Annotated in this window: 53 protein-coding genes and 1 riboswitch (2 of these 54 running past the window's edge); of the genes, 29 read left to right on the top strand and 24 right to left on the bottom strand. The window is 73.5% G+C overall.

Annotated elements, in window-relative coordinates; genetic code table 11:
• Positions 1-1,173, top strand: the 3' portion of a protein-coding gene (locus CRV15_RS25730) for an ABC transporter ATP-binding protein (protein WP_003959564.1). 639 nt of this gene lie to the left of the window's left edge; only the last 1,173 of its 1,812 coding nucleotides appear in the window; its start codon lies beyond the left edge, outside the window; its stop codon occupies positions 1,171-1,173.
• Between the two features lie 77 nt (positions 1,174-1,250).
• Here CRV15_RS25730 and CRV15_RS25725 read toward each other — a convergent pair whose 3' ends face one another.
• Together CRV15_RS25725 and CRV15_RS25720 are read right to left on the bottom strand one after the other, a co-directional pair.
• Complete coding sequence (locus tag CRV15_RS25725) at positions 1,251-1,469, bottom strand: hypothetical protein (RefSeq protein ID WP_009995375.1); 219 nt, start codon at positions 1,467-1,469, stop codon at positions 1,251-1,253.
• 217 nt (positions 1,470-1,686) lie between these two features.
• Positions 1,687-2,478: a metal-dependent hydrolase gene (locus tag CRV15_RS25720; RefSeq protein WP_003959566.1), complete on the bottom strand. Its 792-nt coding sequence runs from the start codon at positions 2,476-2,478 to the stop codon at positions 1,687-1,689.
• A gap of 149 nt (positions 2,479-2,627) precedes the next feature.
• On the opposite strand from CRV15_RS25720, the gene CRV15_RS25715 reads away from it, so the two are divergent.
• From CRV15_RS25715 to CRV15_RS25705, 3 genes are all read left to right on the top strand, one after another.
• Entirely contained in the window at positions 2,628-5,141 is a 2,514-nt protein-coding gene (locus CRV15_RS25715; RefSeq protein WP_009995376.1) for a DEAD/DEAH box helicase, read from the top strand.
• Between the two features lie 99 nt (positions 5,142-5,240).
• A complete protein-coding gene (locus CRV15_RS25710) occupies positions 5,241-6,134 on the top strand; it encodes an acyl-CoA thioesterase (RefSeq protein WP_003959568.1) in 894 nt (297 codons plus the stop codon).
• A gap of 17 nt (positions 6,135-6,151) precedes the next feature.
• Entirely contained in the window at positions 6,152-6,637 is a 486-nt protein-coding gene (locus CRV15_RS25705) for a glutathione peroxidase (RefSeq protein WP_003959569.1), read from the top strand.
• Positions 6,638-6,647: 10 nt separating this feature from the next.
• On the opposite strand, the gene CRV15_RS25700 is transcribed toward CRV15_RS25705, so the two are convergent.
• From CRV15_RS25700 to CRV15_RS25675, 5 genes are all read right to left on the bottom strand, one after another.
• A complete protein-coding gene (locus tag CRV15_RS25700; RefSeq protein ID WP_004571755.1) occupies positions 6,648-6,854 on the bottom strand; it encodes a hypothetical protein in 207 nt (68 codons plus the stop codon).
• Positions 6,855-7,041: 187 nt separating this feature from the next.
• Complete coding sequence (locus CRV15_RS25690) at positions 7,042-7,302, bottom strand: DUF7848 domain-containing protein (RefSeq protein WP_009995381.1); 261 nt, start codon at positions 7,300-7,302, stop codon at positions 7,042-7,044.
• A 135-nt stretch (positions 7,303-7,437) separates the two neighbouring features.
• Entirely contained in the window at positions 7,438-8,640 is a 1,203-nt protein-coding gene (locus CRV15_RS25685; protein ID WP_003959573.1) for a helix-turn-helix domain-containing protein, read from the bottom strand.
• 106 nt (positions 8,641-8,746) lie between these two features.
• On the bottom strand, positions 8,747-9,973 hold the full coding sequence (locus CRV15_RS25680) for a helix-turn-helix domain-containing protein (protein ID WP_003959574.1): 1,227 nt from the start codon (positions 9,971-9,973) through the stop codon (positions 8,747-8,749).
• A 116-nt stretch (positions 9,974-10,089) separates the two neighbouring features.
• Complete coding sequence (locus CRV15_RS25675; RefSeq protein ID WP_004571754.1) at positions 10,090-11,322, bottom strand: acyl-CoA dehydrogenase family protein; 1,233 nt, start codon at positions 11,320-11,322, stop codon at positions 10,090-10,092.
• 180 nt (positions 11,323-11,502) lie between these two features.
• Between CRV15_RS25675 and CRV15_RS25670 the strand changes: the two genes are divergently transcribed.
• On the top strand, positions 11,503-12,165 hold the full coding sequence (locus CRV15_RS25670; protein WP_003959576.1) for a TetR/AcrR family transcriptional regulator: 663 nt from the start codon (positions 11,503-11,505) through the stop codon (positions 12,163-12,165).
• A 58-nt stretch (positions 12,166-12,223) separates the two neighbouring features.
• Here the strand turns inward: CRV15_RS25670 and def are convergent, their stop codons facing one another.
• On the bottom strand, positions 12,224-12,784 hold the full coding sequence (def, locus tag CRV15_RS25665; protein ID WP_003959577.1) for a peptide deformylase: 561 nt from the start codon (positions 12,782-12,784) through the stop codon (positions 12,224-12,226).
• Positions 12,785-12,898: 114 nt separating this feature from the next.
• On the opposite strand from def, the gene CRV15_RS25660 reads away from it, so the two are divergent.
• From CRV15_RS25660 to CRV15_RS36040, 5 genes are all read left to right on the top strand, one after another.
• Entirely contained in the window at positions 12,899-14,134 is a 1,236-nt protein-coding gene (locus CRV15_RS25660) for a MurT ligase domain-containing protein (RefSeq protein ID WP_004571753.1), read from the top strand.
• Between the two features lie 32 nt (positions 14,135-14,166).
• Complete coding sequence (locus CRV15_RS25655) at positions 14,167-14,895, top strand: type 1 glutamine amidotransferase (protein ID WP_004571752.1); 729 nt, start codon at positions 14,167-14,169, stop codon at positions 14,893-14,895.
• Between the two features lie 187 nt (positions 14,896-15,082).
• The gene (locus CRV15_RS25650; RefSeq protein ID WP_003959580.1) at positions 15,083-16,108 is read left to right on the top strand and encodes a 6-phosphofructokinase; all 1,026 of its coding nucleotides are present in this window, start codon (positions 15,083-15,085) and stop codon (positions 16,106-16,108) included.
• Positions 16,109-16,224: 116 nt separating this feature from the next.
• Positions 16,225-17,175 carry a cytochrome c oxidase assembly protein gene (locus tag CRV15_RS25645; RefSeq protein WP_003959581.1) on the top strand — a complete coding sequence of 317 codons (951 nt, stop codon included), beginning with the start codon at positions 16,225-16,227 and terminating at the stop codon, positions 17,173-17,175.
• Positions 17,176-17,293: 118 nt separating this feature from the next.
• Positions 17,294-17,452: a hypothetical protein gene (locus CRV15_RS36040; protein ID WP_003959582.1), complete on the top strand. Its 159-nt coding sequence runs from the start codon at positions 17,294-17,296 to the stop codon at positions 17,450-17,452.
• 72 nt (positions 17,453-17,524) lie between these two features.
• Here CRV15_RS36040 and CRV15_RS25640 read toward each other — a convergent pair whose 3' ends face one another.
• Positions 17,525-18,037, bottom strand: coding sequence for an ATP-binding protein (locus tag CRV15_RS25640; RefSeq protein WP_004571749.1), 513 nt, complete (start codon positions 18,035-18,037; stop codon positions 17,525-17,527).
• Positions 18,038-18,507: 470 nt separating this feature from the next.
• Between CRV15_RS25640 and CRV15_RS25635 the strand changes: the two genes are divergently transcribed.
• Both CRV15_RS25635 and CRV15_RS25630 read left to right on the top strand, forming a co-directional pair.
• On the top strand, positions 18,508-19,584 hold the full coding sequence (locus CRV15_RS25635) for a polyprenyl synthetase family protein (RefSeq protein ID WP_230864095.1): 1,077 nt from the start codon (positions 18,508-18,510) through the stop codon (positions 19,582-19,584).
• A 55-nt stretch (positions 19,585-19,639) separates the two neighbouring features.
• The gene (locus CRV15_RS25630; RefSeq protein WP_003959586.1) at positions 19,640-20,728 is read left to right on the top strand and encodes a polyprenyl synthetase family protein; all 1,089 of its coding nucleotides are present in this window, start codon (positions 19,640-19,642) and stop codon (positions 20,726-20,728) included.
• A gap of 97 nt (positions 20,729-20,825) precedes the next feature.
• On the opposite strand, the gene CRV15_RS25625 is transcribed toward CRV15_RS25630, so the two are convergent.
• Both CRV15_RS25625 and CRV15_RS25620 read right to left on the bottom strand, forming a co-directional pair.
• Positions 20,826-21,416: a phosphatase PAP2 family protein gene (locus CRV15_RS25625; RefSeq protein WP_003959587.1), complete on the bottom strand. Its 591-nt coding sequence runs from the start codon at positions 21,414-21,416 to the stop codon at positions 20,826-20,828.
• Positions 21,413-22,831 (bottom strand): condensation domain-containing protein, encoded by a 1,419-nt coding sequence (locus CRV15_RS25620; RefSeq protein ID WP_009995388.1) that lies wholly within the window; start codon positions 22,829-22,831, stop codon positions 21,413-21,415. Before CRV15_RS25620 ends, CRV15_RS25625 begins: the two co-directional genes overlap by 4 nt.
• Positions 22,832-23,136: 305 nt before the next feature.
• On the opposite strand from CRV15_RS25620, the gene CRV15_RS25615 reads away from it, so the two are divergent.
• Complete coding sequence (locus CRV15_RS25615; RefSeq protein ID WP_003959589.1) at positions 23,137-23,856, top strand: lysophospholipid acyltransferase family protein; 720 nt, start codon at positions 23,137-23,139, stop codon at positions 23,854-23,856.
• A 60-nt stretch (positions 23,857-23,916) separates the two neighbouring features.
• Here the strand turns inward: CRV15_RS25615 and CRV15_RS25610 are convergent, their stop codons facing one another.
• The 8 genes from CRV15_RS25610 to CRV15_RS25575 all read right to left on the bottom strand — a co-directional run bounded on the left by CRV15_RS25610 (position 23,917) and on the right by CRV15_RS25575 (position 32,187).
• Positions 23,917-25,494 (bottom strand): alpha/beta hydrolase, encoded by a 1,578-nt coding sequence (locus CRV15_RS25610; RefSeq protein ID WP_003959590.1) that lies wholly within the window; start codon positions 25,492-25,494, stop codon positions 23,917-23,919.
• Between the two features lie 202 nt (positions 25,495-25,696).
• Positions 25,697-26,470 carry an urease accessory protein UreD gene (locus tag CRV15_RS25605; protein WP_003959591.1) on the bottom strand — a complete coding sequence of 258 codons (774 nt, stop codon included), beginning with the start codon at positions 26,468-26,470 and terminating at the stop codon, positions 25,697-25,699.
• Entirely contained in the window at positions 26,467-27,165 is a 699-nt protein-coding gene (ureG, locus tag CRV15_RS25600) for an urease accessory protein UreG (RefSeq protein ID WP_003959592.1), read from the bottom strand. The genes CRV15_RS25605 and ureG overlap by 4 nt, the downstream gene beginning before the upstream one ends.
• A 1,150-nt stretch (positions 27,166-28,315) precedes the next feature.
• On the bottom strand, positions 28,316-29,050 hold the full coding sequence (locus CRV15_RS25595) for an urease accessory protein UreF (protein WP_003959593.1): 735 nt from the start codon (positions 29,048-29,050) through the stop codon (positions 28,316-28,318).
• A 13-nt stretch (positions 29,051-29,063) separates the two neighbouring features.
• Positions 29,064-30,785 (bottom strand): urease subunit alpha, encoded by a 1,722-nt coding sequence (locus CRV15_RS25590; RefSeq protein WP_003959594.1) that lies wholly within the window; start codon positions 30,783-30,785, stop codon positions 29,064-29,066.
• Positions 30,778-31,158 carry an urease subunit beta gene (locus CRV15_RS25585; protein WP_009995389.1) on the bottom strand — a complete coding sequence of 127 codons (381 nt, stop codon included), beginning with the start codon at positions 31,156-31,158 and terminating at the stop codon, positions 30,778-30,780. Before CRV15_RS25585 ends, CRV15_RS25590 begins: the two co-directional genes overlap by 8 nt.
• A gap of 10 nt (positions 31,159-31,168) precedes the next feature.
• Positions 31,169-31,471, bottom strand: a complete 303-nt coding sequence (locus CRV15_RS25580) for an urease subunit gamma (RefSeq protein WP_009995390.1) — start codon at positions 31,469-31,471, stop codon at positions 31,169-31,171.
• A 413-nt stretch (positions 31,472-31,884) separates the two neighbouring features.
• The gene (locus tag CRV15_RS25575; protein WP_003959598.1) at positions 31,885-32,187 is read right to left on the bottom strand and encodes a type II toxin-antitoxin system Phd/YefM family antitoxin; all 303 of its coding nucleotides are present in this window, start codon (positions 32,185-32,187) and stop codon (positions 31,885-31,887) included.
• 98 nt (positions 32,188-32,285) lie between these two features.
• Here CRV15_RS25575 and CRV15_RS25570 point away from each other — a divergent pair, with 98 nt between their 5' ends.
• From CRV15_RS25570 to CRV15_RS25560, 3 genes are all read left to right on the top strand, one after another.
• Positions 32,286-32,948 (top strand): ATP-dependent Clp protease proteolytic subunit, encoded by a 663-nt coding sequence (locus CRV15_RS25570; RefSeq protein ID WP_003959599.1) that lies wholly within the window; start codon positions 32,286-32,288, stop codon positions 32,946-32,948.
• Positions 32,945-33,259 (top strand): hypothetical protein, encoded by a 315-nt coding sequence (locus CRV15_RS25565; RefSeq protein ID WP_003959600.1) that lies wholly within the window; start codon positions 32,945-32,947, stop codon positions 33,257-33,259. Before CRV15_RS25570 ends, CRV15_RS25565 begins: the two co-directional genes overlap by 4 nt.
• Positions 33,260-33,604: 345 nt before the next feature.
• A riboswitch (cyclic di-AMP (ydaO/yuaA leader) is annotated at positions 33,605-33,759 on the top strand.
• A 3-nt stretch (positions 33,760-33,762) separates the two neighbouring features.
• On the top strand, positions 33,763-34,239 hold the full coding sequence (locus CRV15_RS25560) for a C40 family peptidase (RefSeq protein WP_009995396.1): 477 nt from the start codon (positions 33,763-33,765) through the stop codon (positions 34,237-34,239).
• Between the two features lie 179 nt (positions 34,240-34,418).
• On the opposite strand, the gene CRV15_RS25555 is transcribed toward CRV15_RS25560, so the two are convergent.
• Positions 34,419-35,669, bottom strand: a complete 1,251-nt coding sequence (locus tag CRV15_RS25555; RefSeq protein ID WP_003959603.1) for an 8-amino-7-oxononanoate synthase — start codon at positions 35,667-35,669, stop codon at positions 34,419-34,421.
• A 295-nt stretch (positions 35,670-35,964) separates the two neighbouring features.
• Here CRV15_RS25555 and bioB point away from each other — a divergent pair, with 295 nt between their 5' ends.
• The 7 genes from bioB to CRV15_RS25520 all read left to right on the top strand — a co-directional run bounded on the left by bioB (position 35,965) and on the right by CRV15_RS25520 (position 43,177).
• Complete coding sequence (bioB, locus tag CRV15_RS25550) at positions 35,965-37,251, top strand: biotin synthase BioB (protein WP_003959604.1); 1,287 nt, start codon at positions 35,965-35,967, stop codon at positions 37,249-37,251.
• Positions 37,244-38,566, top strand: a complete 1,323-nt coding sequence (locus CRV15_RS25545; RefSeq protein ID WP_003959605.1) for an adenosylmethionine--8-amino-7-oxononanoate transaminase — start codon at positions 37,244-37,246, stop codon at positions 38,564-38,566. Before bioB ends, CRV15_RS25545 begins: the two co-directional genes overlap by 8 nt.
• 191 nt (positions 38,567-38,757) lie before the next feature.
• Positions 38,758-39,510: a dethiobiotin synthase gene (gene bioD / locus CRV15_RS25540; RefSeq protein ID WP_003959606.1), complete on the top strand. Its 753-nt coding sequence runs from the start codon at positions 38,758-38,760 to the stop codon at positions 39,508-39,510.
• 5 nt (positions 39,511-39,515) lie between these two features.
• Positions 39,516-39,872, top strand: a complete 357-nt coding sequence (locus CRV15_RS25535) for a VOC family protein (protein WP_003959607.1) — start codon at positions 39,516-39,518, stop codon at positions 39,870-39,872.
• A 175-nt stretch (positions 39,873-40,047) separates the two neighbouring features.
• Positions 40,048-40,518 carry a GNAT family N-acetyltransferase gene (locus CRV15_RS25530; protein WP_003959608.1) on the top strand — a complete coding sequence of 157 codons (471 nt, stop codon included), beginning with the start codon at positions 40,048-40,050 and terminating at the stop codon, positions 40,516-40,518.
• Between the two features lie 266 nt (positions 40,519-40,784).
• Entirely contained in the window at positions 40,785-42,167 is a 1,383-nt protein-coding gene (locus tag CRV15_RS25525; RefSeq protein WP_003959609.1) for a hemolysin family protein, read from the top strand.
• Positions 42,164-43,177, top strand: a complete 1,014-nt coding sequence (locus CRV15_RS25520; RefSeq protein WP_003959610.1) for a hemolysin family protein — start codon at positions 42,164-42,166, stop codon at positions 43,175-43,177. The genes CRV15_RS25525 and CRV15_RS25520 overlap by 4 nt, the downstream gene beginning before the upstream one ends.
• Before the next feature lie 98 nt (positions 43,178-43,275).
• On the opposite strand, the gene CRV15_RS25515 is transcribed toward CRV15_RS25520, so the two are convergent.
• Positions 43,276-44,346, bottom strand: a complete 1,071-nt coding sequence (locus CRV15_RS25515) for a hypothetical protein (RefSeq protein WP_003959611.1) — start codon at positions 44,344-44,346, stop codon at positions 43,276-43,278.
• Positions 44,347-44,418: 72 nt separating this feature from the next.
• Between CRV15_RS25515 and CRV15_RS25510 the strand changes: the two genes are divergently transcribed.
• The 4 genes from CRV15_RS25510 to CRV15_RS25495 all read left to right on the top strand — a co-directional run bounded on the left by CRV15_RS25510 (position 44,419) and on the right by CRV15_RS25495 (position 48,954).
• Positions 44,419-45,201 carry an SGNH/GDSL hydrolase family protein gene (locus CRV15_RS25510; protein ID WP_003959612.1) on the top strand — a complete coding sequence of 261 codons (783 nt, stop codon included), beginning with the start codon at positions 44,419-44,421 and terminating at the stop codon, positions 45,199-45,201.
• A 151-nt stretch (positions 45,202-45,352) separates the two neighbouring features.
• Complete coding sequence (gene purB / locus CRV15_RS25505; protein WP_029182833.1) at positions 45,353-46,795, top strand: adenylosuccinate lyase; 1,443 nt, start codon at positions 45,353-45,355, stop codon at positions 46,793-46,795.
• Entirely contained in the window at positions 46,792-47,370 is a 579-nt protein-coding gene (gene mug / locus CRV15_RS25500) for a G/U mismatch-specific DNA glycosylase (protein ID WP_174391399.1), read from the top strand. Before purB ends, mug begins: the two co-directional genes overlap by 4 nt.
• 426 nt (positions 47,371-47,796) lie before the next feature.
• The gene (locus tag CRV15_RS25495) at positions 47,797-48,954 is read left to right on the top strand and encodes an ROK family transcriptional regulator (protein ID WP_029182834.1); all 1,158 of its coding nucleotides are present in this window, start codon (positions 47,797-47,799) and stop codon (positions 48,952-48,954) included.
• A 204-nt stretch (positions 48,955-49,158) separates the two neighbouring features.
• On the opposite strand, the gene CRV15_RS25490 is transcribed toward CRV15_RS25495, so the two are convergent.
• The 3 genes from CRV15_RS25490 to CRV15_RS25480 form a co-directional block, all read right to left on the bottom strand.
• Positions 49,159-49,926, bottom strand: coding sequence for a GntR family transcriptional regulator (locus tag CRV15_RS25490; RefSeq protein WP_009995404.1), 768 nt, complete (start codon positions 49,924-49,926; stop codon positions 49,159-49,161).
• Positions 49,927-50,171: 245 nt separating this feature from the next.
• The gene (locus CRV15_RS25485) at positions 50,172-50,366 is read right to left on the bottom strand and encodes a hypothetical protein (protein ID WP_009995405.1); all 195 of its coding nucleotides are present in this window, start codon (positions 50,364-50,366) and stop codon (positions 50,172-50,174) included.
• A gap of 781 nt (positions 50,367-51,147) precedes the next feature.
• Complete coding sequence (locus tag CRV15_RS25480; protein WP_009995406.1) at positions 51,148-52,161, bottom strand: DMT family transporter; 1,014 nt, start codon at positions 52,159-52,161, stop codon at positions 51,148-51,150.
• 47 nt (positions 52,162-52,208) lie between these two features.
• Between CRV15_RS25480 and pdxR the strand changes: the two genes are divergently transcribed.
• Both pdxR and CRV15_RS25470 read left to right on the top strand, forming a co-directional pair.
• A complete protein-coding gene (pdxR, locus tag CRV15_RS25475) occupies positions 52,209-53,696 on the top strand; it encodes a MocR-like pyridoxine biosynthesis transcription factor PdxR (protein WP_003959619.1) in 1,488 nt (495 codons plus the stop codon).
• 246 nt (positions 53,697-53,942) lie between these two features.
• A protein-coding gene (locus CRV15_RS25470) for an alkaline phosphatase D family protein (RefSeq protein WP_003959620.1) crosses the window boundary here: on the top strand, positions 53,943-55,380 show its 5' portion. The gene runs 239 nt beyond the window's last position; only the first 1,438 of its 1,677 coding nucleotides appear in the window; it begins with the start codon at positions 53,943-53,945; its stop codon lies beyond the right edge, outside the window.

The raw sequence follows: 55,380 nt of genomic DNA, 5'->3' as shown, positions 1-55,380 counted from the left end.
CGCGCGCCCGCCGCGTACCGCTCCCAGGCCGCCGGGTACGGGGCGGTGGCCGGGGCGCTCGCCGAGACCGTCGACGCCGGGCGGACCGTGGAGGCCCACCGGCTGGCCGCCCGCCGGGTCGCCCTCTCCGATCAGCGGCTGCGCCGCTGGGCGGGGTGGGAGCGCTACACCCTCTTCCTCCGCTCGGTGCTCTTCCCGGTGATCTCCCTCACCCATGTCACGGTGCTGCTCGGCGTGCTGCTGCTCGGCGGCGTCCTGGTGCTGGAGGGCAGGCTCACCGTCGGCGAGCTGACCACGGGGGCGCTGCTGGCACAGATGCTGGTGGACCCGGTGGGGATCGTGCTGCGCTGGTACGACGAGCTCCAGATCGCCCAGGTGTCCCTGGCCCGGCTGGTGGGCGTGCAGGAGATCGGGACGGCCGACGGCGACGACACCGTACGGCCGGAGGGGCGCGCGATCGAGGTCGACGAGGTGCGCTTCGGCTACCGGGAGGGCGTGGACGTCCTGCACCGGATCTCCCTGGAGGTGGCGCCGGGCACCCGGCTCGCCCTCGTCGGCCCCTCCGGCGCGGGCAAGTCGACCCTGGGGCGGCTGCTCGCGGGGATCTACGCGCCCCGGGCCGGGCGGGTCGCGCTCGGCGGCGCCGAGCTGTCCCGGATGACGGCCGAGCGGGTGCGCCGCCAGGTGGCGCTGGTCAACCAGGAACACCATGTCTTCGTGGGCACGCTGCGGGACAATCTGCTGCTCGCGCGGGACGGCGCCGGGGACGCGGAGCTGTGGGACGCGCTGGCCGCGGTGGACGCCGACGGCTGGGCCCGGGCGCTCCCGGACGGCCTCGGCACCGAGGTCGGCTCCGGTGGTCTGCCGCTCTCCCCGGCGCAGGCGCAGCAGCTCGCGCTGGCCCGGCTGGTGCTCGCCGATCCGCACACCCTGGTGCTGGACGAGGCGACCTCGCTGCTCGATCCGCGCGCGGCCCGGGAGCTGGAGCGTTCGCTCTCCCGGGTGCTTGAGGGCCGTACCGTGATCGCGATCGCCCATCGGCTGCACACGGCGCACGACGCCGATCTGATCGCGGTGGTGGAACGGGGCCGGATCAGCGAGCTGGGCAGCCATGAGGAACTGGTCGCGAAGGACGGCGCGTACGCGGCGCTGTGGCGGTCCTGGCACGGCTGAGCCGAAGGTCCCTCGCGCTGCCCGGGGCCCCGGGCAGCGCGAGAGCCCCAGGGCACCGCGAGGCTGTGCCGGTCTTCCTAGGCCGGGGTCGTCCGGGGCGGGGCGGTCCGCGCGAGCCGATCGGCGGCGCCGATCAGAAAGCCGCCGATGAGGACGGGAGCGACCTCACCGGCCCGCTGCTGGCCCGCCCGCGCGGTGGACTCCGGGGTGATCATCTTGGCGAGCTGCCCGGCGGCGCCGATGAGAAAGGCGCTCAGGGCGATCGCGGTGAGGACGGCGGTGAGACGGCGGGGCATGGTCACTCCCTGGTGCAGGCGGCCGGAACGGCCCGGCCGTGACACTGATGCCCTCGGATGCTAGGTCCGCCCACCGGTGGACGACAGCCTTCCGGCAGACCGGGGCGGACGGCGGCGACAGGCCCGAGCGGGCGGCGAGCCCGAACAGGCGGCAGGCCCGAGCGGGTGGCGGGCCCGCGGGCGGCGGCCCCGCACCCGGGGCCCGTTCCGCGCCCCGTCAGATGATCTCCAGGGCCGCCGCCCCGCCCACCGACCCGAGCAGGGTGAAGACCGGCATGAGCACCTTCAGCTCCACCCAGCTCCCCGCGCGGAAGCGCAGCGCCTTCGGCGGGCCCACCGGATACCAGCGCCTGCCCGCGATCGGGATCGGCCACAGCACCGGGCACCCGGAGACGGTGAGCGCGTCCCCGATGTCATGGACGAGGGCCCCGAGCACGATGGGCAGCCCGAGCCACAGATACTCCTGCCCGGGGGCCGTGAACAGCCAGTCGGAGCCGCCGTCCGGACCGTCCAGCACCCCGGCCAGAATCCAGGCGCTCGTGGCCCCGAGCAGCCAGACCAGGATGTCGCTGGAGACCCGCGCGGCACGCCAGAGCAGCCCCTCGACGGCGAGGACGAGATGGACGAAGAGGATGGCGAGCACCGCCCAGCGGCCCCCGGCGACCGCGAGCGCGGAGGCGCCCGCGCCGATCATCACCGCCCACACCCAGGTGTGGGTCAGGGTGCGGTGCCCGCCGGTCCGGCGCTTGTCGCCGGGTGCGCGCGTCGCCCGGTAGACCGCCAGGGAGAGTTTGTCGACGATCTCGCACAGCAGCCGGGAGACCGGCCCGAAGGCCCGGGATATCGTCGCCGCCTTGTGGTCGAGATCGGGGGCGAGGGCCGCGCCCGCGCAGATCAGCGCCCCGGCGAGCAGCACCGGCCAGGGCATCGGATGCCCGGCCGCCTCGGCCGCCGCGCCCACCCCCAGCCAGGCCGCCGCTCCGGACAGCGAGTGCGCCGGTCCCATCATCTGTACTGCCCCCGCCTGTCGTTCCCGGCCGTCCGGCGCCCGTCGCCGTACGGTGTGCACCCGGTCAGACGGGCCAGCGTAGCGTTTACGATCTTCCTTCTCCCCCTCCGGTTCCCTGCTCCGGGCGGAAGCCAGGCAAGATGGGGGGTGTGACCCTCATTGATCAGCTCCCGCCGGACACCGACCCCGACGCCCTCTTCGAGGCTTTCTCCACCTGGGCCGAGGGCCAGGGCATCTCGCTCTATCCGGCTCAGGAGGAGGCGCTGATCGAGGTGGTCTCCGGCGCCAATGTGATCCTCTCCACCCCCACCGGCTCGGGAAAGAGCCTGGTGGCGGCGGGCGCCCACTTCACCGCGCTCGCCCATGACCAGGTGACCTTCTACACCGCGCCGATCAAGGCGCTGGTCTCGGAGAAGTTCTTCGACCTGTGCAAGATCTTCGGCACGGAGAACGTCGGCATGCTGACGGGCGACGCGTCCGTGAACGCGGACGCCCCCGTGATCTGCTGCACCGCCGAGGTGCTGGCCTCCATCGCGCTGCGCGACGGCAAGGACGCCGACATCGGCCAGGTCGTGATGGACGAGTTCCACTTCTACGCGGAGGCGGACCGGGGGTGGGCCTGGCAGATCCCGCTGCTGGAGCTGCCGCAGGCGCAGTTCGTGCTGATGTCGGCGACCCTCGGCGACGTCTCCCGGTTCGAGAAGGATCTGACCCGGCGCACCGGGCGGCCCACCACCGTGGTCCGCTCGGCCACCCGTCCGGTGCCGCTGTCGTACGAGTACCGGCGCACCCCCATCACGGAGACGCTGACGGAACTGCTGGAGACCCGGCAGGCGCCCGTCTACATCGTGCACTTCACCCAGGCGGCGGCCGTGGAGCGGGCCCAGTCGCTGATGAGCATCAACATGTGCTCGCGGGAGGAGAAGGAGCAGATCGCCGAGATGATCGGCAGCTTCCGGTTCACCACGAAGTTCGGCCGGAACCTCTCCCGCTATGTCCGCCACGGCATCGGGGTCCACCACGCGGGCATGCTCCCGAAGTACCGGCGGCTGGTGGAGAAGCTGGCGCAGGCGGGTCTGCTCAAGGTGATCTGCGGTACGGACACGCTCGGCGTGGGGGTGAACGTCCCGATCCGTACGGTGCTGTTCACGGCGCTCACCAAGTACGACGGCAGCCGGGTGCGCACCCTGCGGGCGCGGGAGTTCCACCAGATCGCGGGCCGGGCGGGCCGGGCCGGGTTCGACACGGCGGGGCTGGTGGTGGCGCAGGCGCCCGAGCATGTCATCGAGAACGAGAAGGCGCTCGCGAAGGCGGGCGACGACCCGAAGAAGCGGCGGAAGGTCGTCCGCAAGAAGGCCCCGGAGGGCTTCGTGGCCTGGTCGGACACCACGTTCGAGAAGCTGATCGAGTCCGAGCCCGAGCCGCTGACCTCGCGGTTCAAGGTCACCCACGCCATGCTGCTGTCGGTGATCGCCCGTCCGGGCAACGCCTTCGACGCGATGCGCAGCCTGCTGGAGGACAACCACGAGCCGCGCAGGGCGCAGCTCCGCCATATCCGGCGGGCGATCGCGATCTACCGTTCGCTGCTGGCCGGCGGGGTGGTGGAGCAGCTCGACGAGCCGGACGCGCAGGGCAGGATCGCCCGGCTCACCGTCGATCTCCAGCAGGACTTCGCGCTCAACCAGCCGCTGTCCACCTTCGCGCTGGCCTCCTTCGAGCTGCTGGACCCGGAATCCCCCTCGTACGCGCTGGACATGGTCTCGGTGGTGGAGTCCACGCTCGACGACCCGCGCCAGATCCTGGCCGCCCAGCAGAACAAGGCGCGGGGCGAGGCCGTCGCGCTGATGAAGGCGGACGGGGTCGAGTACGAGGAGCGGATGGAGCGGCTCCAGGAGGTGACGTATCCGAAGCCGCTGGAGGAGACGCTGTGGCACGCGTACAACGTGTACCGCACGAGCCATCCGTGGGTCGGGGACCATCCGGTGTCGCCGAAGTCCGTGATCCGGGACATGTACGAGCGGGCGCTGTCGTTCACGGAGTTCACGTCGTTCTATGAGCTGGCCCGGACCGAGGGCATCGTGCTGCGCTATCTGGCGAGCGCGTACAAGGCCCTGGAGCACACCATCCCGGACGATCTGAAGTCGGAGGACCTCCAGGACCTGATCGCCTGGCTCGGTGAGATGGTGCGCCAGGTGGACTCCAGCCTGCTGGACGAGTGGGAGCAGCTCGCCAATCCGGAGGTGGAGACCGCCGAGCAGGCCCAGGAGAAGGCCGACCAGGTCAAGCCGGTCACGGCGAACGCGCGGGCCTTCCGGGTGCTGGTCCGCAACGCCCTGTTCCGGCGGGTGGAGCTGGCGGCGCTGGACCGGATCGACGAGCTGGGCGAGCTGGACGCGGAGTCCGGGTGGGACGCGGACGCCTGGGGCGAGGCCATGGACAAGTACTGGGACGAGTACGAGGAGCTGGGCACCGGCCCGGACGCGCGCGGGCCCCGGCTGCTGGTGATCGAGGAGGACGAGCCGCACGGTCTGTGGCGGGTGCGGCAGATCTTCGCCGACCCGGACAAGGACCACGACTGGGGCATCAGCGCGGAGGTCGACCTCGCCGCGTCCGACGAGGAGGGCCGGGCGGTGGTCCGGGTGACCTCCGTCGGCCAGCTCTGAGACCCGGGACCTGCCCGCCGTCCATCCGTCCGCGCAGCGCATGCCGCATGCCGCACGGGGAAACACAGGAAGCACAGGAAGCACAGGGAGAACGGCACCATGACCAACCCGGCCGAGCGTCTGGTCGATCTGCTCGATCTGGAGCAGATCGAGGTGAACATCTTCCGGGGCGCGAGTCCGAACGAGTCCCTGCAACGGGTCTTCGGCGGGCAGGTCGCGGGCCAGGCGCTGGTCGCGGCGGGGCGCACCACGGACGGGGAGCGCCCGGTGCACTCCCTGCACGCGTACTTCCTGCGGCCGGGACGGCCCGGGGTGCCCATCGTCTACCAGGTGGAACGGCTGCGGGACGGCCGCTCGTTCACCACCCGCCGGGTGACGGCGGTCCAGCAGGGCCGGACGATCTTCACCCTGACGGCCTCGTTCCACCGGCCGGAGGAGGGCGGCATCGAGCACCAGTTGCCGCCCCGGCTGGACTTCCCCGACCCGGAGACCCTGCCGACGGTCACGGAGGAGATCCGGGAGCACCTGGGCGCGCTGCCGGAGGCGCTGGAGCGGATGGCGCGGCGGCAGCCGTTCGACATCCGGTACACGGAGCGGCTGCGCTGGAGCCCGGGTGAGATCAAGGAGAAGGAGTCCGATCCGCGGAGCGCGGTGTGGATGCGGGCGACGGGACCGCTCGGCGACGATCCGCTGGTGCACACCTGCGCGCTGACGTACGCGAGCGACATGACCCTGCTGGACGCGGTGCGCATCCCGGTGGAGCCGCTGTGGGGCCGCCGCGGCTGGGACCTGGCCTCGCTGGACCACGCGATGTGGTTCCACCGGCCGTTCCGGGCCGACGAGTGGTTCCTCTACGACCAGGAGTCGCCGATCTCCCACGGCGGGCGGGGACTGGCGCGTGGCCGGATCTACGACCGGGCAGGATCTCTGCTGGTATCGGTGGTCCAGGAGGGTCTGTTCCGCCCGCTGAACTGGGCGGGCGGCTCTTCCTGAGAAACGAGGAGCAAGGCATGGCAACGCTGTACGACATTCCGCTGCGCACCCTGACCGGTGAGCCGACCACGCTCGGCGCCTGGCGGGGCAAGGCGGTCCTGCTGGTGAATGTGGCGTCGCAGTGCGGTCTGACCCCGCAGTACACGGGTCTGGAGCGGCTTCAGCAGGAGTACGGGGAGCGCGGTTTCACCGTTGTCGGCGTCCCGTGCAACCAGTTCGCGGGCCAGGAGCCGGGCTCCGCGGAGGAGATCGCCGCGTTCTGCTCGAAGAGCTACGGGGTGACCTTCCCGCTGTTGGAGAAGACGGACGTCAACGGGGAGTCGCGGCATCCGCTGTACGCGGAGCTGACGAGGACGGCGGACGCCGCGGGCGAGGCGGGCGATGTGCAGTGGAACTTCGAGAAGTTCCTGATCGGCCCGGACGGCACGGTCAGGGCCCGCATCCGCCCGGGCACGGAGCCCGGGGCCCCCGAGGTGGTGGCGGCGATCGAGGCGCTGCTCTGAGCCGCGGCGGTCACTGAGCGGTGACGGCTCCGTCCGCCCCGTCCGGGGCGAGGACCCGGGCGTAGTCGACGGGTGCCTGGAACAGGACGGCGGGCGGAGCCAGGCAGAACAGCACGAGCAGCGCCCGCGCGGCGCCGCCGCCGGGTTTCGGCCGCCGTCGTCGCCGTCGGCGTCCGGCGTTCACGGGTGGTGCTTCGGGGCGGCGGGGCTCGCTCATGGGGCTTTCCGGTACGGAGGTGCGGTCGGGGCCATGGGGTGCACGTCCCGCTCGGGCCGGTGGCAGCGGCAGCCGCACGGCGGAGGCTCCGCACCGGTCCGGCCGGACGGCGGCGGGGCGATCCCGCAGAGTTCGCAGGCGTCCATCCGGCACTCCAGCGTGACGTGCACCCGTTCGGCGAGAGCCTTCACAGGACGCCCGCGCCGCCGGGCCCCGCGTGCAGCAGCTCGGTCGTGACCTGCTGAAAGGTGTGATGCCCCGTCACCGCCGCGTGCCCGAGGGCCCATCCGGCGACGTCCGCGCCCGGCGGCCCGAGCGGCGACCGCCCCTCGCAGTCGGCGCATTCGACCACCCGGGTGGTGGGGGCGCCTGTGACCGGGACGAGTGTCGCTCCCCTGTCGGCTGCGGCGGGCTCGGGCTCGGCGCCCTGACTGTTCACGATGGTCATCGAGGTTCCTTGGTCTGGTGCGGGACGACATCGTGACGCCTGATGAGGCATCACTCTCCGTGCACGATCAGACTCACACAGCAGCAAGGGGCCAGTGTTCCCGAAAAAGGAACACTGGCCCCCGGGCCCTGTACCTCACATACCGACCCATCGGGCGAGGGCCGCCAGCCCGTCGGGCGCCCGGCGCCGACGGCGCACCAGGACGGCGATGGTCTCGCGTACCAGAGGGTGGTAGCGGGCCTGCTGAGGAGCGACCCGCCGGGCCTGGTGGAGGGCGTTCTCCGCGGCTTCGGCCTTTCCCATCCGGGCATACGCCTGCGCCATCTCGATGTGGTAGCGGCCCACCCGCATCCTGGGGTGGTCCGCGGGGAACACCAGCGTCCTGGCGGCCTTCATCGCCTGCCCGAGGTGCCCCAACTGCACGGAGGACGCCACCGAGAAGTGCTGGACGTTGGTCTCGCCGAAGCTCGCCCAGTACACCGTGGGCACGTCCCGCCCGATCGCCTCCGACGTCCGCCGGGCGAGGCCCAGATATCCGTCGACGGCGCTGTCGTCGGCGGCTTGCGCGGCGGCGATGGCACCGGCGAGGTGCAGCGTCCCGGACACGGCGAGCGCTTCGACGGACCGCGGTGCCTCGTGCTGGCCCACCAGGTGGTGCGCGCGGTCGAGCACCCGGAGGGCCAGTTCGCTCTTGCCCCGGCGCAGGAGCATCGCGCTGCGGTGACGGTGCCGCAGCGCCAGCAGGAGCGGGTCCTGGGCCTGCTCGGCCATCCAGCCCATCCGCTCCAGGGCGATCGTGGCGAGGTCGTGGTAGCCGAGCCGGTAGGCGAACTCGTAGGCGGTCCAGTAGGCCCAGCCGAGCGTGGCCGCCGTCCGTTGCCGGTCGGCGGCGGGGAGCACAGCGAACGCGGTGGTCAGCTCACCGAGCAGCGCCGGCAGCCGGGTGCCGATGTACCGGTACTCCGTGGCGCACGCCTGCGCGCACAGCCGGTCGACGTCGGCGGCGATCCTGTGCATCGGCCTGGGGGTGATGTCGGGGTCCGGTCCGAGGTCGTACAGATCCAGCGCGTCGGACAGCGGGGCGATCATCCGGTCCAGGTGGTCCGCCTGTAGTTCGCTGAGGTAGGGCTGCCCGTTGAGGACGGCCACGTCCACTTCGAGAACGCGCGCGACGGCGGCGACTATGGGGGGCGTGGCGGGCGAGAGACCCGCCTCGATCTTCGCGACCGTCGTCCGGGAGACACCGGCCCGCTGAGCCAGCCCCGCCTGGGTCAGGTGCCGCAGTTTGCGGTAATCGGCGATACGGGCACCGATGTGGTCGTCCTGGGAGTGGGGCATTCGGTGCTCCGTTCTGACCCTCGACAGATCAGAACGTACACCCGCGCCAGGGGGGCGGATACGCCCCGGCGGTGCCGGGGGCGGTCCTCCCCGAGGGGGCATGCGCCTACGCGGCGTCGACGCCCCACTCCCGTGCCAGCGCGGTCGCCTGGGGCCGGATGGCCGCCGGGCCGAAGGACGCGAGGTCGCTGACCGCCGACCGGGCGAAGAGGTTGAAGCTCGTCGTCTCCGGACTGATCCGCTGTGCCTGGGACAGGAAGTGGACGGTCGCGATCGGCTCCCCGGCGAGGCTGTACGCGCGCGCCTGCTCGATCACGTGGTAGGCGCGGCGGGTCGCCGACGGCACGGTCTGGGTGCGGAGGTCGGCGGCGATCCGTACCGCCGCCCGGGTCTGCACCAGGTCCGTGCGGATCGTGAGCGCGTATCCGTCGACCACGCCCCGGCCGAAGACGAGCCACGGATGCGCGTACGACTCCCCGAGCGCGGAGGCTGCGCGATCGGCGATGTCCCAGTGGTGCTCCGCCTTTCCGGCGCCCGCGGTCTTCGCGTGCGACAGGGCCACGGCCAGGTGGAGCAGGCCGTGCAGGGCGAGATCCTCCTGGTGGGCCTCCGGGCGGAGGAGGGAGGCCGCTTGCAGCGCCAGGTCGACGCGGGCGGCTGCGGCCTCTCCGCTGTCCCGGTGGATATGCCCCATGTACCAGGCGGCAGCGGCGATGGCGCGCGGATCGTCGGCGTCCTGAGCCGCGGCCATGGCCCGGTCCCCGGCGAGTATCACCAGCTCGGGCGTGGGCTGGAAGGAGAGGTACAGCTGTGTCAGGTGGTAAGCCTGGGCAAGAAGGGCCAATGCCTTCCGCCGGTCGGCTCCGTCGAGGGCACGGGCCGCGTGCTGGGCGTCGGCCAGGAGCGCGGGCAGGAGTTCGGCGACGCTGCTGCGGTGGTGGCCGATGCCGTGCCAGACGAGCCACGCGTGCCGGATTCTCGCCGTGAGGGCGGCGACGGTGGGCGGGGCGGCGGCGGGCGGGGCGAGCCGGTAGGTCGCCAGCGCCGATCTGATGTGCGGCAGGGCCGGATGCGCCGGGTTCCGGTAGCTGGTGGACGCGAGCCGCGCGTCGCCGGTGAGGTCGGCCAGGTCGTCGAGGGCGAGGACGTCCGCCATGCGCAGCAGCATCGGAAGGCGGGGCATCCGGAGGCGTCCGGTCTCGATGGCCTTCCACCACTCGGACGACTTGCCCACGCGTCCGGCGGCGGCGGCCCGCGTCAGACCGCGTCGTTCTCGGGCCCGCCGGACCCGGCGGGCGAAAGTGGACTCCTGCGGTGCGCTCGATCCGGGCATGCTGGTGCTCCGTTCTGAAGTCGGCACTCCGAACGTACTCCCTCCCCAGGGGCGGAAAACGGCGAAGCGCCTCCGTCGGCACAGGGGGCGCTTCCGTCGCTCCCGCCGCGTGGGGTTCAGCGGATCGGAACCCCCGCCAACGTGCGGGCGATGACCAGCCGCTGGATCTCGCTCGTCCCCTCGAAGATCGTATAAATCGCGGCGTCCCGGTGCATCCGCTCGACCGGGTACTCACGGGTGTAGCCGTTGCCGCCCAGGATCTGGATGGCCCGCGCCGTGACGTCCTTCGCCGTCTCGCTCGCGTACAGCTTGGACATCGAGCCCTCGGCGGCGGTGAACGGCTTGCCCGTGGCGGCCATCCAGGAGGCCCGCCACACCAGCAGCCGCGCGGCGTCGATGCGGGTGCGCATGTCGGCGAGTTGGAAGGCGACGCCCTGGTTGTCGACGATCGGGCGGCCGAACTGGGTGCGGGTGCGGGCGTAGTCGAGCGCGGTCTCATAGGCGGCGCGGGCGGTGCCGACGGCCATCGCGCCGACCACGTGACGGGATGCCTCGAAGGTCGCCATGGCGGCGTTCCTGACCCGTTCGCCGGAGGTGCCCGAGGCGCGGGCGGCGCGGGCGCGGGCGAGCCGTTCGTCCAGCTTCTCCTTGCCGCCGAGGAGGCAGTGGCCGGGGACGCGGACCCCGTCGAGGACGACCTCGGCGGTGTGGGAGGCGCGGATGCCGTGCTTCCGGAACTTCTGTCCCTGGCTCAGCCCCGGGGTGCCGGGCGGGACGACGAAGGAGGCGTGGCCCTTGACGCCCAGCTCCGGGTCGACGACGGCGACCACCACATGGACCTGGGCGATGCCGCCGTTGGTCGCCCAGGTCTTGGTGCCGTCGATGACCCATTCGTCCGTGGCCTCCCGGTAGACCGCACGGGTGCGCATCGCCCCCACGTCCGATCCGGCGTCGGGCTCGGAGGAGCAGAAGGCGGCGACCTTCACATCGCCGGGCTCCCCGTACATCTGCGGAATCCAGGTGCCGATCTGCTCCTCGGTGCCGTTGGCCAGCACGCCGACGGCGGCGAGTCCGGTACCGACGATGGAGAGGGCGATCCCCGCGTCACCCCAGAAGAGTTCCTCCATCGCCAGGGGGATGCCCAGGCCCGTGGGGTCGAAGAACTGCTGGGCGTAGAAGTCGAGCGAGTAGATGCCCGCCTTGGCCGCCTCCTGGATGACCGGCCAGGGCGTCTCCTCGCGCTCGTCCCACTCGGCGGCGGCCGGGCGGATCACCTCGGCGGCGAAGCCGTGCAGCCAGTCCCGGATCTGCTTCTGGTCGTCGGTGAGTTCGAGTGTGAACCCGGACATGTCCCCTCCAGCGCGTTGTCGGCCGTCCAACGGGTTACTTGCGGTAACACAGTAGGCGAGGGGAGTCTGTTACCGCTTGGTAGGACATGTCAACCACCCCACGCCGATACCCCCGCCCAGCCGACGGGGTGTTAGTTTGCGCAGGCGTCACGCAATCGCTCGGGCGGGGAGAAAGCACCTATGGCGACCAGACAGCAGTCCTTCGATCAGGACCGGCCGGCCGATCAGAGACGGAGGGAACTGCTCGAAGCGGCGGATCGGGTGGTGCTCCGGGACGGTCCGAAGGCGTCCATGAACGCCATCGCGGCGGAGGCCGGGATCACCAAACCGATCCTCTACCGGCACTTCGGGGACAAAGGGGGGCTCTACCGCGCGCTGGCCAAGCGGCACACGGACGCGCTGCTCGACTCGTTGCGGGCCGCGCTGGACGCGCCCGCCGGGCGCAGGGAGCGGGTCGAGGCGACGCTCGACACCTATCTCGCGGCCATCGAGACCCGGCCCCAGGTGTACCGCTTTCTGATGCATCCGGCGGAGAACTCGGACCGGCCCGATCCCGGCGGCCCGGAGACCGGCTTCGACGTGGGGCGGCACTCGGCCCCGCTGCTGCGGCGCCTCGGCGAGGAGCTGGCGCGCGTGATCCACGACCGGGTGGAGCTGGGGCCGGACGGGGAGCGGCTGGCCCGGGTCTGGGGCCATGGCATCGTCGGCATGATGCACGCCGCCGGCGACTGGTGGCTCGGCGAGCGCCCCTGCTCCCGCGCCGAGCTGGTGAACAGCCTCGCCGATCTGCTCTGGGGGCGGCTCGCGGCCGTCGCGGACCGGGCGGGCGGCCCCGGCTTCTGAGCCTCCCGCCCCCGGGCACCCGCGTCCGGGTTCCCACGTCCGGGCACCGGCCTCAGGATCAGGAGCGGCCCGCACCCCGGGACGGCGACCAGGGGGCGCGACGAATCCTCCGGTCCAGCCGGGACCGGCGCCACCCAGGGAGCCGGTCGGCGTAGACGGAGCCGTCGAGGTGGTCGGTCTCGTGCTGGAGGCAGCGGGCGAAGAAGCCCGTGCCCTCCACCCGGACGGGGCCGCCGTCGCTGTCCTGCCCCTCGACGACGGCGCGGTCGTACCGTTCCACCGGCGCCTCCAGACCGGGCAGCGAGAGACACCCCTCGGGCCCCCGCACCTCCACCCCGTCCGCCGCCACCAGCCGGGGGTTGACGATGTGTCCGAGATGCCGGACCTCGTCGTCGTCGGGGCAGTCGTACACGAACACCCTCAGTCCCACGCCCATCTGGTTCGCCGCGAGCCCCACCCCGTTCCGCGCGTACATCGTCGCGAACAGGTCCTCCACGAGTTTCCCGAGCGCGGGCCCGAAGTCCGTGACAGTCTCGCAGGGCGTGTGCAGCACCGGATTCCCGTACAGGCTCAGGGGCCGCACGAGTCCGGAACTGCCGGGGATCTGCCGGTTTCGCATGCCCGTAAGCCTACGGCCGGCGCGGGACTTCTCCCTCCGGCAGGTGCCGAGGTTCGGGGCGCGTGCCGGACCTGGATAGGCTGGGGCCGACCGATGCAAGGAGGATCAAGGACGATGTCAGGCAACTCGGAGCTGTCGCCCCGCGCCAAGCTCGCCGTGACGGCAGGCAGAGCCGCGGCGGCGGTCTCCCGCGCGGCCGGACGCGGCAGCGGCTCGGTGATCGGTGGCCGGGTCGCGCTCAAGCTCGACCCCGATCTGCTCGGACGGCTCGCGCAGCACCTGGACGTGGTCCTCGTGTCGGCGACCAACGGCAAGACCACCACCACCCGGCTGATCGCCGAGGCGCTGCGCGCGGCCGGACCGGTCGTGTCCAACGCGCTCGGCGCCAATATGCCGGCCGGGATCACCTCGGCGCTGGCGGGCGGCTCGGACGCCCGCTTCGGTGTGATCGAGGTGGACGAGAAGTACCTCGCCGGGGTGGCCCGCGATGTCGAGCCCAAGGCCATCGCGCTGCTCAACCTCTCGCGCGACCAGCTCGACCGTGCCGCCGAGACCCGGATGCTCGCGGAGAAGTGGCGGGAGGGCCTGGCGGGCTCCAAGGCGATCGTGATCGCCAACGCCGACGACCCCCTGGTCGTCTGGGCCGCCTCCTCCTCCCCCCAGGTGGTGTGGGTCGCGGCGGGCCAGGAGTGGAAGGACGACGCCTGGTCCTGCCCCGCCTGCGGCGGTGTGATGCAGCGCCCCGGCGACGACTGGTTCTGCGGGGAGTGCGGCTTCCGCCGTCCCACGCCGAGCTGGGTGCTCAACGGGGACTACGTCCTCGACCCGCACGGGCAGGCGTGGCCGATCCGGCTCCAGCTCCCGGGCCGGGCCAACAAGGCCAACGCCGCCAGCTCCGCCGCCGTCGCCGCCTGCTTCGGGGTCCCCCCGCAGGTCGCGCTGGAGCGGATGTACTCCGTCCAGGCCGTGGCCGGGCGCTACGACGTCGTCACCTTCCAGAACCGCGAGCTGCGGCTGCTGCTCGCCAAGAACCCCGCGGGCTGGCTGGAGACCTTCTCACTGATCGATCCGCCGCCCACCCCGGTGATCCTCTCCGTCAACGCGCGCGGCGCCGACGGCACCGACACCTCCTGGCTCTGGGACGTCGACTACCCGCGGCTCGCCGGTCACCCGATCATCGTGATCGGCGACCGCCGGCTGGACCTGGCCGTGCGTCTTGAGGTCGCCGGTCTGGACTTCCGGGTCTGCGACACCGTGGACGAGGCCGTCACCATGTGCCCGCCCGGAAGGATCGAGCTGATCGCCAACTACACGGCCTTCCAGGACGTGCGCCGGCGGGTCGGGAACTGAGGCACCCGATGAGACGTGAGGGACGTAACAGAATGAGTGACAGCAGTCTGCGTCTGGTCTGGGTCTACCCGGACCTGCTCAGCACCTACGGCGACCAGGGCAACGCGCTCGTCGTGGAGCGCCGGGCCCGTCAGCGGGGCCTCGATGTGATGCGCGTCGACGTCCGCAGCGACCAGCCGATTCCCACCTCCGGCGACATCTATCTGATCGGCGGCGGCGAGGACCGGCCGCAGCGGCTCGCGGCGGAGCGGCTGCGCCGCGACGGCGGGCTGAACCGGGCCGCCGAGAACGGCGCGATCATCTTCTCGGTCTGCGCGGGCTACCAGATCCTCGGCCATGAGTTCATCAACGACCTCGGTGAGCGCGAGCCCGGCCTCGGGCTGATCGACGTGGTCTCCACCCGGGGCGAGGGCGAGCGCTGCGTCGGCGACGTCCTGGCCGACTGCGACCCCGCGCTGGGGCTGCCGCAGCTCACCGGGTTCGAGAACCACCAGGGCGTGACCCACCTCGGCCCGACGGCCCGGCCGCTGGCCCGTACCGTGGTCGGCCGGGGCAACGGCACCGGCGACGGCACCGAGGGCGCCTTCCACGACACCGTCTTCGGCACCTATCTGCACGGCCCGGTCATGGCCCGCAATCCGCAGTTCGCGGATCTGCTGCTGAAGCTGGCGCTCGACGTCAACGCGCTGCCGCCGACCGACGACCGCTGGTACGAGGCGCTGCGCGACGAGCGGATCGCCGCCGCCACCCAGCCCGCCTGACCGCACGGCCGCCGCGCGCCGGGGGTCCGGCGCCGGTGGCCGTGGGGCTGTCCGCGATCGGAGCGGGGGCGTCCCACCTGGTGGGACGCCTCATTCGGTGACCGCCCCCGGGCGCCGGTAGGGTGTGGCCGATCCAACCGGACGACGTGGTCCGGGTGTCGGCCCACGTTGCAAAGGTTTCCGGGCAATGCGTATTGGTGTGCTCACCTCCGGCGGGGACTGCCCCGGTCTGAACGCCGTCATCCGTTCCGTCGTGCACCGCGCGGTCGTCGACCACGGTGACGAGGTCATCGGTTTCCACGACGGCTGGCGCGGACTGCTGGAGTGCGACTACCGCAAGCTCGACCTGGACGCGGTGGGCGGCATCCTCGCCCGGGGCGGCACCGTTCTCGGCTCCTCCCGGGTGCGCCCCGGGGATCTGCGGGACGGTGTGGAGCGGGCCCGCAGCCATGTCGCGGAGCTGGGGCTCGACGCGATCATCCCGATCGGCGGCGAGGGCACCCTGAAGGCGGCCCACCTGCTCTCGGAGGCGGGGCTGCCGATCATCGGGGTCCCCAAGACCATCGACAACGACATCGCCGCGACCGATGTGACCTTCGGTTTCGACACCGCCGTCGGAGTGGCGACGGAGGCCCTGGACCGGCTGAAGACCACCGCCGAGTCCCATCAGCGGGTGCTGATCGTGGAGGTCATGGGCCGCCACACGGGCTGGATCGCCCTGCACTCCGGCATGGCGGCCGGGGCCCACGCCATCGTGGTCCCCGAGCGGCCCTTCGACATCCTGGAGCTGACCCGCAGGGTCGGCGAGCGCTTCGAGGCGGGCAAGCGGTTCGCGATCGTCGTGGTCGCCGAGGGCGCCAAGCCGCGCGAGAACACCATGGCCTGGGACGAGGGCGGCAAGGACATCTACGGCCATGAGCGCTTCGCCGGTGTCGCCCGGCAGCTCTCCGTCGAGCTGGAGCAGCGCCTCGGCAAGGAGGCCCGTCCGGTGATCCTCGGCCATGTGCAGCGCGGCGGCACCCCGACCGCGTACGACAGGGTCCTGGCCACCCGTTTCGGCTGGCACGCGGTGGAGGCGGCGCACCGGGGCGAGTTCGGCATGCTGACCTCGCTGCGCGGCACGGAGATCACCACGGTGCCGCTGGCCCATGCCGTGGAGACGCTGAAGACCGTCCCGGCCGAGCGCTACGCCGAGGCGGAGTGCGTGCTCTGAGCCGCACCGGCTCCGACGGCTGACGCCAGGGTGCCCCCGGTCGCGTGCGCGGTCGGGGGCCGCTCTACGCTGGTCCCCGGCAAGCGCACAATCCCGTACGAATCAGGAGCCGGCGGATGGATCACAGCGGCCACGGCAGTTCGATGGAGCTGCCGCCGTTCACGCTGGGGCGGGGGCTGGAGTTCGCGCCGGACCCATTCTTCCTGACCGGCTGTCTACTGGCCCTCGCGCTCTACGGCTGGGGGGTGCTGCGGCTGCGTCGGCGCGGTGACTCCTGGCAGCTCGGCCGCACCCTGTTCTTCGTCTCCGGGGTGCTGACCGTACTGCTGGCGATGTGCACCGGGCTGAACGAGTACGGCATGGTCATGTTTAGCGTGCACATGGTGCAGCACATGATCATCAGCATGGTCTCGCCGATCCTGCTGCTGCTCGGCGCGCCGGTGACCCTGGCGCTGCGGGCGCTGCCGGTGGCGGGCCGGGGCCGCACGGGCCCCCGTGAGCTGCTGCTCGCGCTGCTGCACAGCCGCTATATGCGGATCGTGACGCACCCCGCGTTCACCATTCCGCTGTTCATCGCGAGCCTGTACGGGCTCTACTTCACCCCGCTCTTCGACTTCCTGATGGAGTCGAGGGCCGGGCATGTCGCGATGATGATCCACTTCCTCGCCACCGGTCTGGTCTTCTTCTGGCCGATCATGGGGGTGGACCCGGGTCCGCACCGGCCCGGCTATGTGATGCGGATGCTGGAGCTGTTCGCGGGCATGCCGTTCCACGCCTTCTTCGGTATCGCGCTGATGATGGCGAGCGAACCGATGGTCGGCTCGTACGCCTCCCCCCCGGCCTCGCTCGGCATCGACGCGCTGTCCGACCAGCACGCCGCGGGCGGGATCGCCTGGGCGTTCAGTGAGATCCCCTCGGTGCTGGTGCTGCTCGCGCTGGTCTTCCAGTGGTACCGCTCCGAGGAGCGGCAGGCCCGGCGCAAGGACCGCGCCGCCGACCGGGACGGGGACAAGGAGCTGGAGGCGTACAACGCGTATCTGGCCTCGCTCCACACCCGCCGCCCGTAGCCGCCCGCCCGGCGCGGTCACCCCGGGCGGTCCGTGCCGCCCGGCGGTGGCGCGGAACCCGGCCGCCGGGTGACGATGACCTCCGAGGGCCGTGGTCGTGTCGTCCCGAGGAGGGCGGATGTCGGGTTCCACGAAGGCGATGGGTGTGCTGACGGTGGCGAGTCTGGTGGTCGTCACCGGGTACACCGTGGCACTCGGCAGCAATGGCTGGCTCTGGTTCGGCTGGGTGATCCTCGGCCTGGTGACGCTGGGAGTGATGGCCTCCCGGGGCGCCTGACCCCGTACCGGGCGACCCGGCCCCGGACGGGCGGTACGAGCCGTTCCGCGGGCGGGCGCGGCGCCGGCCGGGTCAGCCGGTGGCGGCGGTGGACAGCTCCCGGCCCCCGCTCACGTCGGACGGCCGTCGGCCCTCCCCCGCGGCGGGCAGCGGGTCCCGGCCGGTCAGCGGGTCCCGGCCGGTCAGCGGGGCATGTCCGGCCCGGCTCACCCGGCGGCTGAACCAGATCACCTTGCCGTCCGCCGTGGCGCACGTCCCCCAGCTCTCACTGAGCAGGGCGACGGCCGCGAGGCCGCCCCGGGCCGGTCCCGCGCTGGTGAGCCGGGGCAGCCGGGGATCGCCGTCGGCGACCGACACGGTCAGCCGGCGCCCGTCCCAGCGCAGCTCCACCCGGGCGGTCTTGTCGCCCTCGGCGTGCTCGACCACATTGCCGAGCAGTTCGCCGACGGCCCGGCAGACGGGCTCGACATGGCCGTCGAGCTTCCAGTACCGCAGATGCGCCGCGAGAATGCGCCCGATGCGGGGGATGCGCTCGCTGCTCGCCCGTACCTCCATGGTGTACCGGCAGGCGGTCCGAATGTGCATGACCGTGGCTCCTCACCGCGACCGCTCCGGTCCTTCGGGTGCGGGTTCAGATCACGAAGAGTCACCGTCGATCGCTTCTGGGTCACCGTCAGCGTAGCCCGATCCCCCGAACGCCGCCCGGGCGGCCCGGACGGCGGCGGCCGGGCGGGTGACAGCGGGGCCGCCGCGCGGACACGCCGGAGGCGGGGTCCGCGCGGCGGGACATCCCGGCCCGGATCTCCGGGGTTCCGCCCCGGTTCCCGCTCCGGCCGCCGCCCTGTCCCGACCGCCTCACCGTCCCGGCCGCCGCGCGGACATTTCCGTACGTTCCCGGTCGTGTCCTCGGGGCAGGGGGATCGTTCACCCTGCGTGGGCGCCCGGTGTGCGGCCCGTACCAGCCGGTCGCCGGACCGGACGCGGGCGTCCACGACCCGGTTCCCCGGGCGGCCGACACCCGCCGTGCCCCGGGCCCGCACTGGAAGGTGACCGCCATGACCGCTCTCGTCCACACCGCCGAGCCGATCGATCTGACCGTCGTGCGCGATCAGGTGGAACAGGTGGTGGAGGAGTTCCTCGCCGCCAAGGCCGCCGCCGCGTCGGGGGCGGGCCATCCGCCGGAAGTCGTCAGAATCCTGCGGGACTTCCTGGCCTCCGGGGGCAAGCGGCTGCGCCCGCTGCTGTGCGTGGTCGGCTGGCACGCGGCCGGGGGCGACGAGGACCCGGCGGCCGTGCTGCCGGTGGCGGCCTCCCTGGAGCTGTACCAGACCTTCGTCCTGATCCACGACGACATCATCGACGACTCCGCGCTGCGCCGGGGCCGTCCGGCGGTGCACCGGGCGCTGGCCGCCCGCCATGTGGGGCACGACAGCGCGGCCCGGCTGGGCGCGGGCGAGGCCCTGCTCGCCGGGAACCTGGCGCTGATCTGGTGCCAGGAACTGCTGCACACGGCGGAGCTGGACACCCCGCGCCGGGCCGCGGTGCACCGGGTGAACGACACCATGCTGGCCGAGGTGATGTTCGGGCAGTACCGGGATCTGCTCGGCACCGAACGGCTCGACGACGACATCGAGGCGGCGCTGGGCATCATCCGCTACAAGACCGCGGCGGGCACGATCCAGCGCCCGCTCCAGCTCGGGGTGGCGGCGGGCGGCGGGGACGAGGAGACGCACCGTTTCTGCACGGAGTTCGGGGTGCCGCTGGGCGAGGCGTTCCAGCTCCGGGACGATCTGCTGGACGTCTTCGGCTCCCCCGACGGCCGCAGCGCCCCGGGGCTGAACGATCTGCGGGAGGGCAAGCACACCGTGCTGCTGGCGCTGGCCATGGCGGGCGCGGGACCCGGGCAGCGGGTCCGGCTGCGCTCACTGGTGGGCCGGGCCCGGCTGGACGAGACCGGGGCGGCGGAGATCCGCGCCATCCTGGAGGCCACCGGGGCACGGGACGGCGTCGAACGGATGATCTCGGCCCGCTACGATCGATGTCTGGAGGTCCTGGCCGGGGCGGCGCTGCCGGAGCGGGCGACCGAGGCCCTGCGCCGACTGGCCGTCACCGCGACCCAGTACACCGCCTAGGCCCGCTCCTCCCCGCGCCTCACCCGCTGCCGCCGCTGCCCCAGAAAGGTCCGCCGTGCACGAGACCACCGTGGCCGCCGCCGGAGCACGGGAGCGGATCGCCGCCCACCGGCGGCGGTTCGACCCGCTCTTCGCGGCGTACTTCGACCGGCTCGCCGCCGCCCCCGGCCCGTTCACGGCGGGACGGTTCCCCGCGCGCTGTGTGGAACTGCTGCGGGACCAGTCGCTGCGCGGCGGAAAGCGGCTGCGGGTCGCCCTGCTCCACGAGGCGGCCCGGCTGGTGACCGACGCGGAGGTGCCGGGGCTCGACGAGGCGGCGCTGAGCGTCGAACTGCTGCACACCCACGGCCTGGTGCACGACGACATCGTGGACGACGCGCCGCTGCGCCGCGGCGCCCCGTCGGTGTACTACGCCTACCGGGCCGAATTCCCCGGCCAGGAGCGGACGGCGGTGGGGCTCGCCGTGCTCGCGGGGGACCTCGCCGCCTTTCTCTCCGTCCAGGTCCTGCTGGAGGCACCGCTCCCCGACGGGCTGCGGCTGGCCCTGGCGCAGGAGCAGACGCGGGCCTCGGCCGAGACCGTGCTCGGCCAGTTCCTCGATCTGGAACGGGATGTTCCGCCGCTGCCGGGCGACGACTTCCTGCACACCGTCACGGAGTTCAAGTCCGCGCGCTACTCGATCCTCGCACCGCTGCGTCTCGGACTGCTGGCCGCGGGCGAGGACCCGGAGCCGTACGCGGGCGAGCTGCGCCGGTACGCGGTCCTCGTGGGGATCTACGAGCAGATGCGGGACGACTATCTCGACCTCTTCGGCGACCCGGCGGTCACCGGGAAGCCCGTGGGCACGGATCTGCGCGACGGCCGTCGCACCTATGCCGTGAACGCGCTGCTGGCCGGGGTCGACGGGGCCGACAGAAAGCGGGTGGAGTCGGCGCTCGGCGACCCCGGGTGCGACGACGCCACGATCGCGGAGATCGGCGCCCTGGCCCGGCGCGCGGGCGTCGACGAACGGCTGCGCGCGACCATGCTGCGGTACGCGCGGGAGGCGTCCGACGAGGCGGCCGGCTGGCGGCCCCGATGGCGGGAGGAGGCCGTCTCCTTCTTCTCCGCCCTGCCGCTGTGGAGCGTGCGGCGCACCTTCTGAGCAGCGGACCGGGCCGGGGCCGGGCCGACTCCGGACCCGGCCGACGGCTCGGACAGCGACTCGGGCGACGGCTCGGACAGCGACCCGGGCGGCGCGCTCAGCGCAGCAGCGTGAAGACGGTGCCCGCGACCGCCGCTCCCACGGTGACGCCCACCACCACCTGTGCGGGGGTGTGCCGCCCCAGCCGGAGCCGGGACCACGCGGTCGCCCCGACCACCGCCGTCAGCGGCAGCAGCCAGGAGCCGTAGGTCAGGACGAGCACGGCGCTCGCGCCCGCCGCGACCGCCGAGTGGGCCGACACCTTCCATACGGTGGTGATGGCGGCGAGCGCGAGCAGGACGGCGGTCATCGCCACCACCAGGGCGGTCAGTTCACGGGGCGCGCCCAGTACCGGCAGCGCCACCGCCCCGGCGACGAGCGGGGCGAGGATCCAGGGGGCGGCGGCGAGCCGGTCCCTGCGTTCGGTGAGCCCTCCGCCCCAGCGCCTGCGGCGGACCCCGATCGTGATGCACAGCGGCGGGACGACACCGGTGAGGACGGCGGCCAGCAGCCCCCAGACCCCGCCGCGGACCCCGTCGGCGTGCCAGCCGACGAGCGGAGCCGCCGCCAGCATCCACCGCCGGGGCTCGCACCAGGCGCTGATCCGGGCCGCGACCCGGGGGGCGGACGCGGCGGCGAGACCGGTCATCCGGGCGCCCCGACCGGGTCGGCCAGTTCCTCGACCGCGCAGGCCCAGCGCGCGGGCAGACTCTCGGCGCCGGGGAGCGCCCGGTCGATCCGGAAGCAGACGGACGCGGTTCCGGCGTAGGCGATCAGACTCACCGTCAGGGGGGTGTGCTCCGGGCAGAACATCAGCGGCCGGACCGCCGTGACCCGGGACCCGTCGACGGTCAGCCGGTGGCGCATCAGGAGGAAGGAGCTGCCGATCGAGGTCAGACCGGGGCGCTGGACCCGCCGGGCCAGCCGGAGCTGGAGCCAGGTGGGCAGCGCGTCGGCGCAGCGGCGCAGGACGGCCCGGTGGGACACGGACTTGAGCGGGGCCGTGGCACGGGCGGTGTCCGCGAGCCGCCGGGCGGCGGGGGCGGGGCCGCCGGGCAGGTCGACCCGGACGGGGAAGAGCCGGTTGCCGGGGAGCACCGCCTCCTCGGGGGTGCGCAGGCTGACGGGGACGAACACGGGCAGCGGGGCCCGGGCCGCCGGGGGCCACTCCTCGGCCGCCCAGGCGGCGACCGCGTGGGCGAGCGCGGCGAGATGGACGTCGTTGGCGCCGCAGTCGCCGTGCCGTCCGGCCTGCCGCAGCCGGGCCAGCGGCAGTTCGGCCCAGAGCAGGCGGCGGCTGCCGGAGAGGGGCCGGCCGGGTGCGTTCCACACCCGGTGCGGGCGGGCGCCGCCGAGGAGGGAGGGGAGGCCGCGCCGGATGTCCCCGGGGCGCAGCCGGGGCAGCCGGGCGGGGACGGAGAGCTGGGAGGGGCGGAGCGGGGGACCGAACAGGGTCTCCAGGACGGAGATCAGGGCGCCGCCGTCCTGGAGGGCGTGGTGGGTGAGGTAGACGAGAACGGGCCGGGCGCCGTCGTCCGGGGCGGTGCGGACGACCCTGGATCCGGCAGCCCCGGCAGCCCCGGTGGGCCCGGCGGCTCCCGGGGCCTCGGGGGCTTCGGGCGCCTCGGGGGCTTCGGGCCGCAGCAGCACCAGCCGCCAGGGCGGCGCGTCGTCGGGCAGGGGTTCCCGGAGCAGTTCCGCCAGCCTCTCGTCGAGCCGTCCGGGCCCCTCGGGCAGGCGCTCCACGCCGATGTGGCACTCCAGGTCGGGGGCGGCGGGCACCCAGGCCGGGGGGTGGTGCTCCAGCCGGTGGGTGAGGGCGGGCAGCGCGGGCAGCAGCGCGGCGACCCGTTCCCGGAGCCGGTCCGGGTCGGGGGCCGGTCCTTCGAGGACGAGCGCGACCCCGATGGTGAATCCGGCGTCGGGGTGGGGAGCTGCCCCGTGCAGCCGGTCGAAGAGGAGGTCCGTGAAGGCGGGCGCGGGCGGCGGCCCGCAGGCCGGGGCGGGGCCCGTGCCTCCGCTTCGGGTCCCCTCGGTCAGATCACGGACGGTGTCCCTGGTCATGCGCTCTCTTTCTGGGCCGGGGCGCGAGGCCGGGCCGGTACCGGGGCACGGCCGGGCCCCTGCCCCGTACAACTCCACCGGCCACCGCCAGGGCACGCACCCCGTGGCACGGGCTCCGGGGCCGCCGCCCGTCCGCCACCGGTCCGCCGCGCCGAATCGCGCCATTGCCACGCCCCCGGCGCGGGCGGCGCACGTCCGGGGGTGTGCGGCGGTCATAGACTGAACTGCCCGCGTACTGTCCGTCCGTCCGTCGTCCGTCTGGTGGGAATCGTCTCCGGCACGCCCGCCGGGGCAGGGAGCGCACCGTGTTCTACTACCTGCTCAAGTACGTCGTTCTCGGTCCGCTGCTGCGGCTGCTGTTCCGGCCCCGGATCGAGGGGCTTGAGCACATCCCCGAACACGGGGCGGCCATCGTCGCCGGGAACCATCTGTCGTTCTCGGACCACTTTCTGATGCCCGCGATCCTGCGCCGCCGGATCACCTTCCTGGCGAAGGCGGAGTACTTCACCGGGCCGGGGCTGCGGGGGCGGCTGACGGCCGCGTTCTTCCGCAGCGCGGGACAGATCCCGGTGGACCGCTCGGGCAAGGAGGCCGGTCAGGCGGCGATCCGGGAGGGGCTGGGGGTGCTGGCCAAGGGCGAGTTGCTGGGCATCTATCCGGAGGGGACGCGCTCCCACGACGGACGGCTCTACAAGGGCAAGGTCGGTGTGGGCGTGATGGCGCTGCGGGCGGGGGTTCCGGTCATTCCCTGCGCCATGGTGGGGACCTTCGAGATCCAGCCGCCGGGTCAGGTGGTGCCCCGGATCAAGCGGGTGACGGTGCGGTTCGGCGCGCCCCTGGACTTCTCCCGTTTCGCCGGTCTGGAGCGGGAGCGGGCGGTGGTGCGCGCGGTCACCGACGAGATCATGACCGCGATCCTCGATCTGTCCGGCCAGGAGTACGTGGACCGGTACGCGGCGGAGGTCAAGGCGGAGGCGGCGGAAGAGGCGCGCGCGAGCCGGGCGCTGCGGGGCCGCGTGTCCTGAGGGCCCGAAGGGGCGGCCGTACGGAACGGCCGCCCCCCGCTTCCCGTGGATCGGTGGGTGCTACGGCTTGGGCACCGGGTGCGGCGCGCACTCCACCGTACGGCGGTCCAGCTCACCGCGGAGGAGATAGGCGTCCACCTTCTCGTTGACACAGGAGTTGGTGATTCCGGTGACTCCGTGCGAACCGGCGTCCTTCTCCAGGATCAGGCCCGAGCCCTTGAGCCGCCGCTGGAGTTCGTAGGCGCCTTCGACGGGGGTCGCGGCGTCCCGCTCGGCCTGGACGATGAGTACGCCCGGCAGGCCCTTCTTCGACCGGACGTCGACCGGGGTGTGCTGCTTGCCCTGCCAGGTGGCGCAGGGCAGGTTGAGCCAGGCGTTCGACCAGGTCAGAAACGGGTAGTCACGGTGCAGCCGGGTGTTGTCCCGGTCCCAGGTGCGCCAGTTCGTGGGCCACTTGGCGTCGGCGCACTCGACGGCGTTGTAGACGGCGTTGCCGTTCTCGGAACGGATGTTGCCCGCGATGTCGCTCATGTCCGGACCGGCGGCGTCGACCAGCGCCTGGGTGTTACCGGCGCGGTAGTCGCGCCAGACCCGGGCGACCGGCGCCCAGGAGGAGTCGTAGTACGGGGCGCCCTGGAAGAAGCCACCCAGCTCGGCCGGGCCGACGACCCCGCCGATGGGGGCCTTCTTGGCGGCGGCGCGCAGCTTCTGCCACTCGGCCTCGACCTTCGCGGGGGTGTCGCCGATGCCGTAGGTGGCGTGGTTCCGGGCGACCCAGTCCTTCCAGTCGTTCCAGCGCATCTCGAAGGCGACGTTCTGGTCGAGGTTGGCCTCGTACCAGATCTTCTCCCGCGAGGGGTTGACCACGCTGTCGACGACCATCCGGCGCACCTTGCCGGGGAAGAGGGTCGCGTACACGGCGCCGAGGTAGGTGCCGTAGGAGACGCCCAGGAAGTTGAGCTTGCTCTCGCCCAGCGCGGCCCGGATGACATCGAGGTCACGGGCGGTGTTGGGGGTGGTCATGTGCGACAGCATCCAGCCGCTGCGCTCGCCGCAGCCCTCCGCGTACTCACGGGCCAGCTTGCGCTGGGCGCGCTTGTCCGCCTCGCTGTCGGGGACGGGGTCGGCCTTCGGGGCCTTGACGAACTCCTGCGGGTCCGCGCAGGAGATGGGGGTGGAACGGCCGACTCCGCGCGGGTCGAAGCCCACGAAGTCGTATGCCTTGGCGACGTTCGCCCAGAGCGGGTTCTTGTTGGTGACCCGGGTGGGGAAGCGCAGCCCGGAGCCGCCGGGGCCACCGGGGTTGTAGAGCAGCGCGCCCTGGCGCTCACCGGCGGTGCCGGTGTGGCCGATACGGTCGACCGCGAGGGTGATCTGCTTGCCGTCGGGGCGGGCGTAGTCGAGCGGTACGGTCACGAATCCGCACTGGATCGGCTTGGCGAGGCCCCAGTCGGCCGGGCAGTCGGCCCAGTCGACGCCCTTCGCCGCGGCACGTTCGGCCGCGATCTGGACGCCCCGTGCCTCGGCCCAGCCGCCGTGGCGGGTCTCGGCGGTGGCCGCCGGGGCCGCGAGCGCGCCCGCGATGAGCGTTCCGGCTATCAGCGTTCCGGCCGAGCCCAGCGCCGCTGTGCGTCTCACCTGTTACTCCTTGGGTGGTCGTCGGTTTCTGGGGCCGATCCTCGCTGTTGGGAGGCCGGGAGCGACAGGTCGTACACATGTTTCTTTACCGAACCCATAACCGGTGCGAGGTTTCCGCTGAGCGGTACACGGACGGGAGCGGGGCCCGGTTGTGCCCCGATTGATCCCTACCCGTTCCGGGGTATCCACCGAACACCCCGTCTCAGTCGGCGGGTTCGGCGTCCCGGAGGATCGCGCGCAGCTCCCGTGCGTCCCGGGCCAGGGCGGTGACCAGGTAGGCCGGTCCGGCGAGCGGGGTGAGGACGGCGGTGCCGCCGAGGAGGCGGGGTTCGGGGGGCCGGGCCGTCGGCGCCGGTTCGACCACGAGGAGTTGACCGGCGGCCCGGTGGCCGCCGAGGACCGCGCCGCCGTCCCAGCCGGGCGGCGCCCCGGGGCCCACGGCCAGTTCCTGGTCGAGCAGCGGACGGCCCGCCCGGTGCACGGTGAGCCTGCTGACGGCGGTGCCGGACTCCTCCCCGTACCGGCCGAGCACCAACTCCTCGCGCAGGACCAGCCGGGCGCCGGGGGCGAGGTGGACCAGGGTGCGGGCGCGGAGGTCGCTGCCGCGCGCCAGGACGGTCTGCTCGGGCAGCCAGCGCAGTTCGGCGCCGTCGGCGACGGTCAGCCGGAGGTCGTAGTGGGCGGGGGCGCCGTCCCGGCCCGGGAGGGAGATCGTCGCGGCGGCGGAGTCCACGTCGAGCCGGGCCCCGGCGCGGGCCTCCGCCTCCAGCGCGAGCCGGTCGCCGCCGAGGGGCGCGCTCATGGCGCCGACGACGGTGACCCGGGTGTGCGCCCGGCCGGACCCGGCCCCGGGCCGCCGGGGGCGGGTGCGGCGCAGGGCGAAGGGGCCGCCGCTCCGCAGTACGGGGGTGCCCTCCCGGGTGGCGACGACGCGTGCGGTGGCGGCGACGGAGTGGGCGGTGGCGTCGGCGCTCATACGGACCGCAGGGCTCCGGCGGTCCACTCGGCGAGCCGGGCGTCCACCCAGGCCACCACCGGATCGATGCCCCCGGGGCTGGTCAACGAGGTGAAGGCGACGGGCAGCTCGCCGCGCTGGGCCCGGGCGTCGCGGGCCATCCGGTCCAGGTCGGAGCCGACATGGGGGGCCAGGTCGGTCTTGTTGACGACGAGCAGATCCGCGGTGGTGACGCCGGGGCCGCCCTTGCGGGGGATGTCGTCCCCGCCCGCCACGTCGATGACGAAGATCTGCCGGTCCACCAGCCCCCGGGAGAACGTCGCGGTGAGGTTGTCGCCCCCGGACTCGACGAGGATCAGATCCAGCGGGCCGACGCACTCCTCCAGTTCCTCGACCGCTTCGAGGTTGGCGGAGATGTCGTCCCGGATCGCCGTGTGGGGGCAGGCCCCCGTCTCGACGGCCCGGATGCGCTCGGGCGGCAGGACGGCGGCGCGGAGCAGGAACTCGGCGTCCTCCCGGGTGTAGATGTCATTGGTGACCACGGCGAGCGAGAGCCGGTCGCGCAGCCGCCGGCAGAGCGCGGCGACGGTCGCGGTCTTCCCGGACCCGACGGGCCCGCCGAGCCCGACACGCAGGGCTCGTCTGGTGCCGTCGGGACGGGTGGCGTCGGCGCTGACCGCCGGGGCGTGGGTGTGGTGCGCGGCGTCGAGGTGCATGGCTCTCCTGTGTGCGTGAGGCGAGGTGGGCGGACGGAGTGGTGGGCGGCCTTCCGCCGGTGGGGACGGGCCTTCGGGGCTGGGGGGGGGACGGCCTTCCGGTGGCCGGGCAGTGGGCGGCTTCCGACCGTGGGCCGGGCCTCGGCCGGCGGACGGCCCCAGCGGTCGGACGAAGCCTCGGACGGCGGACAGCCTTCGGACCACGGGACGCGACTCCGGACGATGGGCAGCCCCCGGCGACTGGGCGGAGCCCCGGACCGTGGACAACCCTTCGGCGGTCAGGCACGGCTTCGTACAGAGGACAGCCCTCCAGCAGCCGGACGGGACTTCGGACGGCGGACGCCCCGGCAGTCGGGCAGAGCACCGGACGGCGGACGGCAGTCCCACCGGGGGACGGGCAGGGCTCCGCACAGTGGCCGCCTTCCAGCAGTCGGACGAAACCTCGGACGGCGGGCGGCTTCCCACCATGGAACGGGACTTCGGACAGCGGACGGCCCTCGGACGACGGGCAGCCCCCCGGCAACCGGGCGGAGCCCCGGACCGTGCACAACCCTTCGGCGGTGAAGCGCGGCTTCGTACAGAGGACAGCCCTCCAGCAGTCGGACAGGACTTCGGACAGCGGACGGCCCTCGGACGACGGGCAGCCCCCCGGCAACCGGGCGGAGCCCCGGACCGTGCACAACCCTTCGGCGGTGAAGCGCGGCTTCGTACAGAGGACAGCCCTCCAGCAGTCGGACAGGACTTCGGACAGCGGACGGCCCTCGGACGACGGGCAGCCCCCCGGCGACTGGGCGGAGCCCCGGACCGTGCACAACCCTTCGGCGGTGAAGCGCGGCTTCGTACAGAGGACAGCCCTCCAGCAGTCGGACAGGACTTCGGACAGCGGACGGCCCTCGGACGACGGGCAGCCCCCCGGCGACTGGACGGAGCCCCGGACCGTGCACAACCCTTCGGCGGTGAAGCGCGGCTTCGTACAGAGGACAGCCCTCCAGCAGTCGGACGGGACTGCGGACGGCGGACGGCGCTCCCGCCATGGGGCGGGCCTTCGGACGGTAGAGCCGCCCCCCCCGGGGTCGGACGAAGCCTCGGGTAGTGGACAGACCTCCAGCGGTGAGGCGAAGCCTCGGACGGTGGACACCCCCGGGGCGGTTCAGGACGCGAAGAGCCGCAGCGGCCTGGCCGCGTGCTGCTCGGCGGTGATGTCCAGCAGGGGCGCGGACGCGGCGGGCAGTGCGGCGGGGCCGCCGCCCTCCCGTACGGCGGCTGTGGCGCGGGCGGCGACGCGGTCCAGGTCGGGGGCGAGACGGGCGAGTACGGCGGTGGCGGCGAAGGGGTCGAGGCCGAGCAGGCGTACGGCGGCGCTCACGGGGGCGCCGACCGTCTCGTACCCGGCGCAGTACGCGGCGTCCCCGGGTCCGAGCCCGGCGACGCGCGCGGTCAGTCCGAGGACGACGGGCTGATGCGCCCCGCGCGGCGCGGCGGCGGCGAGCGCGTCGAGGCGGGGATCGGGCCAGACCGTCCGGGCCGCGCGGATGAGCTGCCGGCCGAGCCTGCGGGCGACGGCCCGCAGCGCGGGCGAGGGCGTCCGGGCGTCGGCCGCCTCGTCGAGTTCCCGGAGGTCCCAGCCGTCGGCGGCGGCTGCGGCGAGCCCCGCGGCGGTGAGCCCGGCGGTGTGGAGCCGCCCCCGGCAGAACTCCGCGAGATCGTCCGTGTCCCGGAGCCGCCCCGACGCGATCGCCTCCTCGGCCCCGCCGGAGTGCGCGTGCCCTCCGGCGGGGAACCGCCCGTCGGCCAGGATCAGCAGCGCCGCGCGCGCCCCGCCCGCGCCGGAGGGCGGCGGCGCCGCGGGACAAGGGGTCGAGGGGTGCGAGGGGTGCGAGGTCATCTGTCGAGGCCCGTCAGAAGAGGAAGTACCGCTGGGCCAGCGGAAGTTCCGCGGCGGGCGCGGGGTCGACCGGTTCCCCGTCGATGGTCACGGTGAAGGTGTCGGGGTCCACCTCGACCCGGGGCAGCGCGTCGTTCTCCCGCATGTCCGCCTTGGTCAGCCCGCGTGTCCCCGCGATGGGGACGAAGGGCTTGTCCAGGCCGAGCCGCTCGGGCAGCCCGTCCTCGATCGCGGCCCCGGCCGTGAAGTTGAGGGAACCGGCCGCCGCCGCGCGCCCCAGCGCGCCGAACATCGGCCGGGGCAGCACCGGCTGCGGGGTGGGGATCGAGGCGTTCGCGTCGCCCATCTGCGCGTACACGATCTGCCCGCCCTTGATCACCAGCAGTGGCCGCACCCCGAAGAACGCGGGCTCCCAGAGCACGAGATCCGCGAGTTTCCCGCTCTCGACGGAGCCGATCTCCCGGTCGAGCCCCTGCGCCACCGCCGGGTTGATGGTGTATTTGGCGACATAGCGCCGCGCCCGCCGGTTGTCCGCGCGGCCGTCCCCCGGCAGCGCGCCCCGGCGCCGCTTCATCACATGCGCGGTCTGCCAGGTCCGCAGCACCACCTCCCCGATCCGGCCCATGGCCTGGGAGTCGGAGGAGATGATCGAGATCGCGCCGAGGTCGTGCAAAACGTCCTCCGCGGCGATGGTCCCGGGCCGAATCCTGGACTCGGCGAAGGCCAGGTCCTCGGGGACGGCCGGGTTGAGGTGGTGGCACACCATCAGCATGTCGAGGTGCTCGTCGACCGTGTTGACGGTGTGCGGCCGGGTCGGATTGGTGGAGCTGGGCAGCACATGGGGCTCACCGACCACAGTGATGATGTCGGGCGCGTGGCCGCCGCCCGCCCCCTCCGTGTGGTACGCGTGGATGGTGCGCCCGGCGATGGCCGCCAGGGTGTCCTGGACGAACCCCGCCTCGTTCAGGGTGTCGGTGTGGATGGCGAGCTGGGCGCCGGTCTCCTCGCAGACGCGCAGACACGCGTCGATGACGGCGGGCGTGGCCCCCCAGTCCTCATGGATCTTGAACCCGAGCGCCCCGCCGCGCAGTTGGGAGCGGAGCGCGTCCGCTGCCATGGTGTTGCCCTTGCCCAGCAGTCCGATGTTGACGGGCAGCGTGTCCAGCGCCTGGAACATCCGGGCGAGGTGCCAGGGCCCCGGGGTGACGGTGGTCGCCTTGGTGCCCTCGGCGGGCCCGGTGCCCCCGCCGACCAGGGTGGTGATCCCGGTGGCGAGCGCCTGCCCGATCAGGGTGGGCGAGATGAAGTGGACATGGGCGTCGACCGCCCCGGCGGTGAGGATTCTGCCCTGGCCCGCGATGATCTCCGTCTCGGGGCCGATCACCAGCTCGGGGTGGACCCCGTCCATGGTGTCGGGGTTGCCCGCCTTGCCGATGCCGGTGATCCGCCCGTCGCGGATGCCGACATCGGCCTTGACGACCCCCCAGTGGTCGAGGATCACGGCACCGGTGATCACGGTGTCCGGCGCGCCTTCGGCCCGGGTCGTCCGGGCCTGTCCCATGGACTCCCGGATCACCTTCCCGCCGCCGAAGACCGCCTCGTCGCCCGCGCGCCCGGGGCCGCCCGCGCGGTCCTCCTCGATCTCGACGAAGAGATCCGTGTCGGCGAGCCGGATCAGATCGCCGGTGGTGGGGCCGTAGAGGTCGGCGTAGACGGCCCGGTCCAGCTCAGACATGGCCGTCTCCGCACACGTCCGCGCCGTCCGGTCCGGCCGTGCGGCGCTCCCCCGGCGGCCGGGGGCCGTCCAGCGGCCCGGCGGTCCCGCCCCGCAGCCCGGGGACGACCCGGGCGCCGCCGATCGGCACCAGCTCCACGTCCACCGGGATTCCGGGTTCGAAGCGGACGGCGGTGCCCGCCGCGATGTGCAGCCGCCGTCCGTGCGCGGCGGCGCGGTCGAAGGAGAGACCGGGGTTGGTCTCGGCGAAGTGGTAGTGGGAGCCGACCTGGACGGGCCGGTCGGCGGTGTTGACGACGGTGAGACGGACGACGTCGCGGCCCTCGTTGAGGGGGACGGGCCCGGCGGCGAAGCGGAACTCCCCGGGGATCATCGGCCCGCCCTCAGACGATCGGGTCATGGACGGTGACCAGCTTGGTGCCGTCCGGGAAGGTGGCCTCCACCTGGACGTCGTGGATCATCTCCGGGATGCCCTCCATCACCTCGGCACGGGTGAGGACCCGGCGACCCGAATCCATCAGCTCGGCCACGGTCCGGCCGTCGCGGGCGCCTTCGAGGAGGTGACAGGTGATCAGGGCGACCGCCTCGGGGTGGTTGAGCCGCACCCCCCGGGCACGCCGCCGGGCGGCGACGTCGGCGGCCACATGGATCAGCAGTCTTTCCTGCTCGTGCGGGGAGAGTCGCATCCGTGCCCACCTCACTGTCGTCCGGCCGGGTTCGAGCGCGCTGAGCGTCACCGAATGGAGCTGAACGTTAGAGCGGGAGTTTTTCCACCGCGTTAACTCACGCGTCGACCGGCGCGCTCACCGGCGGGTCGGGCCGACGCGCCGACCGACGTGCCGCGGTGGGCCGGACGGAACGGAACGGCGTACGGGACGGAACGGCGTAGGGGACGGAACGGCGTACGGGTCGGAACGGCCGCCCGCGGCGGGGCACGAGGCCACCGGAGCACTGGCGGGCGCCGGAGCATACGGCCGCGGGGACGGCCGGACAACGGCGTACGCGGCGCGCGGCGGCGGACCGCGTCCCGCGCGGACCGGCACGCGCACGACCCGGACGCGGGGAAACCGGGGCGCCCGGTCCGGCGGTGGCGGTGGCGTCAGCCCCGGCCCTCCGGCCCGCGGTACTCGGCGGTGAGACCGAAACGGCCCCGCTCTGCCGGTGCGGCGGTGGGGGCGCCCAGGGTCGAGACAGAGCCGACCACCGGGTCGCCCGCGCCCTCGTGGCCCCGCGCCGACTGCCGGTCCAGCTCCTCCAGCCGGTCGAGGTCGGCGGCGGACACCAGGGCCACGAGCGGCTTGCCGTGGCGGGTCACCGTCACCCGCTCGCCGCCGTAGACCACACGGTTGATCAGTTCCGCCAGCTCCGCCCTGGCCTGCGTCACCGGAATCTCATACGCCATGTCTCCATCATAACGCCCTGTACATCCTGTACATTTTTTACAGAGCCCGGTCCATCAGGACCGGGACACCGCCGCGCCGTGAGGAGACAGCAGCTCCGATGACGAACCCCGCGCACTCCCCCGCCCCACCGACCCTCGGCCGCGCTCCGGCGGCGGCCCGCCACACCCTGCCCGAGTTCCACGAGCGGACCCCGTACGGGCCGCGCACCCTCGATCCGTACGCCAAGCTCCTGGAGGGGCGGATCGTCTTCCTCGGCACCCCCGTGGACGACATCGCCGTCGGCGATGTGATCGCGCAGTTCCTCCACCTGGAGTACGCGCAGCCGGACGGGGAGATCTCGCTCTACATCAACTCCCCCGGGGGGTCGCTCGACGCGGTGCTCGCGATCCACGACACCGTCCAGCTCATCCGCTGCACGGTGGAGACGGTGTGCGTCGGACAGGCCGCGGGCCCGGCCGCGCTGCTGCTCGCCGCCGGGAGCCCGGGCAGGCGGCTGACGCTGCCCGGGGCGCGGATCGCCCTGAGCGGGCCCGCCCTGGAGAAGACGGTGGGGCAGCCGTCCGATCTGGAGCTGCACGCGGCGGAACTGCTGCGACAGCGGACACAGTTCACCGGGCTGCTGGCCCGTCACACCGGCCGGGACGAGCGGCGCGTGGCGGCCGATCTGGAGCGGACGACCGTGCTCGACGCCGCCGGAGCCCTGGAGTACGGCCTGGTGGACCAGATCCTCAGCCGCCGCGCGGCGACCCCGGCGGGATGAGCGGCGTGCCGGTGCCGGAACCGCCGCTGCCCGCGCTGACCCGCGCGGAAGGCGATCTGGTGGACAGCTATCTCGCCGTGGTGGATCTGCTGGGGCGGATCAACCCGGGGCGCGCCACCCATACCTACGGTGCGCTGCGCGCGGCGCAGGCTCTGGTCGGCTCGGCGACCGCACTGCGGGACGCGCTGACCCTCATGCACGACCGGGGTGAGAACGAGGTGTACTCCGCGACCCTCACGCGGGCGCTCAGGGCGCTCGACGGGGAGCGCAGAGCACAACGCGTCTCCCTACCACCCCCACAGGCTTCCTGACCATCCGTCCGCAGCCTTGCGACCGCCATTCGTGTACCACATCGCATCCCCCGAATGATGTACTCGCGAATAACGGTCGGGATACGGTCGAGTTGCGCGAACGTCGACCGGATAAGCGGAACATCTTATTCCGGTGCTGGTGCGGGCATGCTCAGGTGTCGACAACGGAACCACCCGAAGGCCGTGTCCACCCGAACAGACCAATGGTGGTAAAACTCACATATCGCAGTTTCCGCTCGGAATTTGATCGGGTTGTGGGTCAAGATCCCTGGGACGACAAGCCCCCGTCACCTCGGCGGGGCGGTCCGGGCGGACGCCGAGTCCTGCCGCCGCTGCGGACATTGGTCGACAGGAGTGCTTCGGCAGGAGTGGAGGACCCAAGCAGTACGGGACAGCCGGCAGGTCCGGTCGTTCCTCGGGGTGAAGCCGCACGGCGGCCGGGAAACTTCGTCCACCCGAACCCGACAGGTCATCCTTCACAGGCGGCTGACGAAGGGTTGCGCATGACTGCGCAGAACACTGTCCCGTTCCTGATGAGCCGCGCGGGGGCCGTCTCGGCCCTCACCCTCGCGGCGGTCGGCGGATCGCTCCTGGTGCCCGGAGGCACCGCGGAGGCACACGCCGCGACCGCCCACGCGACCAAGGCGCTCAAGGTGGCGGCCTCCAAGAAGGGCGCGCCCTACCGGTACGGCGCGACCGGGCCGAGCCGATTCGACTGCTCGGGGCTGACTCTCTACTCGTACAAGAAGGCCGGCAAGAAGCTGCCGCGGACCGCGCAGCAGCAGTTCAACAAGACCAAGCGGGTGACCGCGTCCAAGCGCAAGGCCGGGGACCTGGTCTTCTTCCACTCCCGCGGCTACGTCTACCACGTCGGGATCTACGCCGGTAAGGGAAAGATCTGGCACTCCCCGAAGAGGGGTTCCTGGGTGAAGCTGGACAAGATCTGGACCAAGAACGTCCGATACGGCCGCGTGGGGTGAGCGACGCGGCCACCGGCCCGGACGGGTCCACGGGGCCGGGGCCGCGCGCCCCGCGGTCCGGGGCGCGCTGACGGGCCGTCGGCCGGGCTCCCCGGGGCGCCGGCGTCACCGCCGTGCCGCCGCCGTCGCGCCACCACCGTGCCGCCGTCGTCGATCCCCGGCGGGGTGCCCTCGGGCGCTCAGCCGGGGACGACGGCCGTCCGGGCCGACACGGCCCCCGCAGCCGCGGCCGTCCCCCGCGCCCCGCCCGGAGCGGTCGCGTCCACCGTGGCCACCGCGCGGGCGATCTGCCGCTCGGTCAGATCCGCACGGGCCGTCAGCCGCAGCCGGGAGACGCCGTCCGGCACCGACGGGGGACGGAAGCACCCCACGGCGAGCCCCTCCGCACGGCAGCGGGCGGCCCACTCGACGGCGGCCGTGGGCGACGGAGCCCGTACGGACACCACGGCGGCATCGGGGCGGCAGGCCGCGTACCCCCGTTCCGTCAGCCCCCCGTACAGAGCCAGAGCGGCCGTCCGCACCCGCTCCGCGAGCCCGGGGCGCTCCCGCAGCAGCCGCAGCGCGGCGAGGGCGGCCCCGGTGGCCGCCGGGGCCAGCCCCGTGTCGAAGACGAAGGAGCGCGCCGTGTTCACCAGATGGTCGATGACGCGGGCGGGCCCGAGGACGGCGCCGCCCTGGCTGCCCAGGGCCTTGGAGAGCGTCACCGTCGCGACCACGTCCGGGGCGCCCGCGAGCCCCGCCGCGTGCAGCGCCCCCCGGCCGCCCGCGCCGAGGACGCCGAGCCCGTGGGCGTCGTCCACGAGCAGCGCGGCGCCGTGGGCCCGGCACACCCCGGCCAGTTCGGACAGCGGGGCCGCGTCCCCGTCCACCGAGAAGACGGCGTCGCTGACCACGAGCGCGCGCCCGGCACCGTGCCCGGCGAGCGCGGCGCGCACGGCGCCCGGGTCGCGGTGCGGAACGACCTCCGTCCGGCCGCGCGCGAGCCGGCAGCCGTCCACGATCGACGCGTGGTTGGCCGCGTCGGAGACGAGGAGGGTCTCCCGCGGGGCGAGCGCGGTGACCGCGGCGAGATTGGCCGCGTAGCCGGAGGACAGCACGAGGGCGGACTCGAAGCCGCAGAACGCGGCGAGTTCCCGCTCCAGTTCGGCGTGGAGCGCGGTGCTTCCGGTGACCAGCCGGGAGCCGGTGGCGCCCGCGCCCCAGCGGCGGGCCGCCCCGGCCGCCGCCTCCATGACGGCGGGGTGCCGGGAGAGTCCCAGATAGTCGTTGCCCGCCAGATCCAGCGGCCCGGTCCCGGCGGTACGGGGGCGCAGCGTCCGGACGAGACCCGCGTCCCGGCGGCGGCGGGCCTCGTGCTCGATCCAGTCGAAGGGGTCCCGGGCGGAGGGCTCCCCGGCGGAGGGGTCCCGGGTGAAGGGGTCCTGCGTCATGGTCCTCAGATCCTCTTCTCCGGTGATCCGGTGATGCGGTGATTCAGGCGGCTCTGGTGATTCAGGCGGCTCTGGTTCATTCCGACGGTTCCGGCGACTCTGGTCATTCCGTCGGAATAAACCATTCCGCACCGAGGGGCGACAGGGGCCCCGGGGTGGCGGTTTTGTTCATGGTCCACAGACCATAGCCGTGGCGCCCCCTGGCGGGGATGTGTCCATACGCACACCTCGCCGCGGGGTCTGTTGTCGAGTTCCGCCTTTCCCACGGCGTGTGCGGTGCGTCAGGATCAACCCCATGGACCTGCTGAACACGCTGGTGGAGAAGGGGCTGCGGCGGGAGCTGCCGACCCGTGAAGAGGCGCTCGCCGTGCTGGCGACCTCCGACGACGAACTGCTCGACGTGGTCGCGGCGGCGGGCAGGGTGCGCCGCCACTGGTTCGGACGGCGGGTGAAACTCAACTATCTCGTCAATCTCAAGTCCGGCCTGTGCCCCGAGGACTGCAACTACTGCTCCCAGCGGCTCGGGTCCACGGCGGAGATCCTGAAGTACACCTGGCTGAAGCCGGACGAGGCGTCGAAGGCGGCGGCGGCCGGGGTCGCGGGCGGCGCGAAGCGCGTCTGCCTCGTCGCCAGCGGACGCGGGCCCACCGACCGCGACGTCGACCGTGTCTCGCGGACCATCGAGGCCATCAAGGAGGGGAACGAGGGCGTCGAGGTCTGCGCCTGTCTCGGGCTGCTGTCGGCCGGTCAGGCCGAACGGCTGCGGGAGGCGGGGGCCGACGCGTACAACCACAATCTGAACACCTCCGAGGCCACCTACGGCGCCATCACCACCACCCACACCTACGCGGACCGGGTGGACACCGTGCGGCAGGCGCAGGCGGCGGGGCTCTCCGCCTGCTCCGGTCTGATCGCGGGCATGGGCGAGAGCGACGCCGACCTCGTCGACGTCGTCCTCTCGCTGCGCGAGCTGGACCCGGACTCGGTGCCGGTGAACTTCCTCATCCCGTTCGAGGGCACCCCGCTCGCCAAGGAGTGGAACCTGACGCCGCAGCACTGTCTGCGCATCCTCGCGATGACCCGGTTCGTCTGCCCGGACGTGGAGGTACGGCTGTCGGGCGGACGCGAGGTGCATCTGCGCACCCTCCAGCCGCTGGCGCTGCACCTGGTGAACTCGATCTTCCTGGGCGACTATCTGACCAGCGAGGGCCAGGCGGGTCAGGCCGATCTGGACATGATCGCCGACGCGGGCTTCGAGGTGGAGGGCACGGAGACCACCACGCTCCCGGCACACCGGAGGGACACGGCGGGCGGTGGCTGCGGCCCGGTCTGCGGCGCGCGGGACGACGAGGGCACGGCGTCCCACGGCACCGGCGGGCACCCGGGCGGGTGCTCCCCCTGCGGCGGCACCGGCCGGGACGGCGGGGAGGAGCCGCGGGACGGCGCGGAGGCCGCGCGGAGCGCCGGGGCGCCGGGGCAGGACGGCGGGAATCACATGCCGGGCGCGCGTCCGGGCGCGCGCACCGACCTGGTGACCGTGCGACGCCGGGGCGCGGGCACGGATCTGGCGCCCAATGCCTGAGACCCCGGCACTGTCCACCACGGACACCTCCCCTACCCCGACGGAGGAGCTGCTCGCCCTCGACCGGGCCCATGTCTGGCATCCGTACGGGCCCATGCCGGGCCGGGTCGACCCGCTGGTGGTCGACTCGGCCTCCGGGGTGCGGCTGCGGCTGGCCGAACCCGCCCACGGGCGGTCCGAGCTGATCGACGGCATGTCCTCCTGGTGGTCGGCGATCCACGGCTACAACCACCCCGTCCTCAACGACGCGGCCAGGGCCCAGCTCGACCGGATGAGCCATGTGATGTTCGGCGGGCTGACCCATGAGCCCGCCGTCCGGCTGGCGGCCCGGCTGGTGGAGATCACCCCCGAGCCGCTGCGCCATGTCTTCCTCTGCGACTCGGGGTCGGTCTCCGTCGAGGTCGCGGTGAAGATGTGCCTCCAGTACTGGCGCTCCACCGGTCGCCCGGCCAAGCGCCGGCTGCTGACCTGGCGCGGCGGCTACCACGGCGACACCTGGCAGCCCATGGCGGTCTGCGACCCCGACGGCGGGATGCACCAGCTCTGGGCGGGGGTGCTGCCCCGGCAGCTCTTCGCGGACGCGCCCCCGGCGGAGTTCGACGAGGTGTACGCGCGGCGGCTGCGGGACATGATCGCCCGGCACGCCGATGAGCTGGCCGCGGTGATCGTGGAGCCGGTGGTGCAGGGCGCGGGCGGGATGCGGTTCCACTCCCCCGCGTATCTGCGGGTGCTGCGGGAGGCGTGCGACGCCCATGACGTGTTGCTGGTCTTCGACGAGATCGCGACCGGCTTCGGCCGCACCGGGACGCTCTTCGCGGCGGACGCGGCCGGGGTCTCGCCCGATGTGATGTGTCTGGGCAAGGCGCTGACCGGCGGTTATCTCACGATGGCGGCGGCCCTGTGCACCTCGGCCGTCGCGGACGGCATCTCCCGGGGCGAGGTCCCGGTCCTGGCGCACGGACCGACCTTCATGGCCAACCCGCTGGCCGCCGCGGTGGCGAACGCCTCGATCGATCTGCTGCTCGGCCAGGACTGGGCCGGGGAGGTCAAGCGGCTCGAAGCGGGGCTGCGGGACGGGCTCGCGGGCGCGGCGGAGCTGCCCGGGGTGCGGGACGTACGCGTCCTCGGCGGGATCGGCGTCGTCGAACTGGACCATCCGGTGGACATGGCGGCGGCCACCGGGGCGGCGGTCCGCGCGGGGGTGTGGCTGCGGCCGTTCCGGAACCTGATCTACACGATGCCGCCCTATGTGACGGAGGACGAGGATCTGGCGCGGGTGTGCACGGCGCTGCGCGCGGCGGCGGCAGCGGGCTGAGCGGCGCGCGCCGGAGCGGGTCCGGAGGGGGGCCTGAACGGGTTCGGGAGGAGCCCGGGGCAGATCCGGAACGGGCCCGGAACAGGTTCGGGAGGAGCCGGGGGCCGGAACGGGTCACGGGCTCGGAGCGGGTGATTCCAGGGGCTGGCACGGCCCCTGGGGAAGAAGCGGGAGAAAGGCAGAACAGCGCGATGTCCGTCATCGTGGTCTCGGGCACCGGGACCGACATCGGGAAGACCGTCGTCACCGCGGGGCTCGTCGCCCTCGCCCAGGGGCGGCGGGTCGCCGTGGTGAAACCGGCCCAGACGGGCGTGGCCGAGGGGGAGCCCGGGGACCTGGCCGAGGTGGTGCGGCTCGGCGGCCCGGCGCACACCCTGGAGCTGGTGCGCTTCCCCGAGCCGCTGGCCCCGGCGACGGCGGCGCGGCGGGCGGGGGTCCCCGGCCCCGGCGCCGAGGAGGTCGCCGACCGGATCGCCGCGCTGTCCGGCGCGTACGACCTGGTCCTGGTGGAGGGCGCGGGCGGGCTGCTCGTCCGCTTCGACGCGGGGGGCTCGACGCTCGCGGACACCGCCCGGCTGCTGGCCGCGCCCGTCCTCGTCGTCGCGTCCGCCGGACTCGGCACCCTCAATTCCGTGGCGCTGACCGGTGAGGCGCTGCGGGCGCGCGGTGTGGCACAGCTCGGGGTGGTCGTCGGGAGCTGGCCCGCCGTGCCGGGGCTGGCCGACCGCTGCAATCTGCTGGACCTCCCGGAGGCCGCGGGGGCGCCCCTGCTCGGGGCCGTGCCGGAGGGCGCGGGCCGGCTCTCCCCGGCCGATTTCCGGGCCCGGGCGGCGGACTGGTTCGCGCCGTCCCTGGGCGGGCGCCGGCCCACCGCGAGCGCTCCACCGGCACCGGCGGCGGCACCGGTCCGACGGCCCGTGGCCGCCGCCGCGGCCCTACGCTGACACCCATGCGCGCACGGCTGAACGAGATCGTCCTCGACTGTCACGACCCGGCCCGGCTGGTCCGCTTCTGGGCGGCGCTGCTGGGCGGGGAACCGGTGGACCGCGGTCCCGACTGGTCGTACGTGGACCCGCCGGACGGCGGGGTGCGTGTCGCGTTCCAGCGGGTGCCGGAGGGGAAGTCCGGAAAGAACCGGCTCCATCTGGACCTCGACGCCGAGGGCGGGGAGGTGGAGCGGGCCTCCGACGGGGCCGTGGCGCTCGGCGCCACCCGGGTGGGTCCGGTGGTGAGCGACCCGCAGGGCCGCTTCCAGGTGCTGCGGGACCCCGAGGGGAACGAGTTCTGCTTCGTCGCCGGGGGCTGAGCCCGGCCCCGTGAGCCGATACGGGAGCCACCCGGGCAGCGGCCCCCTTGCCGGTACGGGAGCCGCCCGGCGGCGGCTCCGGCGAGCCCGCAGGGAGCCTCCCGGGTGGCGGCCCCCGCCCGCCTGCCGCGAAAACCCGCTGGTCGGCGCGGCCCGTCCATGTTTGGCTCGGCCCATGAACGATCAGCTCAGACATGATGCGCCCAGCGACGACGTGCGGATACGGACCGCCACACCCGACGAGGCGGAGACCGTTCTCGCCTTCTGGGCCGAGGCGGCCGAGGGCACGAGCATCACCGACGACGTCGACGGGGTCACCCGGCTGATCCGCCGCGACCCCGACGCGCTCATCCTGGCCGAGGCGGACGGTCTGCTGGTGGGCTCGGTGATCGCGGGCTGGGACGGCTGGCGGTGCTCGCTCTACCGGCTCGCCGTGCTCCCCCCGTACCGGCGGCGCGGTATCGCCACCGTGCTCCTGGCGGCGGCGGAGGCCCGTTTCGCCGCGGTCGGGGGACGGCGCGGGGACGCGATGGTCCTGGAGGCCAACGACCGGGCGCAGCGGGCCTGGGCGTCCGCGGGGTACCGGCGGGAGGAGCGCTGGCGGCGCTGGGTGAAGCCGTACGCCGAGCCCGCCGCCGGTCACTGAGCGCGACCGGACCCGATCGTCCGTCCCGGCTCCCCGGCTCCGGCCGGTGGGGCCGGGACGGTCCGCCGGCGCACGGCCGGTGCGCTCCGGGAGGCTGCGGATAGTCTGGTACGACCCTTCCCATCCAGGAACTTTGCCCGTCCTTTACGATGGGAACTCCCCGTACCCCATGAAAGGTGTGAGCGTCCGTCCATGGACGAGCCTCCCAGTAGCAGACATCGAGCCCTCCTTCCGCCCGTGACGCGCCGTGGGACGGAGGTGGCCCGATGACCGAAGTGCTCCTCCTGTTCGTGGCACTGCTGCTCGCCCTCGCCTGCGGTGTGTTCGTCGCGGCCGAGTTCTCCCTCACCACCGTCGAACGCGGTGACCTCGAACGTGCCGTCGAACGCGGCGAACGCGGGGCCGCCAGTGCTCTCAAGGCGGTCCGCGGGCTCACCTTCCAGCTCTCCGGTGCCCAGCTCGGCATCACCGTGACCAATCTGGTCATCGGCATGCTCTCCGAGCCCTCGATCTCCAAGCTGATCCGGGGCCCCATGGAGGATCTGGGCCTGTCCCCCTCCATCGCCTCGTCCGTGGCGCTGGTGCTCGGCACCGCGCTCTCCACCGTCGTGGTCATGGTCGTCGGCGAGCTGGTCCCCAAGAACTGGGCCATCTCCTCGCCGCTGGCCGTCGCGAAGGTGACGGCGACCCCGCAGCGGCTGTTCACCAGCGCCTTCAGGCCGCTGATCAGCCATCTCAACAACACCGCCAACCGCATTCTGCGGCGCCTCGGCATGGAGCCCACCGAGGAGCTGGCCTCCGCCCGCAGCCCGCAGGAGCTGGTGGCGCTCGCCCGGCACTCGGCCAAGGAGGGAGCGCTGGAGGCGGACACCGCCGAGCTGTTCGTGCGCACCCTGAGCCTCGCCGAGCTGACCGCCGAGAATGTGATGACCCCCCGGGTCCAGGTCACGGCGCTGGAGGCGTCGGCCACCGCGGAGGACGTCGCCAACGCCACCCGCGCCACCGGCCTCTCCCGCTTCCCCGTCTACCGGGGCAACCTGGACACTGTCGTCGGTATCGCCCATGTCAAGGACGTCCTGGCGATCCCCGCCGAGGACCGGCTCCGCACCGGCGTGGCCGGGGTGCTGCGCGAGCCCGTGCTCGTCCCCGAGTCGCTGACCGTGGACCGGCTGATGGACCGGCTCGGCGGGCGCTCCACGATGGCCGTCGTCATCGACGAGTACGGCGGCACCGCCGGTGTCGTCACGATGGAGGACATCGTCGAGGAGGTCGTCGGTGAGGTGCGGGACGAGCACGACCCGCACGAGACCCCGGACCTCGCCCCGGCGGGCGAGGACGCCGACGGACGGCCGCTCTGGTCGGCGGACGGCGCGGCCCGGACGGACCAGCTGGAACAGGTGGGTCTGAAGGTGCCCGAGGGGCCGTACGAGACCCTGGCCGGGCTGGTCGCCACCGAGCTGGGACGCATCCCGGCCGAGGGCGACCACATCGACCTCGACGGCTGGCGCCTCGATGTCGTGGACGCCTCCGGGCGGCGCGCCGCCCGGGTGCTGATGCACGCCCCGACCGGTTCCGGCGGGGAGACCGAGCAGGGTGACGACGCCGGTCACGGCGGCGCCGCCGACCGGACCGGGGAGGCCGGACGATGATCGCGGTCCAACTTCTGATCGGTCTGCTGACCCTCGTGGTCAACGCCTTCTTCGTCGGCGCCGAGTTCGCGATGATCTCGGTGCGCCGCAGCCAGATCGAGCCGGAGGCCGAGGCGGGCAACCGGCGGGCCCGGAGCGTGCTGTGGGGTCTGGAGCATGTGTCGGCGCTGCTGGCGGTGGCGCAGCTCGGTATCACGCTGTGCACCCTGGTGCTCGGTATCGTCGCCGAGCCCGCGATCGCCCATCTGCTGGAGCCGGTGTTCCACTCGCTGGGTGTGCCCGAGGGCGCGATCCATCCGATCTCGTTCGTGATCGCGCTGTCTCTCGCCACCTATCTGCACATGCTGCTGGGCGAGATGGTGCCCAAGAACATCTCGCTCGCCGAGCCGACGCGCAGCGCGCTGCTGCTGGGGCCGCCGCTGGTGGCGCTCGCCCGGGCGCTGCGGCCGGTGATCTTCGCGATCAACGCCTTCGCCAACACGCTGCTGCGGCTGCTGCGGGTGGAGACCAAGGACGAGGTGTCCGCGACCTTCTCGGACGACGAGCTGGCCCGGCTGGTGGCGGACGCGGGTGACGCGGGGCTGCTGGACGACCGCTCGGCGGAACGGCTCCGCGACGCGCTGGAGCTGGGCCGCCGCCCGGTGCGCGATGTCGTGGTGCCGGTCGAGCGGGTGGTGTACGCGCAGGTGAGCATCACGCCGGAGCAGTTGGAGCGGCTGTCGGCCGAGTCCGGCTTCTCCCGCTTCCCGGTCCGGGACACCCGTCGGGGCATCGTCGGCTACCTCCATGTGAAGGACGCCCTGGACGCGGCTCCGCGCGATGTGCCCTTCCCGGTGTCGGCCCTGCGGCCGATCGCCCGGGTCCGGGCCGCGACGCCGCTGGACGACGTCCTCACCGCGATGCGCCGCAGCCGCACCCATCTGGCGGCGGTGGTCGACGAGGACGGGGCCCCGGTGGGCCTGGTGGCGATGGAGGACGTGCTCCGCGAGCTGGTCGGCAGAACCGACTGACCCCTCTCCCGGCACCTTCCGGGGCGGTGGCCCGTGTCCCTCCGGGGGCACGGGCCGCCGTGCGTTCCGGTCCCGCCCGGCGCGGGGCCGGGGGCTTCTCAGCGGGCGGTCGCGGCCAGCCAGCGGTCCAGGAACCCGCGGTCGCCGCTGATCCGGAGCTTCGGGTGGCCGGGCCGGTGGCGGCCCCGGACAAACAGCAGCAGATCCCCGGCCGAGCCCTGGACCCGGACCCGTGCCGCGGTGGCGGTGCCCGTGGCGGTGGCGGTGGCGGTCCAGCCGGGCGCGCCGTCCGTCACGGTGACCGTCCAGACCGCCCCGGAGTCGACCGCGTCCAGCCGCAGGACCCCGTCCGGCAGCCCACCGATCCGCCCGGCGGCGGCGGTGTCGTACGGCAGGTTCTCCAGATACTCCTCGATCCCGTCCGCCCCGGTCTCCGGCGGGATGCGCGGCTCCTGGCCGAGGGCCAGCTCGGCGTCGGCGAGCCCGACCACCGTCTCCAGGAAGAGCCGCCGGGAGTGGAACCGTGTCCGCCGCACCGGCCCCGGACCTGGAACTGGTGCCTCCGGGTCGGCCCCGCGCAGCGCCGCCAGGGCCGCCGCCGCGCCCCGGGCCAGCCAGTCGGGGCGGTCCGCCGGGTCGTCCGGCGGCGTGTCGCACCCGTCGCACCGCGCACCGCGCGGCGCGGCGCACGGCCCGGTGTCCGCTCCGCACGGGACGCCGCCAGGGACTCCGGGGCCGAGCAGCCGCTCCGTGCGGCGGTGCAGGGCGCCGTGCTCGCGGACGAGGTCGGCGAGCACCCGGCCGGGCCTGCCGGGCAGCTCCGTCGCCGGGTCGCTCCCCCGTACCGCCTTCACCAGGCGGCGGACCAGATCGGCGGCGGCGTCGCAGTACAGCTCGTGCGGGTCGTCGTCGAGCCCGAACTCCTCGGGAATCCGCAGCAGGTCGTCGCGCCACTCCCCCACCGGCCGCCGCCGGGCGGTGTCGCGCAGCAGCCCCGACAGGGTCCGGCGGTCCGCCGGGGAGAGCCGGTTCAGCAGCAGACTGGTCGTCTCCAGCCACTGATCCGCGATGTCCCGGTCGAGCACTCTGTCGTCGCAGACGGAAACAGAGGTCATCAGCTCCGCCAGTGCCTCGGTCACCGTGCTCAGCAGCGCGTCACTCACAGGCATTCCACCTCCGGATCGGGACCGGGAAACGGAACCGGGGAACGGGACCGTACCGCGCGGTACGATCGCATCGCCATGCAGATGAATGCCGACTACACAAGCTTTGTCGCGGTGGGCGATTCCTTTACCGAAGGCATGTCCGACCTTTTGCCGGACGGTACCTACCGGGGCTGGGCGGACCTTCTCGCCGCCCGGCTCGCGGCGCGTACCCCGGGCTTCCGTTATGCGAATCTCGCCGTGCGCGGAAAGCTCATCGGTCAGATCGTCGCGGAGCAGACCGGCCCCGCCGCCGCGATGCGCGCGGACGTGGTGACGCTGGTGGGCGGGCTCAACGACACCCTGCGCCCCCGCTGTGACATGGGCCGGGTGAAGGGGCTGCTGGACGAGGCGGCGGAGCGTCTCGCCCCGTCGTGCCGACGGCTCGTCCTCATGCGCAGCCCCGGGCGGAACGGCCCGGTCATGGACCGGTTCCGCCCCCGGATGGAGGAGCTGTTCGCGCATGTGGACACGGTGGCGGCCCGGCACGGCGCGCTGGTCGTGGATCTCTACGGCTCCGGCGCGCTCGGCGATCCCCGGCTGTGGGACGCGGACCGGCTGCATCTGACGGCCGAGGGGCACCGCCGGGTCGCCGAGGCCGTCTGGCAGACCCTCGGGCTCCCGGCCCGGGAGGACTGGCGGGCTCCGCTGCCTCCGGCGGCGGTCCCGGGGTGGACCGCGCGGCGGGCGGGCGATCTGCGGTTCGCCCGGCGCCATCTGGGACCCTGGATCGGGCGTCGGCTCACGGGCCGCTCCTCCGGGGACGACCTGCCGCCCAAGCGGCCCGAGCTGCTGCCGTACGAGCCGCCCCCGGGCAGCTGAAACGGACCGTGCGCCGGGCCCGGCGCGCGGTCCGCACCGGCCCGTCGCACCCGCGCCCGTGGCACCTGTCCCGGGCGCGGGTGCCCTCGTAGCAACGTACAACCGGGACCAGCGCTCTGGCCTGCACGAATCACCAGTAGAATCTGGCTACGTGACTGCTGTGTCTGCGAAGCCTCGCATCCCCAATGTCCTGGCCGGCCGCTATGCCTCCGTGGAGCTGGCCGCCCTGTGGTCCCCCGAGGAGAAGGTACGGCTGGAGCGGCGGCTCTGGCTCGCCGTGCTGCGTGCCCAGAAGGACCTCGGCATCGAGGTGCCCGAGGCCGCCCTGGCGGACTACGAGCGCGTGCTCGACCAGGTGGACCTGGCCTCGATCGCCGAGCGGGAGCGCGTCACCCGCCACGATGTGAAGGCCCGGATCGAGGAGTTCAACGCGCTCGCCGGGCATGAGCAGATCCACAAGGGCATGACCTCGCGGGATCTGACCGAGAACGTCGAACAGCTCCAGATCCGGCTCTCGCTGGAGCTGGTGCGGGACCGTACGGTCGCGGTGCTGGCCCGGCTCGGCCGGCTCTCCGGCGAGTACGCCGAGCTGGTCATGGCGGGCCGTTCGCACAATGTGGCCGCGCAGGCCACGACGCTGGGCAAGCGCTTCGCCACGGCGGCGGACGAGCTGCTGGTGGCGTACGGCCGGGTCGAGGAGCTGATCGCCCGCTATCCGCTGCGTGGGATCAAGGGCCCCGTCGGCACCGCGCAGGACATGCTGGACCTGCTGGGCGGCGACGCCGGGAAGCTGGCCGGGCTGGAGCACCGGATCGCCGGTCATCTGGGCTTCGGACAGGCGTTCACCTCGGTGGGCCAGGTCTACCCGCGCTCGCTCGACTACGAGGTCGTCACCGCGCTGGTGCAGCTCGCCGCCGCGCCGTCCTCGCTCGCGAAGACGATCCGGCTGATGGCCGGGCACGAGCTGGTCACCGAGGGCTTCAAGCCGGGACAGGTCGGCTCGTCGGCCATGCCGCACAAGATGAACACCCGCTCCTGCGAGCGCGTCAACGGCCTGATGGTGATCCTGCGCGGCTACGCGTCCATGACGGGCGAGCTGGCGGGCGACCAGTGGAACGAGGGCGACGTCTCCTGCTCCGTGGTGCGCCGGGTGGCCCTGCCGGACGCGTTCTTCGCCCTCGACGGGCTGCTGGAGACCTTCCTCACCGTGCTGGACGAGTTCGGCGCCTTCCCCGCCGTGGTCGCCCGTGAGCTGGACCGGTATCTGCCCTTCCTGGCCACCACCAAGGTGCTGATGGGCGCGGTGCGCGCCGGTGTGGGCCGCGAGGAGGCCCATGAGGCGATCAAGGAGAACGCGGTGGCCGCGGCGCTGGCCCTGCGGGAGGGCGGCGCCGACCGCAACGACCTGCTGGACCGGCTCGCCGCCGACGCGCGCATCCCGCTGGACCGCGCCGGGCTCGACGCCCTGATGGCGGACCGGCTGTCCTTCACGGGTGCCGCCGCCGACCAGGTCGCGTCGGTGGTCGCGCGGATCGAGGAGATCGCGGCGGCGCACCCGGCCGCCGCGGGGTACGCCCCCGGGGCGATCCTCTGACACCCGAGGAGCTGGCGGCCGCCCGTGACCACCTCGTCGACGACGTGGTCGCGGACGGCCTCGCCGTGCTCTTCTGCGGGATCAACCCCGGGCTGATGTCGGCGGCCACCGGGCACCACTTCGCCCGGCCGGGCAACCGCTTCTGGCCGGTGCTGCACCGTTCCGGTTTCACCCCCCGACAGCTCCGGCCCGAGGAGCAGGGGGAGCTGCCCGGCCTCGGTCTGGGCATCACCAATGTGGTGGCGCGGGCCACCGCCCGCGCCGACGAGCTGGCCGCCGACGAGTTCCGCGCGGGCGGGGAGCTGCTGCGGGCGAAGGTCGGGCGGCTGCGGCCCCGGTGGCTCGCCGTCGTCGGCGTCACCGCCTACCGCACCGCGTTCCGGGAGCCGAAGGCGCGGATCGGGCCGCAGGAGCGCGCGATCGGCGGGACAAGGATCTGGGTGCTGCCCAATCCCAGTGGTCTGAACGCCCACTGGACCACCGAATCGATGGCCGAGGAGTTCGGACGGCTGCGGGAGGCGGCCTTCGGGCCCGCCGGCGGGGGACCGGGGACGGGCCGCACGGGCACCTCCTGAGGGTTCTGACGGACCGTCGCCGAGGGCGCCGGGGCCTGCGGGACGGACCTCCGGGGCCGCCGGGCCCCGCACCACCGTCCGCGACCGCTGCCGCCACCGACCGCTACCGCCACCGACCGCTACCGACCTCCACCGACGGACGACGGACGACGGACGACGGACCGGAACGCGGCAAACGCGGCAAACGTGTCGGAGGAAACGCCGCCGCGCCCCGGAAGGACGGGCCCCGTCCCAGGGCCGCCCCACGGCCGCCGCCGGGGAGCGGCGCCTCGGGAAGAGAGGGCGCCGGGCGGCCCGCGATCGGCGGTCCCGGGGCGGGCCCCGTTGCACCCCCTGCATCGATCGTGCACGTCGGACGGGCGAGCGAGTACGATCCGGCAGACACACGCGCCCGAGCTGCACGAGTGAGGGCTGGAAGGACACATGGTGGGGCGGCTGACCGGCGGGGACCCGTCCCTGTTGCGGCGGATCAACTCCGCGGTGGTACTCCATGCGCTGCGGGGCGCCGGTTCCCCGACGCTGACGGACCTCACGCGGCTCACGGGGCTCTCCCGCCCCACGGTCGAGGGCGTGATCGAGGGACTGATCGAAGCCGGTCTGGTCAGTGAGTCGGAGCCCGAGGAGGGCGGGGCGCGCCGTCAGGGCCGTCCCGCCCGGAGGTTCCGCTTCCGGGTCGAGGCGGGGCATCTGCTCGGGGTGGAGATCGGTCCGCACCGGGTCGCGGCACTCGTGTCGGGCCTGGACGGACGGATCATCGGCGCGGGACACCGCGAGGTCCCGGAGGCCGCGTCGGCCGACGAGCGGCTGGAACGGGTCCGTCAGGTGATCGCGGATGTACTGCGCCGCGCCGGGGTGCCCCGGACCAGTCTGCGGGCCGTCGGGGTCGGCACCCCGGGCATCGTGGAGGCGGACGGCACCGTACGGCTGGGCACGGCCCTGCCCGGCTGGACCGGGCTCCCGCTCGGACAGCGGCTCCAGCGCTCGTTCCGCTGTCCGGTGCTGGTGGAGAACGACGCCAACGCGGCGGCGGTCGCCGAGCACTGGAAGGGCGCGGCGAAGGACTCCGACGACGTCGTCTTCGTGCTGGCCGGGCTGAGCCCGGGCGCGGGTTCGCTCATCGGCGGCCGGCTGCACCGGGGCTTCGGCGGGGCGGCCGGGGAGATCGGGGCGCTGCATCTGCTGGGGCGCGAGGCGACCCCGGAGGCGCTGCTCTCGACCACCGACGAGCCGCTGCACCCGCTGGACGAGCCCGCGGTGGCGCAGGTCTTCGCCCTGGCCAAGCAGGGTGATCCACGGGCCACCGCGGCGGTCGACCGGTTCATCCAGCGGCTCGTGCACAATGTGGCGGCGCTGGTGCTGGCGCTCGATCCGGAGCTGGTGGTGATCGGCGGCTGGGCGTCCGGTCTCGACGGGGTGCTCGCCCCGCTCCGGGCGGAGCTGGCGCGCTACTGTCTGCGGCCCCCGCGGGTGACCCTGTCGCTGCTCCGGGAGGCGGCGGTGGCCACGGGCGCGCTGCGGCTGGCCCTCGACCATGTCGAGGAGGAGCTGTTCGCGGTGGAGGGCGCGACGGCGGCCCGTCGCTGACCCCCGTTCGCCCGTCCCCCCTCGTTCGCACCGTCCCGGCCCGGCCTGTCACGGTCTGTGCGTGGCAGCGGTCCCTGCCTGGGTACCTGCCTGCCGCGCGGGCCACCGGGGCGGCACAGCGCACAGGACCGCCGGGAGGCATGAGCCTTCCCGGCGGTCCTGTGCGCTGTGCGTGGCCGTCGTGGCCGTGGTGTCGGCGGCGGGTCAGGAGGCGCGGCGCGTCTCCTGGTCGTGATGGCTTATCTCGACGTCGCCCGAGGCCCCGAAGGTGAGCCGGCAGGTGTCGGCGCGATAGGTCGCCACCGTCACCGCCGCGGTCCGGCCGCCGGAGAAGTACCGGGTGGTGACCAGCAGCACCGGCGCACCGGGGAGCCGGTCCAGCTCCTTGGCGTCGTCGGCACGGGCGGACCCCAGCTCCACGGCGCGGTCCTGTCCCTCCAGTTCGAGACGTTGCAGCTCGCGCAGGACGGCACGGGCCCGGGCGGTGCCGGGCGGCGCGTCGATCGCCGACAGCTCCGGCACCGACGCGGCCGGGACATAGAGCTGTTCGGCCGCGACCGGCTGCCCATGGGTCACCCGCAGTCTGCGCAGGGTGTACGTCTCCTCCTCGGCGACGGTTCCGAGCAGCCGGGCCACCGCGGCGGGCGGCACGGCCTTGGCGCAGTCGAACGACTGCCAGGCGTCCTGGGCGGAACCCGGCCACGCCTGCTGGGTGGTGGAGACCTCCACCCCCATGCGCGGCGGGGCGACGGTCGTGCCCACACCGCGGCGTCGCTGCAACCGCCCTTCCAGTTCCAGTTGTTCGAGGGCCTGGCGCAGTGTCGCGCGGGCGACCCCGAACCGCGCTGCCAGGTCCCGTTCGTTCGGAAGGATCTCGCCCACCGAGAAATCGGAGTCGAGCGCCTCCCCGATCACGGTCTTGAGGTGCCAGTACTTCGGTTCCGGCACTGATTCCAGCTGCGTGGTCCCCACCCTGATCCTCCGCATTCGCCGTGTCAGCGGCGGCTTTTTCGCGCCCTTGTTTATTAAAGGTTCCTGCACTATCTCTGCCGACCATAGGGCGGCGCGGCACCTTGGTCAAGACCAATCCTGCGTGTGTCACCCGGTTAAGTCGACGTGACGGGGAAAGCGTTCACAGGCTGTTAGCACCCCAGTCAAACGCGCGCCGCCCGAGACCCATGTCTTTTTGGACAGGGCTCTGACGTGCACAAAAGGGCTCACATGAACGTCACCCCGGCGCATTTGTCGGGGTTGGGCACCATGTCGACGCCGCCGTGCGCGCGTCCGCCCGCACGACCTGCCTGGACGACGCTGTCCGGCTTTCCGGCGGAGAGCGCGGACAGTGCCGTGGCACCCTTGCGCTCGGCGAACCGGTTCTCCGTGTCCGGAACCGGTCCTCCAGCGGCGACCACGGAATGCCCACAGGACTCCGCGTGCACCATTATCCGTGGTGACGCAGGTGACGGCGGCCCGATCCGTGGTGATGTCGGTCGCGGTGTCCCGGCTCCGCCCCCACCGTCGCCGATCGGGCGCCCCGCGTGGGCGAGCGGGCCGGGTGGTGTGCGGTACCCCACGACGCCCACTCCCGCCGACCGCCCGGACATACGGCGGACCGCCGTCGTCGGCACGGGGACGGGACGGTGCGTTTCGGGGACATCGGTGGGGGTCCGCTCTGCCACCCCTCCATCCCAGCCCACCCGCGCCCGCGTGTCCAGGCGACTCCGGAACGTCATATGTCTTCCGGCCGGATTCGTCGGGTCCGCGGTCCACCGGCGCCCGTCCGTCCCGGGAACCCGTGACTACTTGCGGGTAATTCCGAGCGGAGCACGTTCATTCGGCTCCGAACAGGGGCGACACAAGGAAGCAACACACACGGTGGCGGACATTTCCCTCTCGATCATGTCACGCCGGGGCAAGCGGACCGACCCGGAGTCATATACAAGGACCGACAAAAAGGAATGGCGCGGGAGAGCCGTTGACGCGCGGGCGGGCCGGGGCGGCTCTCCGCGACCCCGGCCCGCCCGCGCGGCCCTCGGCAGTGCTCAGCGAACGCGGCCCGCCCTGGCGCCGGTTCCTCCGGATTCCCCGTCTCCTTGCCCAGAGATCGCTTCAGTCACTTCGGTCACCTTCAGCGCCTTGGGCGCTCTCGATATTCTTTGTCACTTTCATCACTTCCATCGCTCCATCACCCCATCACTCCATCGCTCTCGTGACGGGAACGGCGCCGGTGGCGTCGGACGGCGCGGAGTCCTCCGTACCGGCGGCGGTGGGGGCGGAATCCCCGATACCGGTGGACGGGGCACGGTCCGCCCGGAAGCCGAAGAGCCCCGAGCCGAGCACGGCGCCCGCTCCGACCAGCACGCCTCCCGCCGCCTGGGCGGCGCCGAAGGCCCCCGTGCCCACCAGGGGCGCGCTGAGCGCGGCGGCCACCGGGATCAGCCCGGTGAAGAGGGTGGCCCGCTCCGTGCCGATCCGCTGGATGCCCATGTACCAGGCGACAAAGCCGATGACGGTGACCACCGCCGCCTGCCAGAGCAGCGCCCACGCCTCCTGCTGACCGGGCATCCGTATCCACTCCGCCCCGTCCACGAGCAGCCCGACGGCCGCCGACTCGACCGCCGCGACCCCGCAGACGCAGGCCGTGAGCAGCCGGGGGCCGAGCGGGCGCAGCACCGGCGCCGCGAGCACCGCGAACCCGACCTCGCCGACGAGCGCGGCCACCGACCACAGGACGCCGACGGCGTCGGTGCGCCCCCAGCCCTGGACAGTGAAGGCTCCGGCGGCGACGAGGAGCGCGCCGTACAGGACGGGCCGGGTGGGGCGGCGGCCGTCCATCAGGGGGACGAGCACGGCGACGATCACGGGGGCGCAGCCGACGAACACCCCGGGGACGGCGGGTTCCGCGGTGCGTTCGGCGGCCAGGACGGCCAGGTTGAAGCCGACCATGCCGACCCCGGCGAGCAGGGCGATCCGGCCCCACTGACGCGGGGTCAGGGCACGGACCGGGGCGATGGCGGCCCGGCCGCCGAGCAGCGGGAGCAGCAGCAGGAAGGCGAGGGCGTAGCGGACGGCCTGCCCTCCGGCGTACGGGTAGTCGCCGAGGAGGCTGTTGGCGGTGAACGAGGCGCCGACGAGGCAGTAGGCGAAGGAGACGAGGAGCACGCCGTGCAGGGCGGCGCGCCGGTGGTCCTGGGGCGGGTGGTTCATGGAGCCGACGCTAGGCAGTGCGGCGGTCCCCTTTAAGGTCCACTTCCATGGCACCATCGGGGACCACTTCATGGGAGTTGCTGCTGCCCGCCGCCCGGGCGCCCGCGCGGCAGCGGGGGCGGGCGCTCCAGTCGGCGCTGCGGGACGCGGTCCGCTCGGGGCGGCTGGCGGCGGGGACACGGCTGCCGTCGAGCCGTGAGCTGGCGCTGGATCTGGGGGTGTCCCGGGGGCTGGTCACGGAGGCGTACGAACAGCTCACGGCCGAGGGGTATCTGCGCAGCGCGCGGGGGTCGGGGACCTGGGTGGGGGACGCCGCACGGGCCGGGGCCCCCGCGGCGCGGGACCTCGCGCCGCGGGGGCCGGGCGCCCGGGTGGACTTCCGGCCGGGGACCCCGGACCTGTCGCTCTTCCCCCGGGCGGCGTGGGGTGCCGCCCAGCGCACGGTGCTGGCCCGGCTGCCGCACAGCGGGCTCGGCTACCCCGACCCCCGGGGGCTCCCGGAGCTGCGGACGGCGCTGGCCGCGCTGCTGACCCGGCGGCGGGGCGTGGTGGCGGACCCCGAGCAGCTCGTGGTCTGCTCCGGGGTGGCGCAGGCGATGACCCTGCTGGGGTTCGCGCTGCACGGGCGGGGGCTGCGGACGCTGGGGGTCGAGGACCCGGGCAGCCCGGGGCACGGACCGCTGTTCCAGGCCGCGGGGCTGGGCATGACACCGGTGCCGCTGGACGGGGAGGGGCTGGCGATGGAGCCGCTGTACCGCTCGGGTGTGCGGGCCGTCAGCACCAGTCCGGCGCATCAGTTCCCCACGGGGATCGCCTACTCGGCGCGGCGCCGGGTCGAGCTGCTGGAGTGGGCGCGCTCCGTGGACGGGCTGATCGTGGAGGACGACTACGACGGCGACTTCCGCTACGACAGGGCCCCGGTGGGCGCGCTCCAGGGGCTCGATCCGGAACGGGTCGCCTACACGGGCTCGGTGAGCAAGTCGCTCGCGCCGGGGCTGCGGCTGGGCTGGCTGCTGGTGCCGCGGGACCTGGTGGACGAGGTGGTGGAGCGCAAGCGCACGCTGGACATGGGGCATCCGGCGCTCGATCAGGCGCTGCTCGCGGAGTTCGTCCGCGGCGGCGGCTACGACCGGCATCTGCGGCGCTGTCAGCGTGCCTACCGGGAGCGCCGGGACACACTCGTGCGGGCGCTGGCGGAGTCCTTTCCGGGCACCGGGGTCAGCGGGATCGCGGCGGGGCTGCACATCATCGCGCGGCTGCCGGACCGCTACGGGCCCGAGGCGCGTTTCGCGGCGGCTGCGCGGCGCGCGGGGGTGATCGTGCGGTGGCTGTCGGCGCACCGGCTGGTCCCGGACGGCGATCCGGGTCTGCGGCTGGTGCTGGGGTACGCCCATCTGGCCCCGTCGGAGATCCTGCGGGGGGTCGGGCTGCTGGCGCGGGAGACGGACGGGCCGGGGGCGGGCGGCGGCACCGGGGACAGCGGCGCGGGCCAGGCGCCACCGGGGAGCGGGGAGGGCCGGGGGGACGCTTCCTGATGCGGTTGTGGCGCGATGTTCATACGGAGTTCCTCCGGCCGTACCGAGGGGCGTACCGGTCGAACGTTAGGCATGGCGGGACAGTTCCCGCCCGGTCCGTGCCTGTGCGCCGTCCGTACGGTCCACGGGGCCCGCGTCAGGTCCGCAGCCGCCCCGCCAGGGGTTTCCGGCCGCGGCCTCACCAGTGGCCCCGTGGACGCCCCGTACGGTGCTGTGACCGGCGACCGTTCCGCCTCAGGAGGCCCCATGCCGTTCGGACCGACACACCGCCCCCTCGCGCCCGGCTCACCCGTGTCCCCCGCGCCTTCCCCGTCTGCCCCGTCTGCCCCGGCTTCCGTGGCCTCCGTGGCCTCGCCGCCCCTGGTGCGGGGCCCCGGCCGCCGTTCGCTGCTGCGCGGCGGCGCCGTCGCGTCCGCCGCGCTGGCGCTGCCCGCCCTGGGGCAGGCCCCGGCGCTCGCCCTCACCGGCCGTCCCCGGGCCTCCTGGGGCGTGCAGACCGGGGCGGTGACCTCGTCGTCCGCCCTGGTGTGGGTGCGCGCGGACCGGCCCGCCCGGATGGTCGTGGAGACCTCGGCCACGGACGCCTTCCGGCGGGTGCGCCGCTGGCACGGGCCGCTGCTGGGGCCGGGGACCGACGGGACGGGCACGACCGCGCTGCACGGGCTGCCGCCCGGGGAGCAGATCCACTACCGGGTGCTCCTCGCCGACCCCGACGACCCGCGCCGCACCGGCGAGCCGGTGTACGGATCGTTCCGCACCGCCCCCCGGGGACGCCGCGGCGGGGTGCGTTTCCTGTGGTCCGGCGACATCGCGGGCCAGGGCTGGGGCATCAACCCCGACATCGGCGGCTTCCGGGTGTACGAGGAGATGCGCCGGCTGGACCCGGACTTCTTCCTGTGCAGCGGGGACACGATCTACGCGGACGGCGTGATCGAGCCCTCGGTGACCCTGCCGGACGGCCGGGTCTGGCGGAACGTCACCACCGAGGAGAAGTCCCGGGTGGCGCAGTCCCTGGACGAGTTCCGGGGGAACTTCCGCTACAACCTGCTCGACACCCATGTCCGCCGCTTCAACGCCCAGGTCCCGACGGTGGCCCAGTGGGACGACCACGAGGTCCGCAACAACTGGTACCCGGGCCAGATCCTCGACGACCCCCGGTACTCCGAGAAGAACGTGGACGTGCTGGCGGCCCGCGCGCTGCGCGCGTTCGGCGAGTACTTCCCCCTGGACACTCTCCGTCCGCACGGCCGCGGCGGACGGATGCACCGGGTGGTGCGGCACGGCCCGCTGCTCGACGTCTTCGTCCTGGACATGCGCTCGCACCGGAACGCCAACTCGCCGGGCCGCCAGGCCGACGACACCCAGGGCATCCTCGGTGAGGAGCAGCTCGGCTGGCTGAAAAGGGAGTTGTCGCGGTCGCGTGCGGTGTGGAAGGTGATCGCGTCGGACATGCCCATCGGGCTGGTGGTGCCGGACGGCTCGGTGAACTTCGAGGCGGTGGCGCAGGGGGACCCGGGCGCTCCGCTGGGGCGGGAGCTCCAGATCGCCGAGTTGCTGCGGTTCGTCAAGCACCGCCGGATCACCGGCACACTCTGGCTCACCGCGGACGTGCACTACACCTCGGCCCAGCACTACGCGCCGGAGCGGGCGGCGTTCCAGGACTTCGCCCCGTTCTGGGAGTTCG

The sequence above is a fragment of the Streptomyces clavuligerus genome, from assembly GCF_005519465.1.
Classification (GTDB): Bacteria; Actinomycetota; Actinomycetes; order Streptomycetales; family Streptomycetaceae; genus Streptomyces; species Streptomyces clavuligerus.
This window is presented reverse-complemented; position numbering and strand designations above follow the sequence as displayed.

Excerpts from the sequence above, each read along its gene's own strand:
- CRV15_RS25725 (WP_009995375.1), bottom strand. The coding sequence starts at position 1,469 with ATGCCCCGCCGTCTCACCGCCGTCCTCACCGCGATCGCCCTGAGCGCC.
- CRV15_RS25720 (WP_003959566.1), bottom strand. The coding sequence starts at position 2,478 with ATGATGGGACCGGCGCACTCGCTGTCCGGAGCGGCGGCCTGGCTGGGG.
- CRV15_RS25710 (WP_003959568.1), top strand. The coding sequence starts at position 5,241 with ATGACCAACCCGGCCGAGCGTCTGGTCGATCTGCTCGATCTGGAGCAG.
- CRV15_RS25705 (WP_003959569.1), top strand. The coding sequence starts at position 6,152 with ATGGCAACGCTGTACGACATTCCGCTGCGCACCCTGACCGGTGAGCCG.
- CRV15_RS25700 (WP_004571755.1), bottom strand. The coding sequence starts at position 6,854 with ATGAGCGAGCCCCGCCGCCCCGAAGCACCACCCGTGAACGCCGGACGC.
- CRV15_RS25690 (WP_009995381.1), bottom strand. The coding sequence starts at position 7,302 with ATGACCATCGTGAACAGTCAGGGCGCCGAGCCCGAGCCCGCCGCAGCC.
- CRV15_RS25685 (WP_003959573.1), bottom strand. The coding sequence starts at position 8,640 with ATGCCCCACTCCCAGGACGACCACATCGGTGCCCGTATCGCCGATTAC.
- CRV15_RS25680 (WP_003959574.1), bottom strand. The coding sequence starts at position 9,973 with ATGCCCGGATCGAGCGCACCGCAGGAGTCCACTTTCGCCCGCCGGGTC.
- CRV15_RS25675 (WP_004571754.1), bottom strand. The coding sequence starts at position 11,322 with ATGTCCGGGTTCACACTCGAACTCACCGACGACCAGAAGCAGATCCGG.
- CRV15_RS25670 (WP_003959576.1), top strand. The coding sequence starts at position 11,503 with ATGGCGACCAGACAGCAGTCCTTCGATCAGGACCGGCCGGCCGATCAG.
- def (WP_003959577.1), bottom strand. The coding sequence starts at position 12,784 with ATGCGAAACCGGCAGATCCCCGGCAGTTCCGGACTCGTGCGGCCCCTG.
- CRV15_RS25660 (WP_004571753.1), top strand. The coding sequence starts at position 12,899 with ATGTCAGGCAACTCGGAGCTGTCGCCCCGCGCCAAGCTCGCCGTGACG.
- CRV15_RS25655 (WP_004571752.1), top strand. The coding sequence starts at position 14,167 with ATGAGTGACAGCAGTCTGCGTCTGGTCTGGGTCTACCCGGACCTGCTC.
- CRV15_RS25650 (WP_003959580.1), top strand. The coding sequence starts at position 15,083 with ATGCGTATTGGTGTGCTCACCTCCGGCGGGGACTGCCCCGGTCTGAAC.
- CRV15_RS25645 (WP_003959581.1), top strand. The coding sequence starts at position 16,225 with ATGGATCACAGCGGCCACGGCAGTTCGATGGAGCTGCCGCCGTTCACG.
- CRV15_RS36040 (WP_003959582.1), top strand. The coding sequence starts at position 17,294 with ATGTCGGGTTCCACGAAGGCGATGGGTGTGCTGACGGTGGCGAGTCTG.
- CRV15_RS25640 (WP_004571749.1), bottom strand. The coding sequence starts at position 18,037 with ATGCACATTCGGACCGCCTGCCGGTACACCATGGAGGTACGGGCGAGC.
- CRV15_RS25635 (WP_230864095.1), top strand. The coding sequence starts at position 18,508 with ATGACCGCTCTCGTCCACACCGCCGAGCCGATCGATCTGACCGTCGTG.
- CRV15_RS25625 (WP_003959587.1), bottom strand. The coding sequence starts at position 21,416 with ATGACCGGTCTCGCCGCCGCGTCCGCCCCCCGGGTCGCGGCCCGGATC.
- CRV15_RS25620 (WP_009995388.1), bottom strand. The coding sequence starts at position 22,831 with ATGACCAGGGACACCGTCCGTGATCTGACCGAGGGGACCCGAAGCGGA.
- CRV15_RS25605 (WP_003959591.1), bottom strand. The coding sequence starts at position 26,470 with ATGAGCGCCGACGCCACCGCCCACTCCGTCGCCGCCACCGCACGCGTC.
- ureG (WP_003959592.1), bottom strand. The coding sequence starts at position 27,165 with ATGCACCTCGACGCCGCGCACCACACCCACGCCCCGGCGGTCAGCGCC.
- CRV15_RS25595 (WP_003959593.1), bottom strand. The coding sequence starts at position 29,050 with ATGACCTCGCACCCCTCGCACCCCTCGACCCCTTGTCCCGCGGCGCCG.
- CRV15_RS25590 (WP_003959594.1), bottom strand. The coding sequence starts at position 30,785 with ATGTCTGAGCTGGACCGGGCCGTCTACGCCGACCTCTACGGCCCCACC.
- CRV15_RS25585 (WP_009995389.1), bottom strand. The coding sequence starts at position 31,158 with ATGATCCCCGGGGAGTTCCGCTTCGCCGCCGGGCCCGTCCCCCTCAAC.
- CRV15_RS25580 (WP_009995390.1), bottom strand. The coding sequence starts at position 31,471 with ATGCGACTCTCCCCGCACGAGCAGGAAAGACTGCTGATCCATGTGGCC.
- CRV15_RS25575 (WP_003959598.1), bottom strand. The coding sequence starts at position 32,187 with ATGGCGTATGAGATTCCGGTGACGCAGGCCAGGGCGGAGCTGGCGGAA.
- CRV15_RS25570 (WP_003959599.1), top strand. The coding sequence starts at position 32,286 with ATGACGAACCCCGCGCACTCCCCCGCCCCACCGACCCTCGGCCGCGCT.
- CRV15_RS25565 (WP_003959600.1), top strand. The coding sequence starts at position 32,945 with ATGAGCGGCGTGCCGGTGCCGGAACCGCCGCTGCCCGCGCTGACCCGC.
- CRV15_RS25560 (WP_009995396.1), top strand. The coding sequence starts at position 33,763 with ATGACTGCGCAGAACACTGTCCCGTTCCTGATGAGCCGCGCGGGGGCC.
- CRV15_RS25555 (WP_003959603.1), bottom strand. The coding sequence starts at position 35,669 with ATGACGCAGGACCCCTTCACCCGGGACCCCTCCGCCGGGGAGCCCTCC.
- bioB (WP_003959604.1), top strand. The coding sequence starts at position 35,965 with ATGGACCTGCTGAACACGCTGGTGGAGAAGGGGCTGCGGCGGGAGCTG.
- CRV15_RS25545 (WP_003959605.1), top strand. The coding sequence starts at position 37,244 with ATGCCTGAGACCCCGGCACTGTCCACCACGGACACCTCCCCTACCCCG.
- bioD (WP_003959606.1), top strand. The coding sequence starts at position 38,758 with ATGTCCGTCATCGTGGTCTCGGGCACCGGGACCGACATCGGGAAGACC.
- CRV15_RS25535 (WP_003959607.1), top strand. The coding sequence starts at position 39,516 with ATGCGCGCACGGCTGAACGAGATCGTCCTCGACTGTCACGACCCGGCC.
- CRV15_RS25530 (WP_003959608.1), top strand. The coding sequence starts at position 40,048 with ATGAACGATCAGCTCAGACATGATGCGCCCAGCGACGACGTGCGGATA.
- CRV15_RS25525 (WP_003959609.1), top strand. The coding sequence starts at position 40,785 with ATGACCGAAGTGCTCCTCCTGTTCGTGGCACTGCTGCTCGCCCTCGCC.
- CRV15_RS25520 (WP_003959610.1), top strand. The coding sequence starts at position 42,164 with ATGATCGCGGTCCAACTTCTGATCGGTCTGCTGACCCTCGTGGTCAAC.
- CRV15_RS25515 (WP_003959611.1), bottom strand. The coding sequence starts at position 44,346 with ATGCCTGTGAGTGACGCGCTGCTGAGCACGGTGACCGAGGCACTGGCG.
- CRV15_RS25510 (WP_003959612.1), top strand. The coding sequence starts at position 44,419 with ATGCAGATGAATGCCGACTACACAAGCTTTGTCGCGGTGGGCGATTCC.
- CRV15_RS25480 (WP_009995406.1), bottom strand. The coding sequence starts at position 52,161 with ATGAACCACCCGCCCCAGGACCACCGGCGCGCCGCCCTGCACGGCGTG.
- pdxR (WP_003959619.1), top strand. The coding sequence starts at position 52,209 with ATGGCACCATCGGGGACCACTTCATGGGAGTTGCTGCTGCCCGCCGCC.